Below are 57,316 nucleotides of genomic sequence, written 5' to 3'. Positions count from 1 at the left end.
CGGGGTAATTACGTCGGCGACCGGTGCCGCTCTGCACGATATCCTGCAGGTACTGCGCCGCAGGGATCCCTCATTACCGGTGATTATTTACCCCACTGCTGTTCAGGGTAATGAGGCGGTACCGGCCATAGTCCGGGCGATTGAACTGGCAAACCAGCGTAATGAGTGCGACATATTAATTGTCGGACGCGGTGGCGGTTCCCTTGAAGATTTATGGTGTTTTAATGACGAGCGGGTTGCCAGAGCCATATTCGCCAGCAGATTACCGGTCGTCAGCGCCGTAGGCCACGAAACCGATATCACTATCTGTGATTTTGTCGCTGATCTGCGGGCACCGACGCCGTCAGCCGCCGCAGAGCTGATTAGCCGTAATCAGACAGAACTGCTTCGCCAGTTGCTGTCAGCACAACAGCAGATGGAAATGGCGATGGATTACTACCTGGCCCGTCGTCAGCGTAGTTTCAGTCAGTTACAGCACCGCCTTCATCAGCAACATCCGCAATTACGTCTGACAAGACAACAAAACCTGTTACTGCAACAGCAGCGTCAGCTGCAGGCGGCGTTACAGCAGCAGTTACAGAAACACAACCTGCGCTTTGAACAGTTGTCACAGCGTTTACAACGCCACCAGCCACAGCCACTGCTTTATCAGGCGGCACAGGACCTGAGTCTGGTTCACTACCGGCTGAGGCAAGCGATGGAAAAACAGCTTAATGGCAGCCGGCAGAGATTTGGCACGCTGGCGGTACAGCTGGAAAGTGCCAGCCCGCTGGCAACCCTTGCACGGGGGTTCAGTGTTACTACCAGCAGTAACGGTGATGTCATCAAAAATACCCGCCAGTTACAACGCGGTGATACCCTTCGCACCCGTCTGAACGATGGCTGGGTGGAAAGTGAGGTCACCGCAACAATGCCGGTCAGCCCGGCAAAAAAAACGCGTAAGCCTTCCTCCGGTCCGGCCAGTCAGTCATAACTGCGGTTAACTCAGCAAGATCGGTCAGGACAATCCCCTGGCCCCGCGGCATACTCCACCGACAGGAGAAAATGCCATGCTGACAGACAAACAACGTTATACCACTGACTACCATAAACGCCTGACCCGGGTGCTGGAATATATCGACAGTCATCTTTGCGAGCCGCTGCTGCTGGAAAACCTCAGCAAAGTGGCCTGTTCTTCGCCTTTCCATTTTCACCGCCAGTTTACAGCCTATGCGGGGATCCCTCCCGGACGCTATATTCAGTTACTGCGCCTGCGTTATGCGTCATACCGGCTGGCATTTAATCCTTACCAGAAAATCACTGATATCGCGCTGGATACGGGGTTTACACATGCTGAATCATTCAGCCGTGCCTTTAAACAGGTGTTCGGAATGACCCCCGGAGAATTTCGTCACCGGCCCGGCTGGCTGCGGTGGTATCAGTGTATGCCCCGCCCCCCGATGATGAGGAGAGAAAACATGTTACAGGTGACGATTGTTAGCGTTGCGGATATACAGACAGCCATGCTGACCCACTGCGGAACACCGGAAGCAATTAACGAAACAGCGACACGGTTTGTTGCCTGGCGGAAAGCGTCCGGTTTATCGCCGGTAAGCCGCAGCCGGACATTTGGTATTGCCCCGGATGATCCGACATGCTGCGACCCGCAGAGATTCCGTTTTAAGATTTGCGGCGAGGTGACGGCCCCCATCCCCGAAAATAATAGTTATGGTGTCCTGAACAGTACCATCCCGGGCGGCCGCTGTGCGGTAGTCCGGCACCGGGGATCCCACGACCAGCTGACCGGGATTGCGCAGTCACTCTATCGCGACTGGCTGCCTGGCAGCGGGGAGACCTTGCGTGATTTCCCGTTATATTTTCACTACCATAATTTTGTACACCAGGTTTCAGAGCATCAGTTGATCACGGATATTTACCTGCCACTCAGTGCTGAGCAGCCACCCGGCCCCGCCTTACGCCTCAGCCAGCCAGAGCACCCGGCTGGATGACAGCAGGCCATGCTGCTGGCAAAAGAAGTCGACCGCGCCGCAGGCTTTCAGTACCTGCAGCGGTGTACGGCATTCAGGACAGTAAGCAACCTTGCGGAAGTCAATACCACAGCGTGGGCAGTGCAGAGCTTCCCCCTGTGTGGTGAGCTCTGACTGACAGTGACAACATAACAAAGTCATATGCATTCTCCTGATCAAAAAAGAGGGCATAACAGCCCTCTTTCCCGATAATTAACGCTTATTCTTTTTCAGATGTGACATCAGACGCTGACGTTTACGCTGCTGGGTCGGCGTCAGTAAATTACGCTTACCTGCATACGGGTTATCCCCTTCCTTAAACTGAATACGGATCGGTGTGCCCATAACATTCAGTGAACGGCGGAAATAGTTCATCAGATAACGTTTATAAGAATCCGGCAGGTCTTTTACCTGATTCCCGTGGATCACCACAATCGGGGGATTATACCCACCGGCATGAGCATATTTCAGTTTTACACGTCGTCCGCGAACCAGTGGCGGCTGGTGATCGTCTGCAGCCATGTTCATCACACGGGTCAGCAGTGAAGTATTCACCCGGCGGGTCGAACTGTCGTAGGCTTCGGTTATTGACTCAAACAGGTTACCTACACCACTGCCATGCAGTGCAGAAATAAAGTGAACACGGGCAAAATCAATAAACCCTAACCGGTAGTCGAGGGCTTCTTTAACTTCCTCTTTGATTTCCTGAGAAAGACCATCCCATTTATTGACGACAATAACCAGCGAACGGCCACTGTTAAGGATAAAGCCCAGCAGAGAAAGATCCTGATCTGAAATACCTTCATGGGCATCAATCACCAGCAGGACAACGTTAGCATCTTCAATTGCCTGTAATGTTTTGATGACCGAGAATTTTTCTACCGTATCAGTCACTTTACCGCGTTTACGAACTCCGGCAGTATCAATCAATATATATTCACGATCATCACGTTCCATCGGAATATAAATACTGTCGCGGGTGGTACCCGGCATATCATAAACCACCACCCGATCTTCGCCGAGAATACGGTTCGTCAGGGTTGATTTACCGACGTTCGGACGGCCGACAATCGCCAGTTTGATCGGCAGGGTCGTCGGATCAAAGTCGTCTTCTTCATCTTCCGGAATGGTGTCATTCTCTTCGGCTTCCAGGGCGGCCCAGTATGCCGCATTTTCCTGCTCTTCCGTCAGAGTTTCAATTTCCGGGGTTTCCATCCACGGCTCAAGTACCGCTTCCAGCAGGTTATGCACACCGCGGCCATGGGTTGCAGCAATCGGATGAATATCGCCCATTCCCAGTGAGTAGAAATCAAGTACGGCATTATCCGGGTCCATGCCGTCAGTTTTGTTCGCCACCAGGAAGGTAGGTTTTTGACGGGTACGTAAATGCCGGGCAATCTGTTCATCGGCAGGCATCACCCCGGCGCGGGCATCGACCAGGAACAGGACGATATCAGCCTCTTCGATGGCCATCAGTGACTGGGCAGCCATCCGGTTTTCAACGCCTTCTTCCATGCCATCGATACCTCCGGTATCAATAACAATATATTCCTGGCCCTCAACTTCTGCGCGTCCGTACTTACGATCACGTGTCAGACCAGGGAAATCCGCTACAAGCGCATCGCGGGTACGCGTTAACCGGTTAAAAAGAGTGGATTTTCCTACGTTGGGGCGTCCAACAAGCGCGACCACAGGTACCATAATAAAGCCTCATTACAAAAAATTTCGACCGAATCCGGAGATTATAACGATTCCTGATGCAGAGTTCAGACTATTCAGCAGAAAATCTTCAGGTCGAAGAAAAACGAAACGGCCCCTGTATCACAGGAGCCGTCATTAGCAGGTATTTCTATACCGTATTTTTAACCGTTACTCAGCGCTTAAACGCGTAAACCTCACCTTTTTTCGCCTGAATAATCAGCTTATCTCCGGCTACAATAGGGTTGGTCTGGAAACCGGAACTGTCTGCTTTCTGCTGAGCAACAAAGCGGCCATCAGCAGTATTGATCCAGTGCAGATAGCCCTCTGCATCACCAACGACCAGATAACCGTCATACAGTACCGGTGCAGTCAGATTACGGTGCAGTAATTCACTTTGACGCCAGATAGCAACACCACCATCAGTCGCGACGGCATCGACACGATCGTTCTGGTCAACCAGATAAATACGGCCATTATCGACAATAATATTTTTTACGCCACCGGTTTCACGTTTCCACAGTACTTGCCCTGAACGCAAGTCCAGCGCGGATAAGTTACCGTTATACGCCAGCGCGTAAACAACCCCGTTAACAATAACCGGCGTTACATCCACATCACTCAGGCGATCAATTTCGGTTGCACCGCCTGGCTGAGAAATACGCTGCTGCCAAATCATCTGGCCCTGGTTCATAATGACCGCACTGACACGGCCGTTATCACCACCGACAATCGCGCCACCAAAAGCAACCGCTGGCGCGGATTCACCGCGTAACGACAGTGCCGGCACATCCAGATTGACCATCCATTTACTGGCGCCGGTATTCTGGTCAAGGGCCTGCAGGATGCCATTGCTGGTATGGATTAATACCAGCCCGTCGCTGACCACCGGGTGCGACAGAGCTTCACCGGCAACCGGCACTTTCCATGCAACTGAACCGTCACTGCTATTCAGGGCAAAAACTTCACCGTGTTCACTGCCGATGTATAGCAGACCACCCTGAACGGTAATCCCCCCGGACAGCATTGCCGAAATATTCGAAGAGAAGAATCCGGTACGGGTGGAAAGGTCAACCTTCCATTTCTGCTTACCGGTATCGGCATCCAGTGCTTCAACAATACCAAAACGATCGGCAGCATAGACTGTATTGTCCTGCCATGCAGGGTGAAGGTTGGAATAGAAATCACCCACCCCGTCTCCTACCGATTTATCCCACACCTGAACCGGCGTGAACTGATTTTCCACTTTAGGCAGTGGCGACATTTTCACCACATCTTCTTCGCCACTGAATAGCGAACAACCGCTGAGCAAAGTGACCGAAAACAGTCCCGGCAGCAGGTATTTACGTAATTCCATGCGCTCTCTCTTTACCGTCTTAGCTTAAATTATTTAATTTCATCTGCATCATTTGTTTCAGTGCAGGTGAAGCATCAGAATCAATACCTTTGCTCCAGGCTGCCCGGGCCCCGGCTTTATCGCCTTTGCTCAACAAAGCCTCACCGCGGATATCCGCAGACAGAGCCGTCCAGCTATCCCCTTTAATACTGTCGAGGGTTTTTAGCGCATCATCAGCCTGATTCTGCTGCAACTGCAAACGTGCCAGACGTAAGCGCATTACCGCCTGAAGATTCGCATCATCGCTGTCTTTAATGCCCTGCTGTAACTGCACAGCCGCTTTATCAGGATGACCTGTGTCTGCATAAATCTTCGCCAGGTCCATAGCGGCTAATGCGCCGTAAGAACCCTGAGTCTGATTAACAAAAGCCGCAACGGCTTCCAGTGTTTCCGGTTTATCAGCGTTCATTGCCTCAGACAGTTGCTGGTAACGGGCTGAACTCTCCAGGGCATTACTTTCCTGATGGCTCATCCAATAACGCCAGCCACCCAGGGCTGCGATACCAATTACTAATCCTGCTGCCAGTGCCTTACCATTACTGGTAAAGAAATGTCTGAGAGCATTAGTCTGTTCCTGTTCTGTGCTGTAAACTTCCACGCCATCCTACTCCTGTCAAAGCTTAATAATATCTGCCGGTTACTGTAATACGTTCAGTAATACGCCAGATACGTCATCCCGGTTAACGGTTTGCTGGTCGCCGGAGCTCAGGTCTTTGATCACAACCTGGTTGTTTTTCACTTCCTCTTCACCCAGCACCAGGGCCACCCGGGCTCCCCACTTATCGGCACGGGCAAATTGTTTTTTGAAGTTACCGCCACCAAAATTGGTCATAACTTTCATTTCCGCGCTGGCATCACGCAGATCTTCGGCCAGCTGCATCGCTGCTGACTGCACACCGGCACCTGAAGCGATAACATAGACATCGACTTTACGGGTCGGTTCAAAATCCGGGTTAACTGCCTGAACTAAAAGTACCAGACGTTCCAGTCCCATCGCAAAACCAACGGCCGGCGTTGCTCTGCCACCCAGTTGTTCTACCAGACCATCATAACGTCCACCGGCACATACCGTCCCTTGTGAACCCAGGCTGTTGGTCACCCATTCAAATACAGTGCGGTTATAGTAGTCCAGCCCGCGGACCAGACGCTGATTGACCGTGTAACTGATACCGGCATCATCCAGTAAGGCACACAGACCATCAAAGTGTTCACGTGATTCCGGGTCCAGGTAGTCACCTAACTGAGGTGCATCGTTCAGCAGTTGCTGAATATCCTGGTTTTTACTGTCCAGCACCCGCAGCGGATTGCTGTACATACGGCGTTTACAGTCATCATCCAGAGCCTCTTTATGCTGCTCAAGAAAAGCGACCAGTGCATCACGGTAGTTTGCACGGGCTTCCAGCGAGCCAATAGAGTTCAGTTCCAGACGGACATGTTCAGCGATACCCAGAGCTTTCCACCAGCGGGCTGTCATCATAATCAGCTCAGCATCAATGTCCGGACCCTTCAGGCCGAAAACTTCCGCACCAATCTGATGAAACTGACGGTAGCGCCCTTTCTGCGGACGCTCATAACGGAACATCGGCCCGATGTACCATAACCGCTGTTCCTGGTTATATAACAGACCATGCTCAATACCCGCACGTACACAACCGGCAGTGCCCTCAGGACGCAGCGTCAGACTATCGCCATTACGGTCATCAAAGGTATACATCTCTTTCTCAACGACATCGGTAACTTCACCGATCGCACGTTTGAACAGAGGTGTTTGTTCAACAATCGGCAGACGGATTTCGCTGAAACCATAACCCGCCAGTACCTGCTTAAGGACCTGTTCAATTCGTTGCCAAAGTGCGGTATCTGCTGGCAGATAATCATTCATTCCGCGGATAGCCTGGATATTCTTCGCCACGTCAAAATCTCTTAAAACAAAAAACCTGTCCGGCATCATACCTTATCGGGCTGATACCGCACAGGAGCAATCATCAAACGATACATTCCCTGAGGAATGCATCACCTTTATTTCTCAACCTGGCGGACAGTAATCCGGTGATTTTCGTCAAGCATTGAAGCTTTAGCCCGGATACGCGCTTCAAGTTGTTCAATCATATCGCTGTTATCCAGCCGGTCACGTTGCCGGACACCGTCTTCATAAAACCCGCTTTTTTTGCTGCCGCCGGTAACGCCAAGTGTCGATACAGTGGCTTCACCCGGTCCGTTAACCACGCAGCCAATGATAGAAACATCCATCGGGGTGATAATATCTTCAAGGCGTTGTTCCAGTGCATTCACGGTACCGATCACATCAAATTCCTGACGTGAACAGGTCGGGCAGGCAATGAAGTTGATCCCGCGGGCACGGATACGTAATGATTTCAGGATATCAAAGCCGACTTTAATCTCTTCGACCGGATCGGCAGCCAGGGAAATACGCAGTGTGTCACCAATACCTTCAGATAACAGTAACCCCAGACCAATCGCAGATTTAACCGACCCGGCACGTGCGCCACCGGCCTCAGTGATCCCGAGGTGCAGAGGCTGATCAATCTGTTTTGCCAGCAGACGATAAGACTCGACAGCGAGAAACACATCCGAGGCTTTCACACTGACTTTAAACTGATCGAAATTAAGCCGGTCCAGATGATCAACATGGCGCATAGCCGATTCCAGCAATGCCTGAGGCGTCGGCTCGCCATATTTTTCCTGCAGATCTTTTTCCAGTGAGCCGGCATTTACCCCGATACGAATCGGAATATTATGGTCACGGGCACAGTCAACCACCTGACGGATACGTTCATTATTGCCGATATTCCCCGGGTTGATACGTAAACAGTCAACACCATACTCGGCCACTTTCAGGGCAATACGGTAGTCAAAGTGAATATCTGCCACCAGCGGCACACTGACACGTTGTTTAATCAGACGGAAAGCTTCAGCAGCATCCATGGTTGGCACAGACACACGAACAATATCAGCACCTACCCGCTCCAGAGCTTTAATCTGAGTAACGGTGGCTTCGACATCAGTCGTACGGGTATTGGTCATCGACTGGACGGCAATAGGCGCTCCGTCGCCGACTGGCACCTTACCAACATAAATCCGCGTGGATTTACGACGGTTTATTGGAGCCTGGTTATGCATATTTTTTCTCCACAAGTCCTCTGCAATGGCGCGCTATTATGCACCAACTGTCAGGCGGGCGACCTGGTTATTACGAATAAAACGATTTAAATCAACAGGCTGACCACGGAACTGTACAGAAACAGCTGAGGGTGCGCCAATTTTTAAGCGATACGGCGTTTTGCCTTTCAGGTTCAGGCTGCTTCCCTTACGTTGTAAACCACTGAACAGTTTACGGCCGGTTGCATCAGTCACTTCCAGCCAGCAGTCTCCGTTAAAGTTCATTACCAGCGCATCTGAACTTGCGGCTGTGGTATCTGCAGCTGCTGTCGCAGGGGCCGAAGCGGTAGTATCCGGCGCCTGAGGAGCCTGAGCAACGGCCGGCGGACTGGCCGGTAAAGAGGTCTGTGACGGAGAAACCGCGACCGGCTGAGCTGGCGTCTGTGGTGCTGCCGGTGTCTCAGCAGCAGGTGCCGGGGTATTTTCAGGCGCAGCAGGTGCCGTGTTCTCTGTATCCAGAGGCACCGGGGTTGAGCCTGTCGCTGAACTGTCGTCGGCCGACAGAGGGATAGATTGTTCATTACCGCCGCCGGATGATACTTCTGACGCGGAATCCGTCATCGCCGCCATATCCGCCTGAGAGGCTTTGTGGTTCTGCCACCACCAGGCAACAGTAAGGCCCACCACGACAAGGATAACCAGCACGGTAAATGTTGTCAGCATGCCATCGCGTTTCTTGCGCCGGCTGCTGCTGCCAAGGGAGATATTGTGCATAGGGGTAATTTTTGCCGAACGCACCGGTGCCTGTTTAGAGAGCATCGGCAAAATATCATCTTCAGGGACATTCACCAGCCGGGCATAAGAGCGTATATAACCGCGTAAGAAAGTCGCGGCTAAATCAGTCGGTGATTTGTCCTCCTCGATATCACGTACCGTGGACACTTTCAGGCAAAGACGTTCCGCAACATTTTGTTGCGTCAGCCCTTTGGATTCACGGGCTAAACGCAGACGTTCACCTGTGGACGGGACTGCAGATTTTTCTTGGGTGGCTTCAGTATTCATTAGCTAAATAACGCTGGTACTGTATCGAAAGTGGATAAACCCGCGCTAACTGGTCACCGTAACGCTTCACGTCACTGGTGGCATTTTGTCGCGCGGCGTAAAGAATCTTTAACCATAAACTCTCTGCACTGGCAGAGCGTTGCTGGTGATAAATCTCTAACAACAACCGTGTATCCGCAAATTTCTGTTGTTCCAGCCGTCGGCCGGCTTCTTCAAGCAATTTACCGGCTGCAGAATTTTCAGCAACAACCGCCTGCGACAAACTATCAGCCGCCTGGCGGGTATCCCCCGCATCCAGAAAACACCTTCCTGAAAACAGTAGTGCCTGAATCCGGCTGCCGGTTTCATCAGCCTGCATTGCCGCTAAGAAACGGGACTGTGCTTTATCATACTGCCTTAAAGAACACAGAAACGCACCGTAATTATTAAGCACATAGCCATTTTCCGGTGCAATTTCCTCTGCCCGGGTGTACCAGACAGCCGCCTCGTCATTATCGCCCTGAGCCTGATAAAGCCGGGCCAGTCCCAGCACAGGCCGGTAATCTTCTGCCGCTGCCAGTCTGGCTCGTTGCAGGTTCCGTTCGGCGGCAGAATACTCCCCTGCCACCAGATATTGCAGGCCTAACTGTAACCGCACCGGTGAAACTGACGGCGGACGGCTGCAACCGCTAACAACTGCCGAAACTGCCAGCAATGCAGTGGTCATCCATGATTTTGTTAACATCCTCTGTCTCCATGCTCATCCTGACGAAGCTATAAGCCATACAGATGACAGAGGATCAATTAAACTAAGAACCGTATAAGCTTAGACTGCCTTCACAGAGATTTCTTCACCGGCTGCTTTTTTGCGTAAAGTCCGCTTTGTACGGTCAATAACATCCCCGGCTAACTGCCCACAGGCAGCATCAATATCGTCACCGCGGGTTTTACGCACAATAGTGGTGAAACCATAATCCATCAGTACTTTCGAAAAACGGTCAACACGGCTATTAGAGCTGCGGCCATAAGGCGCACCCGGGAAGGGGTTCCATGGGATCAGGTTGATCTTACAAGGGGTGTTTTTCAGCACTTCTGCCAGTTGATGAGCGTGATCGGTGCTGTCATTAACATGATCCAGCAAGACATACTCAATAGTTACACGGCCCTGATTGGCGTTAGACTTTTCCATATAGCGTTTGACCGACTGCAGGAAAGTCTCGATATTATATTTTTTGTTAATTGGCACAATTTCATCACGCAATGCATCATTCGGCGCATGCAGGGAAATAGCCAGTGCCACATCAATCATATCACCCAGCTTATCCAGTGCCGGAACCACCCCCGATGTCGACAGGGTTACGCGACGTTTAGATAATCCGAAACCAAAGTCGTCCAGCATGATTTCCATCGCCGGGACAACATTATTCAGGTTCAGTAACGGCTCACCCATGCCCATCATTACCACATTGGTAATCGGACGCTGGCCGGTTACTTTGGCCGCACCAATAATTTTCGCTGCCCGCCACACCTGACCAATAATTTCCGACACGCGCAGGTTACGGTTAAAACCCTGTTGTGCGGTAGAACAGAATTTACATTCCAGTGCACATCCGACCTGTGAGGAAACACAAAGTGTCGCGCGGTCATTTTCAGGAATATAAACCGTTTCTACCAGCTGGTCACCGACGCGGATTGCCCACTTAATGGTGCCATCAGACGAGCGCATTTCTTCAGCCACTTCCGGCGCACGAATTTCGGCGACCTGGCTCAGTTTCTGCCTCAGGACTTTGTTGATATCTGTCATCTGCTCAAAGTCATCACTGCAATAGTGATAAATCCATTTCATTACCTGATCGGCACGAAATGGCTTTTCCCCGAGTTCAAGAAAGAATTCACGCATTTGCTGGCGGTTTAAATCCAGCAGGTTGATTTTAGCTTTGGGTGTCGCAGTGACAGGGGTTACGGATACAGGAGTTGCTGCAGGTTCGGACATAATAATCTCTGGCCTCGTTGTTACACGTTATGGCTCGGTTATGGATAGACAGTTTAATAAAGAAACACCCCTGCAGAAATATTCTGCAGGGGTGCTTATTGTACATTATCTGTTGCGGGATGCCATTCAGGGTTGCCCCGTTCACTGACTATTTTGTCACTGTGTGTTTACAGTCATTTCCCGCAGGGACAGATTAACGGGTACGCGGGCAAACTTCACCTTCAGCGAAGAAGTAAGCAATTTCACGTGCTGCAGATTCCTGAGAATCAGAACCGTGAGTTGCGTTCTCGGTGAAGCTGTCAGCGTAATCTGCGCGTAAAGTACCCGCCAGAGCGTTATCCGGGTTAGTTGCACCCATCAGGTCACGGTGACGCTGTACTGCGTTTTCACCTTCCAGTACAGAGACAACAACCGGACCAGAGGTCATGAATTCTACCAGACCGTCAAAGAAAGGACGGCCTTTGTGTTCTGCGTAAAAACCTTCAGCCTGCTCTTTGGTCAGGTGCAGCATTTTTGCAGCAACAATTTTGAAGCCAGCGCTTTCAAAACGGTTATAGATAGCACCAATCACGTTTTTAGCGACAGCGTTTGGCTTGATAATAGAAAACGTACGTTCGATTGTCATTTTGACCTCAGTCTGAACTTTCACAGTATGTCGCACAGAATAATTATTGCGGCCTGAAAACAGAATACGAAATAACCGTTCCGGCGAAGAAACGGCGCAAATTATAGGGGGCTATGCCGCTATTGCCTACGGTAAATCGTGTTTTTTTTTAAAAAATCATCGCCTGATCAGCAGATTGGTGGATAGATGAACAAAATACCTGTCTTTCACCGGCCGGATAAATCCCTGCCCGCGTAAAAGTATGACAGTTGTTGTCTTTTTCCTGCGCCGGAACTTGAGCTGACAGATAAAATCACCGACACTCAGAACACCCTAATTCCACAGGAGAGGCTATGAATCCGGCAATTTTTGTAACTACCGCATGGCTGGCTGAGCATCAGCATGATCAGCATCTGCAAATACTGGATGCCAGAATGCTGCCACCGGGCCAGGAACTGACGCGAGATATTGACCGTGAATACCAGGCCGGACATATCCCCGGAGCACCCTTTTTTAATATTGAAGCATTGTCCGACCACAATAGCCCCTTCCCGCATATGATGCCACGGCCGGAGGCCTTTGCGGTTGCTATGCGTGAACTGGGGGTGGACAGTGATAAACACCTGGTGGTATATGACGATGGCAGCCTGTTTTCAGCGCCGCGTGCATGGTGGATGCTGCGCCACTTTGGGGTCTCTCAGGTCTCGATCCTCGCCGGCGGATTGCAGGCATGGAAAGAGGCCGGGCTACCGACAGAGACCGGGATCCCTCAACTGGCCGAAGGTGTTTTTGATGCCAGGCCACAGCAGGGGCAAATCAGCCGGCTGAATGATGTATTACTGGCCAGCCACGAAGGCAGTGCTCAAATCATTGATGCACGAGCCGCTCCTCGTTTTAACGGCGAGGTGGATGAGCCCCGGCCGGGTCTGAAACGAGGCCATATCCCGGGCAGCCTGAATATTCCCTGGAATAGCCTGGTACAGAACGGACAGTTACTCAATGACGAACAACTGCGCAAGGTGTTCGAAGCCGCGGGTGTGGATATCCGCCGACCGGTGATCGCCAGCTGTGGTTCAGGTGTTACCGCCGTGGTACTGATTGCTGCCTTAACCCGTCTTGGTCAGCAACAGGTCAGCCTCTACGACGGCGCCTGGGGAGAATGGGGCAGCAGAGACGACCTGCCCGGGGTGCAATTGTAATAACCTGTATTTTCCGGGGCACCCGTCCCCGGATTTATAAAATGCGCTGCCCGCCGTTTAACGCCAGTCCGCGCAGAAAACTGCCATGGGGCCGCTGATAGAACGGTATTATATGGGCGCTGAAGAAGTGACTGATACCTTCAGATGACTCCCGGACTTCACAGAAATCGATCACCCCATCATCAGGAAGCGTATCCATAGCCACGTGCCCGGCCGCCTGAATAATATCATCCAGATCGTCGCTGGCTTCGATACCGATCAATAAATTCCCGGGTTGCTCCGGTGTTTCTTTACACCATGCAATAAAGGCCCTGCGAACCGGTTTATATGTACTGAACAGTTTTTTCAGCGAGTCTGTCAACTGTTGCGGAGGCTGCTCAACGGCCGACAGTAATAACGTCTGCCCCTGTTCGCGGACACTGAGCTCAGTTAACGCGTTACCAGCCCCCGATAACAGCGCATCTATTTCTGCTACCGTAAATTCTTTCCCGCTGTCACGCCCCGGATTCAGAAACAGGATTTCGCCACGGGTCATTTCAAACAGTGCCCGGGTACTGAGGCTGAAACCTGCTTTTTTCGCCCCGCCCGCTTCGGTAAAGGCGGCTTCTGAGGTGAAGAACGGTATCACAGGCTGTCCGTCCTCTTTTTCCCAGTGTTCAAGATCACAGATCGTACTCTGTTCTGTGCTTCCCGCATTGTTACTGCCGATAACCCAGACATCAGACTGCATCAGCCGCTGAAAAAATTCAGGACGATGGGCCGGTTCTGTTGCCGCTTTAGTTAACAATTCTTCAAGAGATATCTGCATTTTATCTGCCCGAAAATAAGGGCAGACCGGAGTCTGCCCTGCTGAAGAAAACTATCAGGTTTATTTAAGTAACAGGTTAGCCAGTGTCCGGACTCCCAGTCCGGTCGCCCCGGCCGACCACTGATCGACCGCACCTTTCCGGTAAGTCGCCGAACAGTCAATATGCAACCAGCCCTGCTGGTAGTCTTCCACAAAATAAGACAGGAAAGCGGCTGCGCTGCTGGCCCCTGCCGCATGGGAAGGACTGGCAATATTGTTCAGGTCGGCAAAGTTTGACGGCAGATGCTGGCGATGGAACTCTGCCAGCGGTAAACGCCAGAATAACTCACCTTCTGCAGCAGCACTGTCCAGCAGTTGGCTGGCCAGCGATTCATCAAAACTGAACAAGGCATGGTAATCATTACCCAGCGCTGTTTTTGCGGCCCCGGTCAGGGTTGCGGCGTCAATCAGCAGCCGGGGTTTTTGCTGGCTGGCATCGATCAGGCCATCAGCTAAGACCAGTCGCCCTTCAGCATCAGTATTCATCACTTCAACTGATTTACCGTTGCGATAACGGATAATATCCCCGAGGCGCAATGCCCCGCCACTGACCATATTATCAGCACAGCACAGGATCAGCTTCACGCGTTTATTCAGGCCGCGGCTGATTGCCAGCGCCAGCGCGCCAGTCAGAGTAGCAGCACCGCCCATATCGGATTTCATCGAATCCATAAAAGTGCTGCCTTTCAGGCTGTAGCCGCCGGTATCAAAAGTAATCCCTTTCCCGACCAGACAGATATCAACCGGCGTTGCATCATCTGCCGAAGGGTTAAAGTCCAGGGTTAATAATACCGGTGAGCGGGTCGAACCCCTGCCGACAATATGCAGTCCGTTATACCCCTGATCACGCAGGGCTTCACCTTTAGTGATACGGTAAGTGACCGCATCACCGCCGGTTTCACTGAGCAGATCAATCGCGGCGCTGGCTAAATCTTCCGGCCCGAGTTCTTCGGCCGGCAGGTTGATGACATCCCGCACCCAGTCGACAATTTTCAGCCGCTGCTGAAGTTCGGTTTTATCACTGTCATTCAGTTGTGGCCACTGCACCTGGCGATGACCTTTTGGTGAACGAAAACCTTGCCAGAAAGCCCAGCAACGTTCCAGATCCCAGTCATCCCCCGCCAGTGCGACGGAACGTATTCCCTGACCATCGATTTTATGGGCAGCACGCTGAATAACCTGCAGCTCATCCCCGGCACTCAGGTGGATAGTCATCCCCTGGTCAGTGCTGGAAATAATGGCTTTTTCGCCCCAGCGGGCATCTGCAGCTTGCTGGCTGAGTCTGATCTGCATCATTGGTGTGGTCATAAAATCGCTCCTTACGGGTTATTCGTACTCGTCCATCCAGACTAACAGAATTGCTTCGAGGATTTTTTCATTTGAAGCCTCAGGGTTATCATCAAAATCTTCTAATTCACAAACCCACTGATGTAAATCAGTGAAGCGGACGGTTTTCGGATCCGTCTCCGGAAATTGATCATACAGTGCTTCACCGATAAATCGGCTGTCGGTCCATTTGATTGACATAATGACTCCTCTGGCACAAAACGGGCCGGAAAATTTCCGACCCGGGATGTTAACGTTTTAATTAATGCTCACGCGCATGGTTCAGGGTGTAACGCGGGAATTCCACGACCAGGTCTTCGTCGGCAATCCGCGCCTGACAACTCAGACGGCTGTCCGGTTCAAGCCCCCAGGCTTTGTCCAGCATATCATCTTCGTCATCAGTGCTCTCGGGCAGTGAATCAAATCCTTCACGCACCACACAGTGGCAAGTAGTACAGGCACAGGACTTCTCACAGGCGTGCTCAACTTCGATACCATTACGTAATGCAACATCCAGGATAGTCTCACCGGGCGCTGCATCATAGACGCCGCCCTCCGGCAGCAAATCTTTATGGGGCAAAATTACAATCTTAGGCATTCTTAAACCTCATCCACAGAGTGTCCGGTCAGCGCCCGGCGAATTGAATTATCCATCCGGCGTGCGGCAAACTCCTGAGTCACTTGATCCAATAATTTTATTCCGCCAGCAATCTGCGCTTCATCATCACCTTCCAGTGCGTGGCGCAGGTTGTCCTGAGCCTGACGAATTTTCTGCAGTTCATCAGCGGAAAGTAATGTGCTGTCTTCGGCTAACGCACCCTCCAGGCTTTCCAGTACCCGCAGACCATCAACTTTCTGTTCCGCCAGTTTTCGTGCCGCCACATCGTCGCGGGCATAGGTCATTGAGTCGGTGATCATGGTCGCAATTTCATTTTCAGTCAGACCATAGGACGGTTTCACCTGAATAGACGCTTCAACAGCCGTAGACTTTTCCATCGCAGTAACACTTAACAGGCCATCTGCATCCACCTGAAAAGTGACACGAATATGGGCTCCGCCAGCCGGCAGTGGCGGCAGACCACGCAAAGCAAAACGCGCCAGTGAACGGCAATCACTCACCAGTTCACGTTCGCCCTGTACCACATGAATACTCATTGCGGTCTGGGCATCTTTAAACGTGGTAAATTCCTGAGCACGGGCCACAGGGATAGTGGTGTTACGCGGGATCACTTTTTCGGTCAGTCCGCCCATGGTTTCAAGACCCAGTGACAGAGGGATGACATCAAGCAGTAACATATCACTGTCAGGTTTATTCCCCACCAGGATATCCGCCTGAATTGCCGCCCCGAGGGCAACGACTTTGTCCGGATCAATCGAGGTCAGCGGCTGACGGGCAAAAAACTCGCCCACTTTGTCGCGCACTGCCGGTGTACGGGTGGAGCCCCCGACCATCACAACTTCCTGTACCTCATCAACCGCGATTCCGGCATCTTTTAAAGTGCGGCGGCAGGCGATTAACGTCCGCTTAACCAGCGGTGCAATCAGGGCGGTAAACTGTTCACGGCTGATATTGCCCTGCCAGTCACCGACGCTGATAGTCGCCTGTGGTTTGTCACTGAGGGTGATTTTTGCTGCCGTGGCGGCATCCAGAATTTGTCGTTGTAAGCGCCGGTCACTCAGGTCGGTAATCCCCGCCTGTTGACAGATCCAGTCTGCCAGCAACTGGTCGAAGTCATCGCCCCCCAGTGCAGAGTCGCCGCCGGTCGCCAGCACTTCAAACACACCACGACTGAGACGCAGTACCGAAATATCAAAGGTCCCCCCGCCTAAATCATACACCGCAATCACACCTTCCTGTCCGGAATCCAGACCATAGGCGACAGCAGCGGCAGTGGGTTCGTTGAGCAACCGTAATACATTGAGTCCGGCCAGCCGCGCGGCATCTTTGGTTCCCTGGCGCTGGGCATCATCAAAGTAAGCCGGGACTGTGATCACTACGCCATCCAGTTCTCCGCCCAGAGACTCTCGGGCTCTGGCGGCAAGTTCTGCCAGAATATCACCGGAAACCTGAATCGGGTTCACCCGGCCATCGGGCGTCGTCATCATTGGCAGACCATTCTCGCTGGCACTGAACAGATAAGGAAGATGCGGATAACGCTGCTGAATATCAGCCAGCGATCGGCCAATCAGTCGTTTCACCGAACTAAAGGTATAACGGGGATCACTGGCAGCCAGGCGACGGGCTTCCCAGCCAATCATTAACTGGCCAGGCTGGTAATTCACCACCGAAGGCAGTAAATGACGCCCTTGTGTATCCGGCAGAGTTTCAGCCTGACCGCTACGGACAGTAGCGACCAGGGAGTGGGTGGTTCCGAGGTCAATCCCGGCAGCCAGCTTGCGCTGATGAGGAGCAGCACTTAACCCCGGTTCACTGATTTGTAATAACGCCATAACGAGCTTCCCGTTTAAAAATCCAGCAGTTTCTCTTCCAGCTTTTCTGCTTCAACACGCAGTTTAGCGAGAAATCTTAGCTTACGCACCGTATCTGCGGCTTCAGGCCATTGCTGCTGAATAAATAGCTGGCGCATTTGCTGACTACGCTGCTGTTCCATTTCATCCAGCCGGCGAAAACAGTCTGCCAGTGCATCACTGTTTTTCTGCTGTTCGATAGTTTCAAGCTCTTCACGTAATTCCAACTGTTCCATCAGAAAAGCCGTGTCACGCAGGGTATGCTGCTCATTGTTGATATCAAAACCATGCAGAGATAATAAGTATTCTGCCCGGGAGAGCGGCTGACGCAGGGCCTGGTAGCCCTGATTGATGGTTGCAGCATGTTGTAACGCCTTCAGACGCTCTGCTTCCGGAGAGGTCGCAAACTTGTCAGGATGATACTGACGTTGCAGTGTCTGGAAATGTTCAGCCAGCCGTGCAGTGTCAATATCAAAGGATTCTGGCAAATCAAACAGGGTAAAATAATTCATAACCGGCCCGAACCTGAGATAAAAATAAAAAAAACGCCCCAGCAGGCTGGGGCAGATGTTCAGTGTATGACACAGAGATTATACGTTGAAACTCTCGCCGCAACCGCACTCATCTTTTACATTTGGATTGTTGAATTTAAACCCTTCATTCAGGCCTTCTTTCACAAAATCCAGTTCTGTACCATCCAGATAAACGAGGCTTTTGCCATCGACAACGACTCTGACGCCCTTCTGCTCAAACACCGTATCTTCCGGCTGTGGTTCGTCCACAAACTCGAGGACATAAGCCATACCCGAACAGCCTGACGTTCTTACGCCTAACCGCAGGCCATAGCCTGAGCCACGGTTTGCCAGAAAACTACTGACACGCGCAGCAGCTGAATCGCTCAGGGAAATCGACATCTCTGCCCTCGCTTACTTGTCTGTTTTTTTGCTCTTATAGTCAGCAATTGCTGCTTTAATCGCATCTTCAGCCAGGATAGAACAGTGAATTTTTACCGGCGGTAATTCCAGTTCTTCCGCAATCTGCATATTTGAAATGCCCTGGGCTTCGTCCAGTGATTTACCTTTCACCCATTCGGTGATCAGTGAACTGGAGGCAATTGCAGAACCACAACCGTAAGTTTTGAAACGGGCATCTTCAATAATCCCCGTGTCACTGACTTTAATTTGCAGTTTCATCACGTCGCCGCAGGCAGGTGCACCCACCATACCACTACCAATACTCGGGTCAGCATTGTCAAAAGAGCCCACATTACGTGGGTTTTCGTAGTGATCTATTACTTTTTCGCTGTAAGCCATTTTATATTCTCCTGAAGACTGTTAGTGATGCGACCATTCGATGCTGTTCAAATCCACGCCTGCTTTAAACATTTCCCACAGGGGAGAAAGGTCACGCAGCCGGCCGATAGAATTGCGCACCAGATTAATGGTGTAGTCGATCTCTTCTTCAGTGGTAAAACGTCCTAAAGAGAAACGAATAGAGCTGTGGGCCAGTTCATCGTTCATACCCAGAGCACGCAGTACATAAGATGGCTCAAGGCTCGCAGACGTACAGGCTGAACCGGAAGAGACGGCCAGATCTTTAAGCGCCATAATCAGCGACTCACCTTCAACATAGTTAAAGCTGATGTTGACGATATTCGGTGCGCCATTTTCGAGGTCACCATTCAGATAAACCTCTTCCATGTCTTTGACACCGTTCCACAGACGGTCACGCAGCACACGTAAACGTGCCATTTCGCTGTCCATCTCTTCTTTAGCAATCCGGTAAGCTTCACCCATGCCGACAATCTGGTGCACTGGCAGGGTACCTGAACGCATACCGCGCTCATGGCCACCGCCGTGCATCTGAGCTTCCAGACGAACACGAGGCTTACGGCGAACATAGAGTGCACCAATCCCCTTTGGTCCGTACAGTTTATGGGCAGAGAAAGACATTAAATCGACTTTCAGTTTGCTCAGATCGACAGGCAGTTTGCCCACACTCTGGGTCGCATCAACATGGTAAATAATACCGCGTTCACGGCAAATTTCACCGATGGTGGCAATATCCTGAACCACACCGATTTCATTATTTACATGCATAATGGACACCAGAATAGTGTCTTCACGGATAGCCTCTTTCAGCACGTCAAGATCAATAATACCGTTGGTCTGTGGTGCCAGATAGGTCACTTCGAAACCTTCTCTTTCCAGCTGACGACAGGTATCCAGTACCGCTTTATGTTCAGTTTTACAGGTAATGATGTGCTTACCTTTTTTCTGATAAAACTGTGCTGCACCTTTAATCGCCAGGTTGTCAGCTTCGGTCGCCCCGGAGGTGAATACGATTTCACGCGGATCAGCACCAACCAGATCAGCAATCTGGTTACGGGCAATATCCACTGCCTCTTCCGACTGCCAGCCAAAACGGTGAGAACGTGAAGCAGGGTTACCGAACACCCCGTCCAGCGTCAGATACTGCATCATTTTCTCAGCAACGCGCGGATCTGCAGGCGTAGTCGCAGAGTAATCCAGATAAATTGGTAATTTCATTGCTCTTAAACTCCGTACATCACTTCAATGCTAATAATTTATAGTATGGCGGTGGTATTACGCAGGCAAATAACGCCATAATCTCTAGTTGTAAGCACGCTGTTTGACGTCTATGGCAGACGGCATCCGCGGGTCAAGAAAACGTCGGTTATCATTATTTTGACGATCCGCAACCTCAAGAATATCCTGGTTATTGACCAGTTCAGCCAGAGTAATATTATTCAGAAACTCACTGATTCTGTCACTTAAATCACGCCACAATACGTGAGTGAGACAGCGCTCTCCCCCCTGGCAACCTTCTTTTCCCTGACAGCGGGTAGCATCGACAGACTCATCAACAGCAGTGATAACGGTACCCACGGCTATCTGGCTGGCATCTTTACCAAGCAAGTATCCGCCACCCGGCCCGCGTACGCTGGCGACCAGGCCATTTTTACGCAGGCGCGAAAAAAGCTGCTCAAGGTAGGAAAGTGAAATACCCTGACGTTCAGAAATATCGGCCAAAGGCACCGGGCCTTCATTTGAATGCAGTGCCACATCCAGCATGGCAGTGACGGCATAACGTCCCTTGGATGTCAGTCTCATCGTTACACGACCTCGATCAGTATCCGGTTACCGGAGTGTTAATAAAAGTTAATAACGATAAGTCTGACATTCCCGACCAAAATGGTCAACTATTTAACCGGGTATTTTACTCAGGTATTTAACCTGCTGTGCTGTTCAGTCCTTCTTCAGCCACAGCGAGTCATCAGTGCGATTTTTTCTCAAAGGACGCGAGCATACCGCGCAAAATATTCAGTTCATCACGCTCAGGACGCGCCCTGGTAAACAGACGGCGCAGCTTACTCATCACCTGCCCCGGCTGGTCTTTACGAACAAAACCACTGTCCTGCATCATCTTTTCCAGGTGTCCGTAGAAACGTTCCAGGTCATCAACCAGCGGATAAGGTGACTCTGCATATTGTGCCACACCGGTATCTGCAGACTGCGACTGCAGCCATGCCATGCGCACTTCGTAAGCAATCAGCTGAACAGCCATCGCAAGGTTCAGGGAGCTGTACTCAGGATTTGCCGGAATGGCCACATGGTAGTGACACTTCTGCAGTTCGTCGTTAGTCAGCCCTACCCGCTCACGCCCGAATACCAGAGCTACCGGTGCCTGCTGACCTTCTTCGACGCTTTTAACACCACACTCTCTGGCATCCAGCATCGGCCAGGGCAAAGAACGGGATCGCGCACTGGTACCAACCACCAGGCTACACCCGGAAATGGCCTCATCCAGCGAGTCGACAATACAGGCATTACCAATTAAATCACTGGCACCCGCCGCCAGGGAAATTGCCTGAGAATCCGGTTTAATTAATGGGTTCACCAGATAAAGATTCGACAGCCCCATGGTTTTCATAGCCCGGGCAACGGAGCCCATATTCCCGGTGTGTGAAGTTTCCACCAGGACAATACGAATATTCTGCAACATAATTGAAGGCCGCTCTTAAAATGATGCAGGGATACTAACATAAAAAGAGACATTATCTGAACACGCTGCTATACTTCCCGGCGTTTTTTCGTTCTTTAACATCCAGTGGGAATAACTGATGCATCCGATGCTCAATATCGCCGTGCGCGCTGCGCGCAAGGCCGGCAATTTAATTGCTAAAAATTACGAAACTCCAGACGCTGTTGAGACGAGTCAGAAAGGCAGCAATGACTTTGTTACCAATATCGACCGCGAAGCAGAACGCCTGATTATTGAGGTAATTCGTAAATCTTACCCTAAGCACTCAATCGTCACTGAAGAAAGTGGTGAACTGGCAGGTGAAGATAAGGATGTTCAATGGGTTATTGATCCACTGGATGGCACCACCAACTTTATTAAACGTTTCCCGCACTTTTCTGTTTCTATTGCCGTGCGTATCAAAGGACGTACCGAAGTCGCCGTGGTCTATGACCCGATGCGTAACGAACTGTTTACTGCTGCACGCGGACAGGGTGCCCAGTTAAACGGTTACCGCCTGCGTGGCAGCACTGCCCGCGATTTAGACGGTACTATCCTCGCTACCGGCTTCCCGTTCAAAGCCAAACAACATTCAGTACCTTTTATGAATGTTGTCACGAAACTGTTCACCCAGTGTGCAGATTTCAGACGTACCGGCTCAGCCGCCCTGGATTTAGCTTACGTTGCCGCTGGACGTACCGATGGTTACTTTGAAATTGGCCTGAAACCATGGGATTTCGCCGCCGGTGAATTACTGGTGCGTGAAGCGGGTGGTCTGGTCACTGACTTTACCGGCGGTCATGGCTACCTGAGCTCAGGTAATATCGTTGCCGGTAACCCACGCGTAGTACGCGCCGTGCTTGCCTCAATGCGCGACGAATTAAGCGAAGCGCTGAAACGCTAATCATTGCTTTCCGGCAGGCGGTCTGATGACTGTCTGCCCTTCCCCCTCCTGATGTCGCCTTTTCTCCCCCGCTACGCCGCTCTTGCTTTGTGTCGTTATCTCTTTACTGTTCCGCAAACGTCTGCGGCCAGATAAAAAAAATGCACCCCGACAGCAGATTATCCGCCTTTGAGGTGCAATTAACGTTATCTGATGGCCACCCTGGCCCGCGAGGACCAGAGTACCGGATCACGGGTTATTCATTCTCAGGCGTAAACCGGGAACCGTGCGCAGATTTCGAGGACTTTGCCTTTAACACGTTCGATAGTCGCTTCGTCGTTAATGTTATCCAGCACATCAGCAATCCAGCCTGCCAGTTCACGGACTTCGGCTTCTTTAAAACCACGACGGGTTACTGCTGGTGTACCGATACGGATACCGGAAGTGACAAACGGGCTCTTCGGATCGTTAGGCACGCTGTTTTTGTTTACCGTAATATTGGCGCGTCCCAGTGCGGCATCCGCTTCTTTACCGGTCAGATTTTTGTCTACCAGGTCCAGCAGGAACAGGTGGTTATGCGTCCCCCCGGAAACAATGTTAAACCCGCGGTCCAGCAGAACTTCAACCATTGCTTTAGCGTTAACCGCAACCTGCTGCTGATACGCTTTAAACTCCGGCTCCATCGCTTCTTTCAGCGCAATCGCTTTACCGGCAATCACGTGCATCAGAGGACCGCCCTGGCCGCCAGGGAAAACCGCCGAATTCAGTTTTTTATAAAAATCTTCGTCACCACCTTTCGCCAGGATCAGTCCGCCACGCGGGCCCGCCAGAGTTTTGTGGGTCGTGGTGGTCACGATGTGGGCATAAGGAACGGGGGTCGGATAGACACCGGCTGCGACTAATCCGGCAACGTGAGCCATATCAACGAACAACCATGCGCCGACGCTGTCTGCGATTTCACGCATTTTTTCCCAGTCACACACACCGGAATACGCAGAGAAGCCGCCGATAATCATTTTTGGCTGGTGTTGTTTTGCCAGTTCAGCCAGTTCGTCATAGTCAATTTTGCCGCTTTCATCAATGCCGTAAGGCACCACGTTATACAGTTTACCGGACAGGTTAACCGGAGAACCGTGAGTCAGGTGACCACCGTGTGCCAGGTTCATCCCGAGGATAGTATCGCCCGGTTGCAGTAATGCGGTATACACTGCAAAGTTAGCCTGAGATCCGGAGTGCGGCTGAACGTTGGCATAATCTGCGCCAAACAGTTCTTTTGCGCGATCGATCGCTAACTGTTCAACAATATCCACATATTCACACCCGCCGTAGTAACGCTTACCAGGGTATCCTTCTGCGTATTTGTTGGTCAGCTGTGAACCCTGAGCCTGCATTACGCGTGGGCTGGTATAGTTTTCCGAAGCAATCAGTTCAATGTGCTCTTCCTGACGCACTTTTTCCTGCTCCATCGCCTCCCACAGTGGGGCATCATAATCGGCTATGTTCATCTCTCGCTTTAACATCCGCATCTCCTGACTAAGCTAACTTAAAAACGGCAATTTAACACCCATCGGCGGGTAACGGCCAACAGTGTAAACTCTTTTCCCGGAGTACGGTAGCCGGAAAACGTTCTTTTTGCGCAAACGATTGGCATTCAGTATTTTCGCGGGTCAACCTGTGAGCAGTCGCACTTTTTTTAGCCAGAAAACATGACCGTTCGCCATAAATTTTCCGGCCAGCTCCACACCGCAGGAAACCCTTGCTAACAATAAGTTTATTTACAATCCATACTGCCGGCTATAACATGTATATAAAATACATGTTTAATAATGAACAATGAGGACGCCCGCATGCTTGATTCAGAAACTCTCGCCCTGGTCAGATCGACTCTTCCTGCTATCGCCAATGCCGGCCCGGCAGTAGCAAAACATTTCTACCAGCGCATGCTGAGCCACAACCCGGAACTAAAAAATGTTTTTAATATGAGTAACCAGGTCAGTGGTCGTCAGCCGGAAGCTCTGTTTGCCGCACTCTGTGCCTATGGCAGCCACCTGGATAACCCTGCTGCACTGCTTCCTGCCGTCGAAAAAATTGCCCAGAAACATGCCAGTTTATCCATCAGTCCGGACCAGTACGCCATTGTCGGAGAGCATCTGCTGGGGACTATCCGTGAATTGCTCAACCCGGGTGATGAAGTTCTTGCCGCATGGGCAAAGGCTTACGGCGCACTGGCAGACATTTTTATTGGACGTGAGGCGCAAATTTATCAGGAACATGAACATAAACCCGGCGGCTGGCGGGGAACCCGTCGTTTTGTTATCAGTGACATCACACAACAAAGTGAGGTTATTAAAAGTATTGTATTGACTCCGCAAGACGGTAAGCCGGTCGCCGATTATGTCGCAGGCCAGTATCTGGCTGTCTATCTCCAGCCGGAAGGTTTTCCATACCGGCAGATCAGACAGTATTCTCTGACGCGCACTGCGAATGGTAACGATTATCGGATTGCTGTACGTCATCAGCCGGGCGGGAAAGTTTCCGGCTGGTTACATGAACATGCAAAATGTGGCGATTTGCTGGAAATTGCAGTGCCGGGCGGTGATTTTGTGCTCGACCGTTCACTGGCCCCCGCCCCCCTGACACTGATTTCGGCGGGGGTCGGTCTGACCCCGCTACTGGCAATGCTGCACAGCCTCGCTGAACAAAGCTATCCGGCGGAAGTAAACTGGTGGCACGCTGCCGAAAATCCTGCCAGTCATGCTTTCAGGGATGAAGTCAGTGCGCTGGGAGAAAAACTGGAACACTTCCGCCAGCTGACCTGGTATAACCACCCGGCGGCAGGAGATAATGACCCGGCACACTTCTCCGGACTGATGGATCTGAGCCAGGCGGGCGAACAGCAAGTAAGCCAGCACCGCCATTACTACCTGTGCGGACCAGCCGGCTTTATGCAGTCCGTATTTAACCAGCTGACGGCAGCAGGTGTCAGTGCCGACCATATCCACTACGAAATGTTCGGTCCCCACCAGTCTCTGTAACGGTACTGGTCTGCAGAGGCCATCAATGATGGCCTCTGCAGGCCTGTCAGATAGCCTCTTCGTCTTCTTCTCCGGTACGGATACGGATCACACGGGCAACATCAAATACAAAAATTTTGCCATCACCGATTTTCCCGGTCTGAGCAGTACGCATAATCGTCTCGACACAGGTATCGACAATATCGTCAGCAACCACTACTTCGATTTTGACTTTAGGCAGGAAGTCGACCATATATTCTGCGCCACGGTACAGTTCCGTGTGCCCCTTCTGACGGCCAAATCCTTTTACTTCAGTCACTGTCATCCCGGTGATCCCGACTTCAGCCAGAGACTCACGCACATCATCCAGTTTGAAGGGTTTAATAATCGCATCAATTTTTTTCATAACAGAACCTTTTCTTTCGCCTGTGGCTACCGGGTATTCGGGTACCGGCGATCTTATCCGGTATCGGGGGTAGAAATAACTGGCAGCAAATTACCCTTTAAAATCGCCCGCGTCCAGTTCATGACGCGCCAGAAGTTTATAGAATTCAGTACGATTTCGTCCGGCAAGCCGTGCCGCATGGGTCACATTACCGCCAGTCATTTGTAATAACTTACGTAAATAATTCAGTTCAAACTGATTTCTCGCCTCAGCAAAAGTCAGCAGCGCTGTATTTTCGCCGGCCAGTGCCTGTTCCACCAGCCGGTCAGTGATCACCGCTGCGGAACTCAGCGCCACACATTGTTCGATAACATTAACCAGCTGACGCACGTTGCCGGGCCAGCTGGCCGTAATCAGTCGTTTCATCGCCCCGGCAGAAAAACTGCGGATATGCGGTTTATTCCGGTCTGCAGCCTGCCTCAGCAATGCATTTGCCAGTAAAGGTATATCTTCAGCGCGGTCATTCAGTGACGGTAACCGCAGAGTAACCACGTTCAGACGGTAATAGAGATCTTCCCGGAACGTTTTTTCCTCCATCGCTTTCGGCAAATCACGGTGGGTTGCTGAGATAATCCGTACATCAATCGCCACATCCTGATTACTGCCCAGCGGCCGGACCCTGCGTTCCTGTAATACCCGCAGCAGTTTGACCTGTAATGCCGCAGGCATATCACCTATTTCATCCAGGAACAGAGTCCCGCCTTCTGCCGCCCGGAACAACCCTTCTCTGGCACTCAGAGCACCGGTAAATGCGCCTCTGGCATGTCCAAACAGTTCTGATTCAAGTAACTGTTCCGGTAATGCTCCACAGTTAATGGCAATAAAGGGGCGGTCTGATCGCGGACTGGCCTGATGAATGGCTTTGGCGAGAACCTCTTTCCCGGTACCGCTCTGCCCCTGAATCAGGATACTGACATCGGCACTGGCCACCATTTGTGCCTGTTCCAGCAAGCGCATCATCAGCGGGCTGCGGGTCACGATACTGTCACTCAGCTGATGTCCGGTGACCGTGCCCCGCTGGGCGATAGCCTGGTCAATAGCCTGATACAGGGCATCACGATTAACCGGTTTGGTAAGAAAGCTGCATACTCCCTGCTGGGTCGCGGCGACAGCGTCAGGAATGGATCCGTGGGCCGTAAGAATAATCACCGGTAATCCGGGAAATTGTTTCTGAATTTCCCCGAACAGGGTCAGACCATCCATATGATCCATTCGCAGGTCACTGATGACCAAATCAACCGGCTCTCTGGCCAGATGACGTAACGCATCAGTGCCGTTTTCACAGGTGGCCACCCGAAAACCTTCACTGCGTAACCGCATTCCCAGCAATGTCAGGATCCCCGGGTCATCATCTACCAGTAATAATCGTGCTGCCTGTTTTGTCATGAGTTAATTATCTTCCTTTTGCGGATCGCCGGGGTTAACAGACACTGGACGGAGATCAGCGTTGTCACGGATCACCGTCCTTTTACGGGCAGATAGCTGATGTTCTATATCCGTGAGCTTTTGTAATTGCAGGCGTTTGTCAGACAGTTGTTGCTGCTGCTGGCGCAACCGGGCTATCCGGGCATCACTGTGCTGACGAAGTTGTTTATATTTTTCTGTTATCAGCGATGCGGTGAGCTGGCTTTGCTGATTGTCCTGCCATAACTGCAATAACGAACCGACGCGCCGGTCTGCCTGTGGCTGCCATTGTTTCATCCGCTGTAATAACTGCTGGCGTTGCTGATCAGTCAGATCCGTCCCGGAAAACAGAATGCTTTGACGAAATACCTGCTGCCAGCTATCAGCGTCGATCAGTACCGCCTGACGATAATTATCCTCAACCCCTTGCTGCTGTACGCAGTTCATCAGTTTCAGCCAGTAATCCGGCCAGGCTGTCTGAGGGGGCACCAGCGGTTGTGTTATTTGCCGGCAAGCGGAAACACTCGTACCCTGCTGGTCCGGGGACAAAGTGCCGGCTGATCTTGTCTGCTGGCTGCATGCACTCAGTAACGGGAGAATAACTGCGACAAATATACGCGGACAAAAAATGCGTTTTATCACTGACTGCCTCCATGAATGATCGGCAATTGACGAGGGATCGATAATTCAATCCGGAAACGCACTTCAGCATCACCATTACTGACCAGTATCAGCTCCCCCTGCATACGCCGGATACAATCTCTGGCAATACTCAGCCCCAGCCCGCTGCCTTTTACCGGCCCGCGCCGCTGCCGGGCGCCCTGATAGAAAGGTTCGAAGATCATTTTCTGCTCATGTGCCGGTATCGGTGTTCCGCTATTAGACACATCTATCAGGATCCTGTCTCCGTCACGGCAACTGGAAAAAAGAATCTGCCCGCCAGGCCTCCCATAGTTTATGGCATTAGAATAGAGGTTATCCAGAGTGCGGGCCAGAAGTTGCCGATCGGCCAGACAAGATTGCTCCTGTAAAATCACCTGCGTATCAATATCACGGGCACTGGCTGGCAGGGCATGGGCAGTCACCACTTCATTAATAATATGTTGCAGATCAACGGGCGACATTAAACACCCGGCGTCCGCGGTGTGTCGGTTATAATCCAGTAATTGCTCAATTAGCGTCTGCAGGTGCAGGCTGCTCTGATCAAGGATAGCGACAATTTCCTGTTGATCCCTGTTCAGCGGGCCACTGATCTCCTCCGCCAGTAACGCGCTCCCTTCCCGTAAACTTGCCAGCGGCGTTTTCAGCTCATGGGAAAGATGACGTAAAAATTCATGACGCTGAGCCTCAAGCCAGGATAAACGTTCACTCAGCCAGACGATCCGCTGTCCGAGAGAGCGGATTTCGTCAGGCCCGCGAAAATCGGTCATTCCGTCTATTTCCCCGCCCTCTCCCAGCCGGTGGATCATTTTTTTCAGGTTTTTTATCGGCCCGATGATCATCCGGGTGAATAACCATATAAACCCGAGGCTGATCAAAAACAGTAACAATGCCTGCCAGCCAAAAAATGCGCCACGATCCGCAATTTCACGTTGCAGCTCTAAACCACGGGTAAAGACATTCTGCCGGGTTTCTTCAACCAGCTGACTGTTAGCAATAGAAAATGCAATCAGGTTATCTGACACGCTTTGCGGCGGATTGCCCTGCTCACAGTGAAGTGGCGTCAGGGCCGGTAATAATTGCTGAATTTTTTGTGTGGATTTAAGCCGTGGTAAACGCCGGAAGTGAGTCTGCAGCATTTGCCGGTAACGTATATATTGCTGCTGATACAGAGACTCAAGTGTCGGATCATTTAACACACAAAACTGCCGGTAATTACGTTCCAGTTCCAGGGCTGAGCGGGCCATCATTTCACTCAGACGGACATCCGTAAAGGTATTACGGTTGGTTTCTGCGGCCTGTTCACTGAGACTGGAAAAGCTTTCCCAGGCCTGCCATGCCAGCACAAGTAACGGTAACAATACCAGCACAAAAGCCAGCAAAACTAACTGTCTGAGAGAACGGGGGACAAAAGACCAGCGCTTCACGGTGACCGCCATCGGGAAAATAAAGATGATGCTAGCCGGATTAAGCTCAGGAAGGAAGCAGACTGCGGGAAAAATCCACGCTGTAATGACAGGAATAAATGAAAAGCACCGGGAATCACTGTCCGGTGTAGTCTCCGGACCAGTGTCAGAAAGGTATAACGCCGGCCATACCGGCGTTAAGAAAAAGGCGGTGCCTTACTCAACGTTACGCCCGTAGCATGATAACGCAGTAAAACTGACGATTATCAAAAGTCGGACGGCAGGCACCTTGGGGCATCATTCAAAGTTTATGAGCGCTTGACCGCTTACGCAGGGCATCATAAAGAGCAGAATGAGCTGTACTGACTATAATGCAATAGCTGTGCCACATATTACAAGTGTTTTTATATCAGTAAGTTAATGGCATTACGGCCACTATATCATCTCAGGACAGGTCGGAATTGTCTCTGATCAGAGACATTTAAAGCAGGTTGATAAATAATATATATTTATCAAATAATTAAGTGTCACAATTCAGCGACAGTTTGCGAGGGGAAATGTCACCATAATGATACAGTCCCCCTCTGTGGCCAGCAGGAGGCAGATAAAAAAAGCACTCCGCAGAGTGCTTTTTGTACCACATTCACCGCAGGCTGATGATTAGCCCAGCTGTTTACGTGCATTACGGAAAATACGCATCCACGGGCTGTCTTCGCCCCACTGCTGCGGGTGCCAGGAGTTACTCACCGTACGGAACACCCGTTCCGGGTGAGGCATCATAATAGTGACGCGACCGGAGGTATTGGTTACCGCAGTCATCCCTTTCGGTGAACCATTCGGGTTAGCCGGATAATTTTCGGTGACATTGCCGTAGTTATCGACAAAACGCAGCGCAACCAGCCGCTGTGCTTCCAAATCATCCAGCTGTTGTTGATCACGCAGTTCGGCAAAACCTTCGCCATGAGATACGGCGATTGGCATACGCGAACCCGCCATTCCCGACAGTAATAATGACGGGCTGTCAGCCACTTCAACCATACTAAAACGTCCTTCAAACCGTTCAGACTGGTTACGCACAAAGCGTGGCCACAGGTCACTGCCGGGGATCAACTCACGCAAGTTAGACATCATCTGACAGCCGTTACATACCCCCAGAGCCAGTGTCTGGTCACGATGGAAAAACTGCTCGAAGTTCTCACGAACCCGCGGGTTAAACAGAATGGACTTCGCCCAGCCCTCACCCGCACCCAGTACATCACCATAAGAGAAACCGCCACAGGCGGCCAGTACATGGAAGTCATCCAGCCCGCGACGTCCGGCAAGTAAATCACTCATATGGACATCGACAGTATCAAAACCAGCGCGATGGAACGCCGCAGCCATTTCCACATGGGAGTTAACCCCCTGCTCACGTAAGACCGCCAGTTTAGGCCGGGCACCGGTAGCAATCATCGGGGCTGCAATATCTTCGGCCGGATCGAAACTCAGCGATACATTCAGGCCGGGATCCTTATCGTCCAGTTTAGTCTGGTGTTCCTGATCCGCGCAGTCCGGATTATCACGCAGCCGCTGCATCTGCCAGGTCGTTTCTGCCCACCAGCGACGCAGGACAGAACGTTTCTCCTGATAGACGACCTGCTGTGATGCACGTACCACAAAGTCGTCTCCGCACTGTGCACTGCCTAATACATGCAGGCAGTCACTCAGCCCATGCTGTGCAAATACTGCGTTCACCGCCGCAAGGTCAGCCGTATTGATCTGGATAACCGCACCCAGTTCCTCGGTAAACAGCGACGCCAGTGTATCCCGGCCAAGGGCGGTAATATCAACATCCACACCACAATGTCCGGTAAAGGCCATTTCTGCCAGCGTGACCAGTAAACCACCGTCAGAACGGTCATGGTAAGCCAGCAATTTCTGTTCACTCACCAGTTGCTGGATAGCAGCAAAGAAACCCGCCAGTTGCTGTGCATCACGGACATCCGCCGGGGTATCACCCAGCTGGCTGTAAACCTGAGCCAGTGCGGTCGCTCCCAGGGTATTGGCCCCTGCACCTAAGTCCACCAGTAATAGCAGATTATCTGACTGTGACTGTAACTCAGGGGTGACCGTATGGCGAACATCTTCAACCCTGGCAAACGCGGTAATTACCAGAGACAGAGGAGACGTCATTTCCCGCGGCTGATCGTTCTGCTGCCAACGGGTTTTCATCGACATTGAATCTTTACCGACCGGGATAGTCAGCCCCAGAGCCGGACACAGCTCTTCACCCACCGCTTTTACCGCCGCATATAAACCGGCATCTTCTCCCGGATGACCGGCAGCAGACATCCAGTTGGCCGACAGTTTAACGCGGGTCAGTTCACCAATGTCTGTCGCCGCCAGGTTAGTCAGTGCTTCCCCTACCGCCATGCGTGCCGATGCAGCAAAATCCAGCAACGCTACCGGCGCACGTTCACCAATCGCAAAAGCTTCACCATGATAACTGTCCAGGCTGGCTGTGGTGACGGCACAGTTTGCTACCGGGATCTGCCAGGGTCCGACCATCTGGTCACGTGCCACCATGCCGGTGACGGAACGGTCACCGATAGTGATAAGGAAGGTTTTTTCGGCAACACCTGGCAAGTGCATTACACGTTTTACCGCCTCAGCCAGAGAGATACCGTCGCGGCTAAGCGCCACCCCCTCGGCCTGCAGAGTCGTGACGTCGCGGGTCATTTTCGGGGTTTTGCCCAGCAGTACATCCAGCGGCATATCAATCGGCTGGTTAGCAAAATGTTCGTCTGTCAGAGTCAGATGCAGCTCTTCGGTTGCCTCACCAATAACTGCATAAGGTGCCCGTTCGCGTTTACACAGCTGTTCAAATAACGCAATTTTTTCCGGCGCAACCGCCAGGACATAACGTTCCTGGGACTCGTTACACCAGACTTCCAGCGGACTCATCCCCGGTTCATCACTCAGAATATCGCGCAGGTTAAAGCGTCCGCCACGGCCACCGTCGCTGACCAGCTCCGGCATTGCATTCGATAATCCGCCTGCACCGACATCATGAATAAACAGAATCGGGTTCTGTTCACCCAGTTGCCAGCAGCGGTCAATCACTTCCTGACAACGGCGTTCCATCTCAGGGTTATCTCGCTGCACAGAAGCAAAATCCAGATCAGCATCGGACTGACCTGACGCCATCGATGATGCTGCACCACCGCCCAGACCAATATTCATTGCAGGGCCGCCCAGAACTATCAGTTTAGCCCCGACGGTAATGTCACCTTTCTGCACGTGATCAGCGCGGATATTACCGATTCCGCCCGCCAGCATCACCGGCTTATGATAACCACGCAGCTCTTCACCATTGTGGCTGTTTACCTGCGCTTCGTAGGTACGAAAATATCCGTTCAGTGCCGGACGGCCGAATTCATTATTAAATGCCGCCCCGCCCAGCGGGCCTTCCGTCATAATATCCAGCGCGCTGACAATCCGCTCCGGTTTACCGAAATCCTGTTCCCACGGCTGCTCAAAACCGGGGATCCTCAGGTTAGACACGGAGAAGCCGGTCAGACCCGCTTTAGGTTTAGCGCCGCGGCCGGTCGCACCTTCATCACGTATTTCCCCGCCCGACCCTGTCGCCGCTCCCGGCCACGGAGAGATCGCTGTCGGGTGGTTATGGGTTTCCACTTTCATCAGGATATGGGCTTCTTCCTGATGGTAATCATAGCGGCCCTGCTGATCATCCGCATAAAAACGACCCACGGTTGAACCTTCCATCACTGCCGCATTGTCTTTATAGGCAGAGAGCACATGCTCAGGATTTTTTTCGAAGGTATTTTTAATCATTTTAAACAGCGACTTTGGCTGTTTTTCACCGTCAATAATCCAGTCGGCGTTAAAGATTTTGTGACGGCAGTGCTCAGAGTTAGCCTGAGCAAACATATACAGCTCAATATCGTTCGGGTTACGTCCCAGCGCGGTAAAGGCTGCCAGCAGATAGTCAATTTCGTCTTCTGCCAGTGCCAGCCCGAGGGAGAGGTTTGCTTCCTGCAGCGCTTCACGCCCGTGTCCCAGAATATCCACCGCCTTTACCGGTTGTGGCTGATGATGAGCGAACAGTTGTTCAGCCTGAGACAGATCCGTGAATACGGTTTCCATCATCCGGTCATGGAGTAATACCCCCAGCCGGGCCCACTGAGCTTCTGTCAGGTTTTCTGCCTGAATATAGAAAGCCAGCCCGCGTTCCAGCCGCAACACTTTAGATAGTTCACAGTTATGTGCAATATCAGTCGCTTTCGAAGACCATGGCGATATGGTACCCGGCCGCGGGGTAACCAGTAATAAACGTCCGGCAGGTTCATGTTCTGCCAGCGAGGGACCGTATTTAAGAAGACGTTGGAGACGATTTTGCTCGTCCTGAGTCAGGGGTGAACTGACATCAGCAAAATGCACGTATTCGGCATAAATATCACTCACCGGCAGATGAGCGTCGTGAAAGCTGGTCAACAGTTTGTTAATACGAAATGCCGACAGAGCGGGCGAACCACGCAAAATTTCCATCATTAAAGATCTCTCGTCTTCGAAACGCCGGGCGACGCTTCATTGGGCGCAACAGGGGGAAAACGGGGCGTATTATAAAGAATAAGGCCCCGTTACGAAACCGTTTGCGCGGATTTTATCTGGATAATTCACCGCCCAAAAAACAAACATTTCTTGCTATAAAAGTTGCTCTTTGCCTTTTTGTTGCTCAAAATGCTCTCCGCGTCGGGGTACTATTCCTGTGTTTAACATCCTGCCAAAAGGCTGAACCCGGCGCTGATTAATGAGATAATACTTTGAAATACTTAAAGTTTAATTATCTTTTGATCGGTCTTGTCACTCTATTACTGGCAATAGCTTTATGGCCTGCGATACCCTGGCATTCAGGTTCACAAGACACTCTGTCGCAAATAAAATCGCGCGGAGTATTACGTATCAGCACCATAAATTCGTCACTGACCTGGCAAAAGATAAATAAAGATCCTACGGGAATGGATTACGAACTGGCCAAACGCTTTGCAGACTATCTGGGCGTGAAGCTGGAGGTCACTGTACGCCCGAATATTGAAAGCCTGTTTGATGATCTGAACAATCACCAGGCGGATTTACTGGCTGCGGGTCTGGCCTGGGACAGCCACCGCCAGCAAAACTACCGTAGCGGACCGGCCTACTATACGACCACGCAACAACTGGTCTACCGCGTCGACCGGCCACGGCCTAAAAATCTGGGTGATCTGCGAGGTACACTGGCCGTGCCTTCAGAGTCAGCGTTTATTCCGACCCTTAAAGCGGCAAAAGCAGATCAATACCCGCAACTTGACTGGAGCATAGAGAAGAAACTCAGTCCTCAGGCAGTGCTGGAACAGGTAGCCTCAGGCAAACTGGACTATACCATCGGTGATTCGGCGACCATCGGTATGATGCAACGTATTCACCCGAAACTGGCTGTCGCGTTTGATGTCACCAGTGAGACTCCCGTGAACTGGTATATGGCAAAATCTGCTGATGATAGCCTGAATGCTGCCCTGCTTGATTTTTATAACCGTTTAAATGAAGAAGGTACTCTGGCGCGGCTGGATGAAAAATATTTTGGCCATACGGGAAGCTTTGACTATGTTGATACCCGGACATTTTTACGGGCGATTGACAGTACCCTGCCTTCCCTGCAGCCACTGTTCAAAAAATATGCCAGCCAGATAGACTGGCGTTTGCTGGCAGCGATTGCTTATCAGGAGTCACACTGGGATCCGCGGGCCACATCACCGACCGGCGTCCGGGGGATGATGATGCTCACCCGTAATACGGCCGACAGTCTGGAGGTCAGTGACCGGCTGGATGCTGCCGAAAGTATTCGCGGTGGCAGCCAGTATTTGCAAAATCTGATGGATAAAATGCCGGAAACTATCCCTTCAGATGAGCGTATCTGGTTCGCCCTGACTGCCTATAATATCGGTTATGCCCATATGATGGATGCCCGAAAACTCACCATGAAGCAGGGGGGCAATCCCGATAGCTGGGCCGATGTCAAAACCCGGTTACCGCTGCTGGCTCAGAAACGTTATTACAGCCAGACAACTTACGGCTTTGCCCGCGGCAATGAAGCCTATAATTACGTGGAAAATATCCGTAAATACAATATCAGCCTGGTCGGATACCTGCAGGAAATGCAGCAGAAACCGCCGGTTCTGCCGGAATCCGATCCTGTAACACCGGCTGAACCACAAATTGCTATGAACTAAGTGACTGATTTTCCCGCTGCGCCTGGCGCAGCGCTTTTTTTTGTGCACGACGCAGGCGGAAAAACTCACTTAACTGGCTGGCACATTCGTCAGCCAGTACCCCTCCGGTAACCTCTATCCGGTGATTCATCCCCGGGTGACCGGGCACATCCAGTAAAGACCCCGCAGCCCCGGTTTTCCCATCACTGGCACCGAATACCAGTCTGGAGATACGGCTGTGTACCATCGCTCCGGCACACATTACGCAGGGCTCAAGGGTGACATACAGGGTTGTGTCGAGTAAGCGATAATTGTTCAGTGCCCGCCCGCCATTACGCAGCGCCATGATTTCAGCATGTGCTGTCGGATCATGTGATGCCACAGGATGGTTCCAGCCTTCGGCAATCAGCGCCCCCTGAGACACCAGTACCGCACCGACCGGAACTTCATTATTATCCTGAGCCCGCTTTGCCAGCGATAATGCGTAACGCATCCAGTACTCATCATTTTTTTCGGTCAACACTTTATCCCCGGTTAATATTTTCGCGGCGCATTATACCGGGATCACTGATGAATGCGTAGCAGCGGTCGCGGTCCTCCGGCCGGAGTATTGTCGTTCACCCTTCGCCGAGCGGTTCAATCTCTCCGCGGGCGGTGACACGCCAGCGATGGCTGCAGCAGGCCATTAACGGATTATCCTGACGACTGTCACTGTAACCGCTGTAAAGCCGCAGCGGGCTGCCCAGTTGCCGTTCCAGCTGCCTGACTTTTTCTTTACCAATACAGCGCAGAGTCAGTACCCGCCCTCCGAGACTGCGTCGCATCTGTGAACCGATAATATTTACCGCGGGTAAAAAAGAGGACTGATGATACACACTTTCCACCAGCGTCACCGGCGACCCGGTAATTAACCAGACACTGGTATCCGTTGCCTGAAGATAGTGATTAAGCCGCCGGTGCACATCCGGAAACGGGATCACCCGTGGCCGGAACCAGCGACAAAACGCCTGTTGCTGCCGCTGTAAAAATGCTTCACTGTGCCCGACAGTCACCGACCAGAGTAACAGGCTGACAGGCCAGCGTGAGGCCCGGCCACAGACCAGTAACCCGCCGGCAATAAGCGGTATCAGCAACAATAGCGGCAACAGATTTAACGGTTGCCGGACAAGGCAATAGCGCAGATAACTGCCGAATAAATCCTGTTTATGGAGCGTGCCATCAAGATCGAAAAACACCACCCGTTGTTGTGCTTTTTTCATTATTTATGACTCTTCAGAGCTCTGCCGATACTCACCGTATCCTGACTGTAGCAGATATCACCACAATGCCGGATATACCGGGTACCACTCATAGGCTGCGGATTGATCCCCGCCTTGCGAAGAACATCACCGCAGGCATTATTGGGCTTTAACGGCTTCTGTGGTAAAGTGCGCCCCATTAACCCGCCTTTTAGTGTGGGATAACGCTGTCGCCGGAGCTAACCACAGAAACCCCGGTAGTGATGAAAAATGGTATAAGGCAGATAACCGAAGTGGCATTACTGATAACTACGCGCTGTATAAATTGTGATATGTGCGAACCCGAATGCCCTAACCAGGCGATTTCAATGGGGGATACCATCTATCAGATTGATGCCGATCGCTGCACCGAATGTGTGGGTCATTACGACGCACCGACCTGCCAGAGTGTCTGCCCGATCAATAATACTATTATCACCGATCCGCAGCAGACAGAAACCACCGATGCATTATGGGAAAAGTTTGTGACCCTGTGGCACTCTGCCTGAGTCAGCGGAATCAGTTTTCCAGGATTACCGTCGCACAGGCATAACGACGTTCATCCGCCAGGGTAACATGCACATGGCGAACGCCCAGATTTTCTGCCAGTGCACTGGCCTGACCAAAAAAACGCAGACAGGGTTTACCCAGCGCATCATTGAACACTTCAAACTGGTTGAAAGCCAGCCCGCCGCGGATTCCGGTGCCAAACGCTTTGGCAACGGCTTCTTTTACTGCAAACCGTTTCGCCAGAAAACGCACCGGCTGATGGTGTTGCTGATATTGCTGCCATTCGAAATCAGTCAGTACCCGGCGAGCCAGCCGGTCACCGGACCGGCCAATCACCTGCTCAATGCGTTCAATCTCAACAATATCAGTACCCAGCCCGAGAATAGCCATTAACGACGCGATTCTCTGAGCAGGGTTTTCATTTCACCTACTGCCCCGGCCAGGCCGGTGATCACTGCCTTGCCGATAACAGAATGGCCGATATTCAACTCATAGATCTCTGGTATCGCCGCAACCGGTAAGACATTATGGTAAGTCAGTCCGTGACCGGCATTGACTTTCAGACCGCGGGAGACGGCATATTGCACGGCTTCACGAATACGTTCAAGTTCAGCATCCTGAGCCGGCCCCTGCGCAGCTTCCGCATAAGCCCCCGTATGAATCTCGATAAACGGTGCCCCGGCAGTAACCGCTGCGTCAATCTGCCGGCGATCTGCATCAATAAACAGGGACACCAGAATACCGGCCTCACTGAGGCGCTTGACGGCGGCATTGAGTTTTTGCTGCTGCCCTGCCACATCCAGCCCGCCTTCGGTGGTCACTTCCCGGCGGTTTTCCGGCACCAGACAACAAAAATGCGGACGTGTCTCACAGGCAATGTTTAACATCTCTTCGGTGACAGCCATTTCCAGATTCATCCGTGTCTGGATAGTTTCACGCAGCAAACGAATATCACGGTCAGTAATATGGCGGCGGTCTTCGCGTAAATGAACTGTGATCCCATCAGCGCCGGCCTGCTCAGCAATAAAGGCGGCCTGCACCGGATCCGGATAGCATGTGCCTCTGGCATTACGTAAGGTGGCGATATGGTCAATATTGACCCCTAATAATAATTCCTTCATGACAATCCTCAGTCTGAATAATGGCACCCGGCCGGGTTCAGGAGCTCCCTGATCACTGTTTGTCTGGCGCTACTGTCCCGGCGGGCAACGTAAATTGCCGGAATAATTCCTGGCTCTTTAATGGGTTACCACCAAGATAAGGCTTTAAGGCTATACGTGTAAAACGTTTTGCTGCTTTCAGGGTATCGCCGTCCGGAAACTCACGCGCATAAAGTGCCAGCAAATGCCGGCCGGTGAAACTGCGCTGGGTCACAACCAGACTGGCGATAAAACCTTTTTCGTCCCGGTAACTGTAAGTCATTGTTTCACTGACAGGTTCGCCACTGCCGGCGCAATGTAAAAAATCGACCCCGTAACCAAGATGCCCCAGCACCGCCAGTTCGAAACGACGTAATACGGGCTCAGCCGATCCGGTGGCCGCAGCCAGCCCCTGAATACAGTGCAGATAGTCGAAAAACAGTTCGGAGAAGGGAATTTCCTGTCCCAGCACACGGGAAAGCAATTCATTGACGTATAAACCGCAGTACAGATACGTACCACTGAGCGGCAGTGCCAGCGAAATGGCTTCGGCACTACGGAGGGTTCTGATATCACCTTTACCGGACCAGCGAACCAGTAACGGCGTAAAAGGCTGTAAGGTACCTTTCAGTTGCGAACGTTTGGAACGGGCGCCTTTTGCCAGCACCCGGACCCGGCCTTCGCTTTCGCTGAACAGATCCAGTAACAGGCTGGTTTCGCTGTACGGGCGACTATGCAGTACAAATGCGCGTTGCCAGCCTTCCATTGGTTAAAGGTCGTCAGTATAACCCAGGCTGCGTAACGCACGTTCATCGTCCGCCCAGCCGGATTTCACTTTAACCCACAGTTCCAGATGCACTTTAACTTCAAACATCTGTTCCATATCTCTGCGGGCTTCAATGCCGATAGTTTTAATTCTGGAACCTTTATTACCGATCACCATTTTTTTCTGGCCTTCCCGCTCGACCAGAATCAGACCATGGATATCGTAACCGCCGCGTTCGTTATTCACAAACTGCTCGATTTCGACCGTTACTGAGTAAGGCAGTTCAGCCCCCAGAAAACGCATCAGTTTTTCACGGATGATCTCTGAGGCCATAAAGCGCTGAGAACGGTCGGTCACATAGTCTTCAGGAAAATGGTGATCTGCTTCCGGCAGGCGTTTGTGCACGATAGCGGCAATCGCATCGACATTATTCCCGTCTTCAGCACACATGGGGACCACATCCAGGAAATCCATTTTCTGGCTCAGCATCTGAATATGCGGCAGTAAAATAGATTTATCCTGCAGGTTATCAATCTTGTTGATCGCCAGGACTACCGGTACTTTGCCTGCTTTCAGTTTACCCAGCACCATTTCGTCATCATCTGTCCAGCGGGTTCCTTCCACGACAAAGATAATCAGTTCCACATCCCCGATAGAACTACTGGCTGCACGGTTCATCAGGCGGTTAATCGCCCTTTTTTCTTCCATATGCAGGCCGGGGGTATCAACATAAATAGCCTGATAATTGTCCCGGGTATCAATACCCATGATACGGTGTCGCGTGGTTTGTGGCTTACGCGAGGTAATAGAAATTTTCTGACCCAGTAACTGGTTCAGTAAGGTAGATTTACCGACATTTGGCCGGCCTACAATTGCGATAAAACCGCAATGGGGTGCTTGTTCGCTCATTCAATTCCTAACTTAGTCAGCGCCTGTTCTGCGGCTGCCTGTTCTGCTTTGCGGCGGCTGGAACCAACACCAACCACCGCATCATCCATCCCGCTCACCTGACAATGAATAGTAAATTCCTGGTCATGTGCTTCACCGCGTACCTGTACTACCAGATAGGAAGGTAACGGTAAATGACGGCCCTGTAGAAATTCCTGCAGGCGCGTTTTCGGGTCTTTTTGTTTATCACCCGGACTGATTGATTCCAGGCGACTCTGATACCATTTGAGGATCAGTTGTTCTATTTGCTGTATATCGCTGTCGAGAAAAATCCCGCCAATCAACGCTTCAACAGTATCGGCCAGAATTGACTCGCGGCGGAAACCGCCACTTTTCAGTTCTCCCGGACCAAGGCGCAGACACTCGCCCAGTTCAAACTCGCGGGCCATCTCCGCCAGAGTATTACCGCGCACCAGGGTAGCACGCATCCGGCTCATGTCCCCTTCATCCACGCGCGGGAAGCGGTGATATAAAGCATTAGCAATCACATAGCTGAGTATTGAATCTCCGAGAAATTCCAGCCGCTCATTGTGTTTGCTGCTTGCACTGCGATGCGTTAATGCCTGCTGCAGTAAATCTGCTTGTGAAAAAGTATAGCCCAGTTTCCTCTGGAGCTTAGTCATCAGGATGGGGTTCATGCGTTTCCAGCTCTTATCTTACGTCTGTTGCTCTGCACACGAAACAGGGCTGATACAGCACTCTCTGTTTAGTGTGCAGTGGCCTGCCGGCCAGGTTTGAGAAACAAGGCCCGCAAATGCGGGCCCACATTAGTATTAATGGATGCCACCAATACGGCTCAGGCGTACACCTGTCGGCCACTGGCCTTCCTGTTTTTTGAAGCTCATCCAGATGGCAACGGCTTTACCCACCAGGTTCTTCTCAGGAACAAATCCCCAGTAACGGCTGTCAGCACTGTTGTCGCGGTTGTCGCCCATCATAAAGTACTCACCGGCAGGTACAACCCATGTTGCCGGGGGCTGACCTGGCTGCTGGTAATAGGAACTGACCGGACTCTGTGCTTCATTAACCAGTAAAATATTATGGGTGACATCACCAAGGGTTTCTTTGCGGATCCCAAGGCGCAGTCCGCCCTGCATACTTTGATCCAGCGGTAGCTGATAGAATCCGTTACCGACTTCATTACCGTCAAAACCACTGAAGGTCTGCACAAAGTTACTCGGTTCCATATCACTGTAGGTCACAGGGACCGGATTACCACAATGGCCAAAACCACAGCCCGGAGTGATGGAGAGGGTTTTACTGTAAGGGTCAAATACCACCTTATCACCAGGTAAACCAATCACACGCTTAATATAGTCGACACTGGGATCTTTCGGATATTTAAACACCACCACGTCACCACGTTTCGGGTGGCCGGTCGGGATCAGCGTTGTCTGGGTAATCGGATCTTTCAGTCCGTAGGCAAACTTTTCGACCAGAATAAAATCACCGATCAGTAAGGTCGGCATCATGGATGCCGACGGAATCTGAAATGGCTCAAAAATAAATGAGCGCACAATGAAAACCACAAATAATACCGGGAATACCGATACAGAGGTTTCAATCCAGCCCGGTTTACGGTCAACAGCGCTCAGGGCTGTTTTATCCAGCGTATTACCCGCCTGTTCCTGAGCCTGTTGCTGCTTCCTGCGGCGGGCCGGCGCCCACACAAATTTATCAATGCACCAGATGATTCCGGTGATTAAGGTCGCTAACGCCAGAATCAACGCGAACATATTTGCCATGCCAGGTCCTTATTTATTGTCCTTGCCCACATGAAGAATGGCTAAAAACGCTTCCTGTGGTAACTCTACGTTGCCCACCTGCTTCATACGTTTTTTACCGTCTTTCTGTTTCTGCAACAGCTTTTTCTTACGGCTTACGTCACCGCCATAACACTTGGCGAGTACGTTTTTACGTAATTGTTTCACTGTCGAACGGGCAATAATGTGGTTACCAATCGCAGCCTGAATCGCAATATCAAACTGCTGACGCGGGATCAGATCTTTCATCTTTTCCACCAGTTCACGTCCGCGATATTGCGAATTATCACGATGGGTAATCAGTGCTAACGCATCAACACGTTCTGAGTTAATCAGAACATCGACACGTACCATGTCAGAGGCCTGGAATCGTTTAAAATTATAATCCAGAGATGCATAACCCCGCGACGTCGACTTCAGCCGGTCAAAGAAATCCAGAACAACTTCAGCCATCGGGATTTCATAGGTTAATGCAATCTGGTTTCCATGATAAACCATATTGGTTTGCACGCCGCGTTTCTCAATACAAAGTGTAATGACGTTACCCAGATACTCCTGCGGTACCAGCATATGACACTCAGCAATAGGTTCGCGTAATTCTTCAATATTATTCAGAGGTGGCAGCTTGGAAGGGCTGTCCACATAAACAGTTTCACCGTCTGTGGTCTGTACCTGGTAAACCACGGTCGGGGCGGTAGTGATCAGGTCGAGATCATACTCACGCTCCAGACGTTCCTGGATAATTTCCATATGCAGCAGACCGAGGAAACCACAACGGAATCCAAAGCCCAGTGCCGTAGAGCTCTCCGGCTCATAGAACAGCGATGCATCATTCAGGCTGAGTTTACCCAGCGCATCACGGAATGATTCATAATCATCAGAACTGACAGGGAACAGACCCGCATATACCTGTGGCTTCACTTTTTTAAAGCCCGGTAACGCTTTATCCGCCGGATTGCGGGCGCTGGTCAGGGTATCACCTACCGGTGCACCTAAAATGTCTTTAATCGCACACACCAGCCAGCCAACTTCGCCACACCCCAGGGAGTCGCGGTCAACCCGCTTCGGTGTAAAGATACCTAACCGATCAGCGTTATAGACCTGTCCGGTACTCATTACCTTAATTTTCTCACCTTTGCGCAGGGTGCCGTTTTTAATCCGCACCAGTGACACTACGCCCAGGTAGTTATCAAACCATGAGTCGATAATCAGTGCCTGCAACGGGCCTTCAGGATCACCTTCCGGGGCCGGGATATCACGGACCAGACGTTCCAGCACATCTGGCACACCGATACCGGTTTTTGCCGAGCAGCGCACTGCATCTGTTGCATCAATCCCAACAATATCTTCAATTTCCTGAGCCACACGGTCAGGATCGGCTGCCGGCAGGTCAATTTTATTCAGTACCGGAACGACTTCGAGGTCCATTTCCATGGCCGTATAGCAGTTGGCCAGGGTCTGGGCTTCAACCCCCTGCCCTGCATCCACCACCAGCAATGCCCCTTCACAGGCCGCCAGTGACCGGGAAACTTCATAAGAAAAGTCGACGTGTCCCGGAGTATCGATGAAATTCAGCTGATAGGTCTGACCATCCGTCGCTTTATAATCCAGCGTCACACTCTGTGCTTTAATGGTAATACCGCGTTCACGTTCCAGTTCCATTGAATCCAGAACCTGAGCAGCCATTTCACGATCGGTCAGCCCGCCGCAGGTCTGAATCAGGCGATCGGAAAGCGTAGATTTGCCGTGATCGATGTGCGCTATAATGGAAAAGTTTCTTATATGCTTCATTTATATGAATATCTTCGCGTAAAAACGTCTGTTGAATACCCGGGCACAGAGATGATAAGTAACATCACTCGTTACTCGTATTGAGTCAGCCTCATTAATGAGGAGGCATATTACACTGTTAAGGGCCGCTACGAAAGCCGGTAACTCGGTGTAATTGCTACAGAGAAAGGTAAATTCAGGTGTGAAAAAGGCCGGACATTGTCCGGCCAGGGTTACTCACTCTTTACGTTTTCAAAACGTAATGTATCAGGTGGCAAAGCAATACTGAGGATCACTGGCTGAAAAGCTTCTTTATCACCGATCAGCGCCGAGATGCCTTTAGACAAAATAAAACCACCCACGCCGCCAAGCAATGCGCCACTGGCCGAGGCGAGATCCGAATGAAAGAGCATCTGAAACAATCCGGCAAGCATAAACAGCCCCAGTAGCGGAGTCATATAGACTAACAGCGCAGAGCCCAGCAGACTGCTTTCGCGGATGCCTAACTCAATACGCTGGCCCGGCTGTAGTGGCTGTTTACTGGCAATCTGCATAACTTCGGCATCTGCAGGCCCAAGTTTATTCAGTAAATGGCTGCCACAGCCTTTGCGGGCCGTACAGCTATTACAGGAGGTTTTAGCCTCAGTATGCAGTGTCGCTATCCCGTTTTCCCAGCTAGCAACCGTTGCCCATTCTCTCATCATAGTCAGTTACCTGTATCAACACTATCCGCAATACGTTTCGCGGTTGCCGGAGGAAGTTCGCCAACAACACTTATTTCTTTATTATTACGTATTTCCACCTGAATGGTACGTCGTCCAGTGCGCAATGTCTGATTCAGGCTGTATTTATCTGCATCAGTCACATTAATGGTAAAGGTAAATAAACCATCAGAGTAAAGCCGGGTTTCGAAAGCTTTCCCGATATTCGGGATTTGACGGCGGGTCTGAGAAATCATTTGCATACCGGCGGGCAGCCATGCGGGCTTCCAGGAAAAATTAACCTTCTCCCCTGCCGGCAAAGAGATAACCGGCGGCAGACTGGTGTCTTTCAGCGCCTGCATCATGCGGCTGATACCGTTATCCACCGCAAAACTGATCACCTGGAACTGCTCGATAGTCTCACCGTCCTGGTCCAGCAGGTCAACGCGTAATGGCAGGGAGGTATCAACATCCAGCCAGATGACATAGCTGTAGCGGGAACCATCATGAGAGACAACCCGCACTACATCACACATCTGATCGGCCACCCGCGAACGGCCAACCGGAATAAAATCATAGAAATCGTGTAACCGGCTAAAATCGGCATACAGTACCGAAGGCAGACCATCAATGATGTGCTCTCCGGGTAAGGTAAAGGGCTCTAAACCAGATTCAAAATAGCTGATATTGTTACCGCGCTGGATAATTTCACGCCGCGGGCCATCCATTTGCAGCATCTGGGCATAAGTCTGTCCGGAAACCAGCGCATGACGATAACGCAGTGATTCAATCCCCTGCCGGGAAACATTGATATAGGCGAGTTCGTAATTAAGACTGGCGCTGGCTTGTTCCATCTTTTCCAGCAATGCCTCAGACGCAGACTCCTGCGCTGAGGTGGCAAATGAAAAAAGTAAGCTACCAGCCAGAGTAGCTATCAGACGAAACGTTTTTTTCATTACTGCTACTGAATACCCAGAGACTGATTACCCGGCACATTGATCTGTGCCTGTTCAGGAGCACCCGACTCGAACTGGTCATTATTCAGACGGCGTTGCAGTTCATAGTCCTGCAGCATCGCATTAACTCTGCGGCGCTGGTCCTGAACCTGCTGCGAAGCATTGCCCGCATCAAAGATATCTGAAGGGACACCCAGACTTACCGGAGACGCTTTACCCATCATCGGCAGGGTATTAAATGCCGGGGTATCTGAAGTGTCAGCCGCATTGCTGGTGCCTGTCGGCGAATTACCATAGTGCTGCACCCCGACAATAACCGCCAGAGAAACACAGGCTGCCACACCCACCTGAGCCAGTTGTGCCATCCACGGGTGATTTTTGCCGAAAAACGGCATTTTACGCCAGCGTGAAGGAACCGGCTGGGCTTCCGGAATCAGCGAGGTCACATTACGGGCCGGTTCCTGCGCAATAGCTTCTGCAACACGCGCCGAGATATCAAAATGAACCACTGTTCCGACATCGCCACGCATCGTATCACGGATAAGATGATAATCAGCCCAGTGCTGCTGCAACTCTGCATCTTTAGCCAGCGAAGCAATCAATGACTGATCTAATATTTCACCATCCATTAAAGCGGAAAGTTGTTCTTTCTGCATGCCTTTTACCTTTCAAGTAGCCGCTGTCACTAGCGCTGGATCAGCGGTTGAACTTTGTTATCAATAGCCTCGCGGGCCCGGAAAATCCGTGAACGTACAGTTCCTACCGGACAGTCCATAATCTCAGCAATCTCTTCGTAGCTCAGGCCATCAAGCTCCCGGAGAGTAATTGCCATCCGCAAGTCCTCAGGTAATGTTTCTATCGTTCTAAAGACAATTTGTTTCAATTCGTCTGACAACATTAAATTCTCAGGGTTCGAAATTTCTTTTAATGCCCCTGCACTTTCGAAATTTTCTGCATCTGCCGCATCCACATCACTGGATGGTGGCCGGCGTCCCTGAGCTACCAGGTAGTTTTTCGCTGTGTTGACAGCAATACGGTATAACCAGGTATAGAAAGCACTATCGCCACGGAATGACTCAAGGGCACGATAGGCTTTGATAAATGACTCCTGCACAACGTCCGGAACATCCCCTGACGGTACATAACGCGACACAAGGCTCGCCACTTTATGCTGGTATCGGATCACCAGTAAGTTAAATGACTTTTGATCTCCTTTCTGGACGCGCTCAACAAGAACCTGATCTGTTAACTGCTCGCTCATCCGAGGTAATATCCCCACAAAATATGTTCTACATCCAATAAACCACCAGCAACATCTCACAAAATCGGAGCAAGCGGTGACTTAGAGCAGATACTTTAAAGAAAGTTCATCATTCCCTGGGTTTTCCGGATAACAGAGCCAGCAAGCTGCATTATCATCTGTCATCCGGGCCTTGTGTTACTGATAAACTAAGTCCTTCACAGCCCATTATAAGTGAGCAAAGGTAATATTACTGGCAGGTTACCTGATCACACTCAGCTTTTCATCTCTAATTCAGAGCCCGGCCCGGTAAAACAAACCACACTGCGAACCGTTGGTCCGGCAGCACTTATTTTACCTGACGTTCATTGTCCGAAACACGGCAGAAAATGACCGGCCCCGCCGCCGGAAAGGCTCATTACACCATTCCCGGTGATGGCGGTATTAACCATAAGCGCTGACCCGCTATGCTGATGATGGCTGACTGCGGGCCGATAAATAAAAATCCCCTGTCAGTTGCCGGTAACCGGCAGAATACTCCGCTGAAGGATCACGGATAATCAATTGCTGCTCCGTACAGCCGCCGTTTTGTAAGGACAAAAAAGCCAGAATCCGGTGCGGTTGTCGGTCGGCGTATTCACAAATATGTACCCGGGTACGTAATCGCCAGCCTTCATGTTGCGCCAGTTTAATAAATGCCTGCCCTTCACTGGCCGGCAAAATGACACAAAATATGCCCTGTGGCGTAATATGCTGCTGTGCACTTTGCAGCAGCGCCAGGTGAGTCAGGGTGGTAGTGTAGCGGGCGGTCTGTCGTGTTGAAGAACGGCAACTGACACCGGGACTAAAAAATGGCGGGTTACTGACAATCACTGCGTAAGGTTGCGTTATCTGTGGTTCCCACGTCAGGATATCCGCATGATGCACGCAAATTGCTTCCGGCCACGGTGATTCGGCAATATTCTGTCTGGACTGAGTCACCGCCGATGGCTCAATCTCAACCGCATCGATTTGTGGCCTGATACCTTGCGCAGCAATACGTTGCGCCAGCATCAGGGAGATCAGGCCACTGCCACTGCCAATATCCAGAACCCGGCCATCATCAGGCAGCGGTGTACTGGCACCTAAAATAATACCGTCGGTGCTGACTTTCATGCCACACTGATCATGGGCGACGAAAAATTGTCGGAAGGTAAAACCATTTTTTCTGAAACTGGGCGCAACCGGCATTTATCCTGTCCTGCATTATGTTGTGACACTGAATAAGACCGCTAAGTGTACCTCCCTGCCATAAATATTGCCGTGAAAATCATGGTCTGTGGCCGGCCTGAAGGGGATAAACATCATTTAGCGGTCATCAGAAAGCAGACAACAGATGAAGAATGCGCCCGAAGTGTCTATAATCAGCGCCCCAAACAGAGGTAGACCATGACTGTAACCACATTTTCCGAACTTGAACTTGATGAAAGCCTGCTTAATGCACTGCAGGATAAAAATTACACACGTCCCACTGCTATACAGGCAGAGGCAATTCCACCCGCACTGGATGGACGTGATGTCCTGGGTTCAGCACCGACAGGTACCGGAAAAACAGCGGCCTATTTACTGCCCGCATTACAACATCTGCTCGACTTTCCCCGTAAAAAGTCAGGTCCTCCGCGTATCCTGATCCTGACACCGACACGTGAACTGGCAATGCAGGTTGCTGAACAGGCCCGTGAACTGGCGAAATATACCCACCTGGATATTTCCACCATTACCGGCGGTGTGGCGTATATGAACCATGCTGAAGTATTCAGTACTAATCAGGACATTGTTGTCGCGACCACCGGCAGGCTGCTGCAATATATTAAAGAAGAGAACTTCGATTGCCGCGCAGTAGAAACACTGATCCTGGATGAAGCCGATCGCATGCTGGATATGGGCTTCGCCCAGGACATTGAAACCATCGCCGGGGAAACGCGCTGGCGTAAGCAGACATTATTGTTCTCGGCTACCCTGGAAGGGGAGCATATCGAAGATTTTGCTGAGCGGATACTGAATGAACCGGTTACCGTTGAATCCGATCCCAGCCGCCGTGAACGTAAAAAAATTCAGCAATGGTATTACCGTGCTGATGACCTGGAACATAAAACCAGACTACTGATCCACCTGCTGAAAAAACCAGAAGCCAGCCGGGCGATTGTGTTTGTGCGTAAGCGCGAGCGCCTGCACGAAGTGGCTGAGTGGTTGCGTCAGGCTGATATCCGTTGCAGCTATCTTGAAGGTGAGATGGTACAGGCTAAGCGTAATGAAGCCATCAAACGACTGACCGAAGGCCGGGTGAACGTGCTGGTCGCCACCGATGTTGCTGCACGTGGTATTGATATTGATGATGTCACTTTGGTGATTAACTTCGATCTGCCGCGCACTGCTGATATCTATCTGCACCGGATTGGCCGCACCGGCCGGGCCGGAAAGAAAGGTACCGCTTTGTCACTGGTTGAAGCTCATGATAACGAACTGCTGATTAAAATTGGTCGTTATCTGAATGAGCCGTTAAAAATCAGAACCATTGATGAACTGCGGCCAAAAACCCGTGCACCTTCAGCCACTGGTCCGAAAAAACCGTCAAAAAGACAGCTGGAAAAACGTAAAGAGAAAAAGAGAGCTGAGGCGGATAAACCGCGGGTAAAACAGCGTCACCGCGATACTAAAAATATCGGTAAGCGCCGCAAATCATCAGTCACCGCAGCCCCTCAGACGCCGGAACAGTCTCCGGATTAAAAATCCATCACCACCGTATAAAAGTCGCCCCTGCGGGGCGATTTTTATCACTGTAAACAGTCGTTTTTTACCCTGTTACCCGAAGAAAAAATTCTGACAATCAAAAATCAGATAAATATTTTTATTTATAAAAAATATCAATACGTTATAAATAAAAACGGGGCACAAAGTGCCCCGCTAATACCGGATGATAAAATTACAGGCTTTCGGTAAAAGTACGGGTAATAACATCACGCTGTTGTTCCGGTGTCAGAGCATTAAAACGTACGGCATAGCCTGATACACGGATAGTCAGCTGCGGATATTTTTCCGGATGCTTAACAGCATCTTCAAGAGTTTCGCGGCGTAAAACATTTACATTCAAATGCTGGCCACCTTCAACACGTACCTGCGGTTTTACTTCTAAAGGAATTTCACGATACTCAATATCACCCAGCTCCTGTAAAGAGACCAGCTGATCAGCCTGATAATCACCTTTCGCACACAAACAACGTGCTTCGGCGTTTTCTTCATCAAGTAACCAGAAAGAGTTAAGCAGCGCTTTATTACTGGTTTTCGTGATTTGAATTCCGTTAATCATATTTTTCCTCCCGGGAAAGAAACGGTCATTTAAAAGAATCCGTCTGGATCAACAACATGCTCACTGTATAACAAATAACCAGACCTGCTTCCTTGACCTCAGTCAAAAAAAACCAGAGATCAAATATAACCTTATGATATAAAAAGGTTTCTTATGTAAATTATACTCGCAATTTTTCAAATTAATTTTAAGGCTTTACCTGAAAGAGAAAATGGTTAAGCTGGCCGGGAATACTCAGGAGTAAAAAAATGACAACGACACTGACGTGGCATGATGTACTGGCAGCCGAAAAGCAACAGGATTACTTTATTCAGACTCTGAATAGCGTGGAAGAAAGACGCCGCCAGGGTGTCACCGTCTATCCGCCGCAAAAGGATGTATTTAATGCCTTCCGGTTAACCGAACTGCATCAGGTGAAAGTGGTTATTCTCGGTCAGGATCCTTATCACGGTGCGGGTCAGGCACATGGCCTCGCATTTTCTGTACTGCCGGGGGTAGCAACACCACCTTCATTACTGAATATGTACAAAGAACTGGAACAGGATATTGAAGGCTTTACGCGGCCAAACCATGGTTACCTGGCAAGCTGGGCAACTCAGGGGGTACTGCTGCTGAACACGGTTTTAACTGTCGAAGCAGGAAAAGCCCATTCTCATGCCCGACTAGGCTGGGAACAGTTTACAGATCAGGTTATTTCACTGATAAATCAGCATCGTGAGGGGGTTATATTTTTACTGTGGGGCGCCCATGCGCAGAAAAAAGGCCGTATTATTGATCGCCAGCGCCACCATGTATTGCAGGCACCACACCCGTCACCGTTATCAGCCCACCGCGGTTTTTTTGGCAGTAAACCGTTTTCTCAGGCGAATAGCTTACTGGAACAGTCAGGACGTACAGGCATTAACTGGATGCCGGAGTTACCCTGAATAAATGTCCTGCCCCTGACCCCGGGCAGGACAACGCCAGCTTAGCGGGCCATTTTCCGGCCCCGATAACCTGCCAGCAAAAGTATATTCATCGGTAACAGAGGATGATTATGCTTTCGCTTTAGACACAGCCACCATCGCAGGACGCAACAGGCGGCCATTCAGGGTATAACCGTTTTGCATCACCATCAGTACATGATTCGGGGCCACATCTTCAGACTCGACCATCGACATAGCCTGATGTACATCCGGGTTGAAAGGTACGTGAGTTTCCCCCACCACTTCCACACCGAATTTACGAACCGCATCTAACAACGATTTCAGGGTCAGCTCGATACCTTCAATCATTGACGCTAATTCAGGGTTACTTTTATCAGCGACCTGTAATGCGCGCTCCAGGCTGTCGATCACTGGCAACAGTTCGTTAGAAAATTTTTCCAGCGCAAATTTATGGGCTTTTTCGACATCCAGTTCGGTACGACGGCGAATATTTTCCACTTCAGCCTGCGCACGTAACTGGGCATCGCGTACTCCGGTACTTAACGTTGCCAGCTCCGCTTCCAGCTGAGCAATACGCTCATCACGGGGATCGGCTGTGCCTGCATTCTCTGCGGTGGCCTGTTGTTCTGCCGACTGCTCTTCTGAAAAGTGCTCGTTAGGGGTATTCTGTTCTTTGCTGCTCATGAAAATCTCCGCGTTTTCAATATTCGTATCGCCGGTGAGCTTATTATGGGGATCAAAATTACGGATTCAAGGGACTCTGTCATATTGACTGATGTTTTGGTTAGAGGAATTACCGCAAATGAACACTTTTTTTAAATGCATTGGAATTGTCGGCCATCCGCGACATCCGAATGCTCTCGCCACCCATGAAATGCTGTGCCACTGGCTGACCGGAGAAGGCTACCGGGTTATCGTGGAACAACAAATTGCGGCAGAACTGAAACTGCAGCAGGTCAACACCGGAACCCTGGCAGAGATTGGCCAGCTGGCCGACCTGGCAGTGGTTATTGGCGGGGATGGCAATATGCTGGGAGCTGCACGGGTGCTGTCCCGTTATGACATTAAAGTTATCGGCGTCAACCGCGGTAACCTTGGGTTTCTTACTGATCTTGACCCGGAAAACGCTCGCCAGCAATTAGCCGACGTACTGCAGGGGAATTTCTTTACCGAACAGCGTTTTCTGCTGGAAGCCAGAGTCTCCGCCCCCGGAGGAGATCCGCGCATAGCAACTGCCATTAATGAGATTGTGCTTCACCCGGGTAAAGTCGCCCATATGATTGAATTCGAAGTTTATATCGATAATAACTTTGCCTTCTCACAGCGTTCGGACGGACTGATTATCGCCACCCCCACCGGCTCAACGGCTTACTCTCTGTCGGCCGGTGGTCCCATCCTTACACCGGGACTGGAGGCCATCAGCGTGGTACCAATGTTCCCTCATACCCTGTCGGCCCGGCCACTGGTAATTAACAGCAGCAGCATTATTCATCTGCGGTTTTCAGCCATGCGCAGTGACCTGGAAATCAGTTGTGACAGCCAGATAGCCCTGCCCATCCAGGAGGGGGAAGAAGTACTGATCAAGCGCAGTCCGCAACACCTTGATTTAATCCACCCAAAAAACTATAACTATTTCAATACACTGAGCACAAAACTCGGGTGGTCAAAAAAATTATTTTAAAAATTGCGCAGCGTCTCTTTACTGTATAAAAAAGCTGATTATACTGTACAAAAAAACAGTCATGTTTTTACATACAGGTGAATACTATGCTGGCACAACTGACCATCAGTAATTTTGCAATTGTTCGTGAACTGGATATCGACTTCCAACAGGGAATGACCGCCATCACCGGCGAAACCGGTGCCGGTAAATCAATTGCGATTGATGCGCTCAGCCTGTGTCTGGGCACCAGAGCAGAAGCCGACATGGTCCGTCCGGGTGCTGCGCGGGCCGATATCTGCGCCCGTTTTCGCCTGCAGTCATCATCCTCAGCACGCCAGTGGCTGACGGAGAATCATCTCGACGACAATGACGAATGTCTGTTGCGCCGGGTCATCAACGCCGATGGCCGGTCTCGGGGGTTTATTAACGGCACTGCGGTGCCACTTTCACAGCTGAGAGAGCTCGGACAGCGACTGATTCAGATCCACGGGCAGCACGCCCATCAGCTGTTACTTAAGCCGGAACACCAGCGCCATTTACTGGATGCTTATACTGATCCGACACCGTTAGCCGTGCAAATGCGCCACAATTATCAGCAATGGCACTCGGCCTGCCGTGCACTTGCTGCACTTCAGCAGCAAACCCAGGAGCGTGAATCACGCCGTGAACTGTTACAGTACCAGCTAAAAGAACTGAACAGCTTTGCGCCGGCCGCCGGAGAATATGAAGGCGCAGACAATGAATACAAGCGTCTGGCAAACAGTGGTCAGCGTCTGACCGTCAGCCAGCAGGCTTCGCAGATAGTATCAGACAGCGATGATGTTACCCTGCAATCGCTGATGCACAGTTCCCGTCAGATGGTAAGCGAGCTAATTTCGATGGATGACAGTCTGCTTCCGGTATTGAATATGTTGGAAGACGCCGCCATTCTGATCAGTGAGGCCGGTGATGAATTACGTCATTATTGCGAGCGGATCGACCTTGACCCTAACCGGCTTCAGGAGCTGGAGCAACGTATATCGCGGCAGATTTCGCTGGCACGGAAGCACCATGTGTCTCCGGAAAACCTGCCGGATTTACATCAACAGTTACTGACAGAATATCAGCAGCTGGAATCTCATGATGAAGACCTGGAACTGCTCAGCCAGCAAGTCAGCCAGTATCATCAGGCAGCTCTGGACACTGCACGACAAATGCATCAGCAACGGTGCCACTTTGCAGCGGAACTGTCGGCAAAAATAACCGAGTCTGTTCACCAGTTATCGATGCAGCACGGTAAATTTGTTATTGATGTCAGCTTCCGTGAAGACCGCCTGACCCCCGAAGGGGCCGATTATGTTGAGTTCCGTGTCAGTACCAACCCCGGTCAGCCATTACAGCCCTTAGCAAAGGTCGCTTCCGGCGGAGAAATGTCTCGTATTTCCCTGGCTATTCAGGTAATTACCGCGAAAAAAATGGAAACTCCGGCCATGATATTCGATGAAGTTGATGTAGGGATCAGCGGCCCGACAGCCGCCATTGTCGGAAAAATGTTACGTCAGTTAGGGGAATCAACCCAGGTGATGTGTGTAACACACCTGCCGCAGGTCGCAGGTTGTGGTCATTCTCATTTCTTTATCAGTAAAATAACCGACGGAACAATGACCGAAACCCAGATGCGGTTACTGGATAAACCCGCAAGGCTGCATGAATTAGCCCGTTTGCTGGGGGGAAGTGAAGTCACACGTAATACCTTAGCGAATGCTAAAGAACTTTTAGCCGCCTGATTTGGCACTTTTTTCTTTATCGGAAGTCATATGCATACTCTGCAAAGGTTTCCATCTGGCGAAAGGTCTATTATTATCGATATCTTATCTCGCCGGACGAAACCTGTTACAGGCAGAATTCATCGTTGATGGCAAAAACCGCCTTGCACAGGCACAAGTGTCCGAAAAAGGAATGTATACATGCGCAGTAAAATACTGGCTGCTGCTGCAGTAGTAATGTTGATAACAACTGCAGGTTGCTCAACTCTTGAACGGGTTGTTTATCGTCCGGATATTAACCAGGGTAACTACCTGGTTGCGAGTGATGTCAGTAAGCTTCATACGGGCATGACACAGCAACAGGTTGCCTATACTCTCGGTACTCCGATGATGCGTGATCCTTTTGGCAGCAACGTCTGGTTCTATGTGTTCCGTCGCGAGCCAGGCCATGAGCCAGTCACCCAGCAAACCCTGACCCTGACGTTTGACAGTAACGGGACACTGACGAATATCGTCAACAAACCGGCACTGACAAAAAATTAATCCGAAACCCTTTCGGATTAATAAAAAAAGCGCAGTACCGACTGCGCTTTTTTGTCCCTGAACAGCATAGTAACCCGCCGATATTATTTCTTATTTGCATTGGCTGAGCGTTCAGCCCGCTGGCGGCGCAGCTCTTTAGGATCGGCCAGTAGCGGACGGTAAATTTCAACCCGATCTCCGGGCGATACAACGTCCTGTAATTTTACCGTGCGACTAAAGATACCGACTTTATTTTCTGCCAGATTAATGTCTTTACGTAATGTGGCCAGTCCGGAAGTTTCTATCGCCTGCTCTACCGTACTGCCCTCTGGCACAGTAACGGTACGCAGATACTGTTTTTCCGGTAACGCATAAACGACTTCAACCTGAATATCAGCCACGGTATACCTCTTTCGCCCGCAAACTAAAGGCCTGCACCATACTGTTTGCCAGCTCTTTAAACACCCGGCCAAACGCCATTTCTACCAGCATATTGGTAAATTCAAAGTCGAGGCTTAACTCAACTTTACAGGCATCATCACCCAGGGGCACAAACAACCAGCCACCGGTCAGTTTACGAAACGGGCCATCGACCAGCTGCATATGAATACGCTGATTATCGGTCAGTGTGTTGCGGGTGGTAAATGTTTTACTGATCCCGGCTTTAGAAACATCCACCGAAGCAGTCATTTGATCTGCTGAGCTGTCGAGGATCCGGCTACCAGTGCAACCCGGCAAAAACTGCGGATACGCATCAACATCATTAACAAGCCGGTACATCTTTTCAGCGCTGTACGGAACCAGCGCTGAACGACTAATCTGAGCCATAACACTTCCTGCTTAGTAAAAAACATACCGATCATACCAGTTTCAGAAGTTAAACAAAAATGTCTTCATGCTACCGGCGTGCTAGAATGTGCTTCTTATTACCCCCGTCACGGGGGATGGTTTCTGCGCATAAGTGGTGTAAAATAAGCGATATTATGACTAAGAAAAAAGCTCACAAACCCGGTTCTGCAACCATTGCCCTGAACAAACGTGCCCGCCACGAATACTTTATCGAAGAGGAATTCGAGGCCGGACTCTCATTACAAGGATGGGAAGTCAAATCACTGCGTGCAGGCAAAGCCAACATCAGTGAAAGCTATATTTTGCTGCGTGACGGTGAAGCCTTTCTGTTTGGTGCCACCTTCCAGCCATTACTCGGTGCATCCACCCATGTGGTCTGTGATCCTACCCGTAACCGTAAGCTGCTGCTAAAGCAACGCGAACTGGATTCCATTTTCGGTCGTGTAAACCGCGAAGGTTACACTATTGTTGCTCTTTCCCTGTACTGGAAAAATGCCTGGTGCAAACTGAAAATTGGTGTTGCTAAAGGTAAGAAAGAACATGACAAGCGTGATGACATCAGAGAACGTGAGTGGAAAATAGACAAAGCACGTATTATGAAAAAAGGAAATCGCTAAACTACTGGTGTAGCTTATGCTTTTCCTGATATAGTAACCGACAGTACTTGGGGCTGATTCTGGATTCGACGGGATTTGCGAAGCCCTAGGAGCATGCCGAGGGGCGGTTGGCCTCGTAAAAAGCCGCAAAAAAATAGTCGCAAACGACGAAAACTACGCTTTAGCAGCTTAATAACCTGCTGAGAGCCCTCTCTCCCTAGCCTCCGCTCTTAGGACGGGGATCAAGAGAGGTCAAACCCAAAAGAGATCGTGTGGATACCCTGCCTGGGGTTGAAGCATTAAACTTAATCAGGCTAGTTTGTCAGTAGCGTGTCCATCCGCAGCTGGCAGGCGAATGTAAAGACTGGACTAAGCATGTAGTGCCGACGGTGTAGTAATTTCGGACGCGGGTTCAACTCCCGCCAGCTCCACCAATCATGATTGGACAGTGACCGGACAACGCGAGAGAAATCAAGCATCTAGCCACTGTACCCGGACACCGACCAGACGGTAAAGGGACATGAAAGGATACGTAAAAGAGCCGCGGCTCCTGAACGTAAGAAAAAGCCCTAGACTTCGGTCCGGGGCTTTTTTGTATCCGTCGAAAGGACGCTGTCTGGCGCAGGACAAACGTAGAAGTAGTTTACCCTTCTGCGAAGCCCTCAGTGTCAGCATAGTTGTCACCCCCTCTGAAAAATCAATCTGAGGGCATGGAGTGACAGATGAAACGTATTTCACCGGAGCGTAAGGCTGCAACACTGGCAAAACTGTTACCGCCTTACAATATGACCGTGGCAGC

Annotated in this window: 59 protein-coding genes and 1 other RNA gene (1 of these 60 cut by a window edge); 14 read left to right on the top strand and 46 right to left on the bottom strand. The window is 50.9% G+C overall.

Annotated features, from left to right (window positions below):
- Both xseA and JK198_RS13230 read left to right on the top strand, forming a co-directional pair.
- A protein-coding gene (gene xseA / locus JK198_RS13235; RefSeq protein ID WP_212708064.1) for an exodeoxyribonuclease VII large subunit crosses the window boundary here: on the top strand, positions 1–973 show its 3' portion. 425 nt of this gene lie to the left of the window's left edge; the window shows 973 of its 1,398 coding nt (coding positions 426–1,398); the start codon falls outside the window, past its left edge; it ends in the stop codon at positions 971–973.
- Between the two features lie 76 nt (positions 974–1,049).
- Positions 1,050–1,988, top strand: a complete 939-nt coding sequence (locus JK198_RS13230; RefSeq protein ID WP_212710728.1) for an AraC family transcriptional regulator — start codon at positions 1,050–1,052, stop codon at positions 1,986–1,988.
- On the opposite strand, the gene JK198_RS13225 is transcribed toward JK198_RS13230, so the two are convergent.
- The 10 genes from JK198_RS13225 to ndk all read right to left on the bottom strand — a co-directional run bounded on the left by JK198_RS13225 (position 1,953) and on the right by ndk (position 11,879).
- Positions 1,953–2,168 (bottom strand): zinc ribbon domain-containing protein, encoded by a 216-nt coding sequence (locus JK198_RS13225; RefSeq protein WP_212710729.1) that lies wholly within the window; start codon positions 2,166–2,168, stop codon positions 1,953–1,955. The genes JK198_RS13230 and JK198_RS13225 overlap by 36 nt on opposite strands.
- 51 nt (positions 2,169–2,219) lie before the next feature.
- A complete protein-coding gene (gene der, locus JK198_RS13220; protein ID WP_212710730.1) occupies positions 2,220–3,707 on the bottom strand; it encodes a ribosome biogenesis GTPase Der in 1,488 nt (495 codons plus the stop codon).
- Between the two features lie 172 nt (positions 3,708–3,879).
- Positions 3,880–5,061: an outer membrane protein assembly factor BamB gene (gene bamB, locus JK198_RS13215; protein ID WP_212708068.1), complete on the bottom strand. Its 1,182-nt coding sequence runs from the start codon at positions 5,059–5,061 to the stop codon at positions 3,880–3,882.
- A gap of 19 nt (positions 5,062–5,080) precedes the next feature.
- The gene (locus tag JK198_RS13210; RefSeq protein WP_212708069.1) at positions 5,081–5,698 is read right to left on the bottom strand and encodes a YfgM family protein; all 618 of its coding nucleotides are present in this window, start codon (positions 5,696–5,698) and stop codon (positions 5,081–5,083) included.
- Positions 5,699–5,737: 39 nt separating this feature from the next.
- Positions 5,738–7,012, bottom strand: coding sequence for a histidine--tRNA ligase (gene hisS / locus JK198_RS13205; RefSeq protein ID WP_212708070.1), 1,275 nt, complete (start codon positions 7,010–7,012; stop codon positions 5,738–5,740).
- 107 nt (positions 7,013–7,119) lie between these two features.
- Positions 7,120–8,241 carry a flavodoxin-dependent (E)-4-hydroxy-3-methylbut-2-enyl-diphosphate synthase gene (gene ispG, locus JK198_RS13200; protein WP_212708071.1) on the bottom strand — a complete coding sequence of 374 codons (1,122 nt, stop codon included), beginning with the start codon at positions 8,239–8,241 and terminating at the stop codon, positions 7,120–7,122.
- A gap of 36 nt (positions 8,242–8,277) precedes the next feature.
- On the bottom strand, positions 8,278–9,282 hold the full coding sequence (rodZ, locus tag JK198_RS13195; protein ID WP_212708072.1) for a cytoskeleton protein RodZ: 1,005 nt from the start codon (positions 9,280–9,282) through the stop codon (positions 8,278–8,280).
- On the bottom strand, positions 9,272–10,006 hold the full coding sequence (gene pilW, locus JK198_RS13190; protein ID WP_249213327.1) for a type IV pilus biogenesis/stability protein PilW: 735 nt from the start codon (positions 10,004–10,006) through the stop codon (positions 9,272–9,274). Before pilW ends, rodZ begins: the two co-directional genes overlap by 11 nt.
- Before the next feature lie 81 nt (positions 10,007–10,087).
- Positions 10,088–11,254 (bottom strand): bifunctional tRNA (adenosine(37)-C2)-methyltransferase TrmG/ribosomal RNA large subunit methyltransferase RlmN, encoded by a 1,167-nt coding sequence (locus JK198_RS13185; protein WP_212708073.1) that lies wholly within the window; start codon positions 11,252–11,254, stop codon positions 10,088–10,090.
- 193 nt (positions 11,255–11,447) lie between these two features.
- Positions 11,448–11,879: a nucleoside-diphosphate kinase gene (ndk, locus tag JK198_RS13180; RefSeq protein WP_038022177.1), complete on the bottom strand. Its 432-nt coding sequence runs from the start codon at positions 11,877–11,879 to the stop codon at positions 11,448–11,450.
- Positions 11,880–12,211: 332 nt separating this feature from the next.
- Here ndk and sseA point away from each other — a divergent pair, with 332 nt between their 5' ends.
- Positions 12,212–13,057, top strand: a complete 846-nt coding sequence (gene sseA / locus JK198_RS13175) for a 3-mercaptopyruvate sulfurtransferase (RefSeq protein WP_212708074.1) — start codon at positions 12,212–12,214, stop codon at positions 13,055–13,057.
- A 34-nt stretch (positions 13,058–13,091) separates the two neighbouring features.
- On the opposite strand, the gene sseB is transcribed toward sseA, so the two are convergent.
- The 11 genes from sseB to trmJ all read right to left on the bottom strand — a co-directional run bounded on the left by sseB (position 13,092) and on the right by trmJ (position 21,725).
- On the bottom strand, positions 13,092–13,865 hold the full coding sequence (gene sseB / locus JK198_RS13170) for an enhanced serine sensitivity protein SseB (RefSeq protein ID WP_212708075.1): 774 nt from the start codon (positions 13,863–13,865) through the stop codon (positions 13,092–13,094).
- A 60-nt stretch (positions 13,866–13,925) separates the two neighbouring features.
- Positions 13,926–15,212: an aminopeptidase PepB gene (gene pepB / locus JK198_RS13165; RefSeq protein WP_212708076.1), complete on the bottom strand. Its 1,287-nt coding sequence runs from the start codon at positions 15,210–15,212 to the stop codon at positions 13,926–13,928.
- Positions 15,213–15,230: 18 nt separating this feature from the next.
- Positions 15,231–15,431 (bottom strand): Fe-S cluster assembly protein IscX, encoded by a 201-nt coding sequence (gene iscX, locus JK198_RS13160; protein WP_212708077.1) that lies wholly within the window; start codon positions 15,429–15,431, stop codon positions 15,231–15,233.
- 61 nt (positions 15,432–15,492) lie between these two features.
- Entirely contained in the window at positions 15,493–15,828 is a 336-nt protein-coding gene (gene fdx / locus JK198_RS13155; protein ID WP_212708078.1) for an ISC system 2Fe-2S type ferredoxin, read from the bottom strand.
- Between the two features lie 2 nt (positions 15,829–15,830).
- A complete protein-coding gene (gene hscA, locus JK198_RS13150; RefSeq protein WP_212708079.1) occupies positions 15,831–17,681 on the bottom strand; it encodes a Fe-S protein assembly chaperone HscA in 1,851 nt (616 codons plus the stop codon).
- A gap of 14 nt (positions 17,682–17,695) precedes the next feature.
- Positions 17,696–18,211: a co-chaperone HscB gene (hscB, locus tag JK198_RS13145; protein WP_212708080.1), complete on the bottom strand. Its 516-nt coding sequence runs from the start codon at positions 18,209–18,211 to the stop codon at positions 17,696–17,698.
- A 78-nt stretch (positions 18,212–18,289) separates the two neighbouring features.
- Positions 18,290–18,613 (bottom strand): iron-sulfur cluster assembly protein IscA, encoded by a 324-nt coding sequence (iscA, locus tag JK198_RS13140; RefSeq protein WP_038022191.1) that lies wholly within the window; start codon positions 18,611–18,613, stop codon positions 18,290–18,292.
- Between the two features lie 12 nt (positions 18,614–18,625).
- Complete coding sequence (gene iscU / locus JK198_RS13135; RefSeq protein ID WP_212708081.1) at positions 18,626–19,012, bottom strand: Fe-S cluster assembly scaffold IscU; 387 nt, start codon at positions 19,010–19,012, stop codon at positions 18,626–18,628.
- A gap of 21 nt (positions 19,013–19,033) precedes the next feature.
- A complete protein-coding gene (locus JK198_RS13130; RefSeq protein ID WP_212708082.1) occupies positions 19,034–20,248 on the bottom strand; it encodes an IscS subfamily cysteine desulfurase in 1,215 nt (404 codons plus the stop codon).
- An 84-nt stretch (positions 20,249–20,332) separates the two neighbouring features.
- Positions 20,333–20,833 carry a Fe-S cluster assembly transcriptional regulator IscR gene (iscR, locus tag JK198_RS13125; RefSeq protein ID WP_212708083.1) on the bottom strand — a complete coding sequence of 167 codons (501 nt, stop codon included), beginning with the start codon at positions 20,831–20,833 and terminating at the stop codon, positions 20,333–20,335.
- Positions 20,834–20,996: 163 nt separating this feature from the next.
- Positions 20,997–21,725 carry a tRNA (cytosine(32)/uridine(32)-2'-O)-methyltransferase TrmJ gene (gene trmJ / locus JK198_RS13120; RefSeq protein WP_212708084.1) on the bottom strand — a complete coding sequence of 243 codons (729 nt, stop codon included), beginning with the start codon at positions 21,723–21,725 and terminating at the stop codon, positions 20,997–20,999.
- A 118-nt stretch (positions 21,726–21,843) separates the two neighbouring features.
- Between trmJ and suhB the strand changes: the two genes are divergently transcribed.
- Positions 21,844–22,647 carry an inositol-1-monophosphatase gene (suhB, locus tag JK198_RS13115; protein ID WP_212708085.1) on the top strand — a complete coding sequence of 268 codons (804 nt, stop codon included), beginning with the start codon at positions 21,844–21,846 and terminating at the stop codon, positions 22,645–22,647.
- A 245-nt stretch (positions 22,648–22,892) separates the two neighbouring features.
- On the opposite strand, the gene glyA is transcribed toward suhB, so the two are convergent.
- Entirely contained in the window at positions 22,893–24,146 is a 1,254-nt protein-coding gene (gene glyA / locus JK198_RS13110) for a serine hydroxymethyltransferase (protein ID WP_212710731.1), read from the bottom strand.
- A 327-nt stretch (positions 24,147–24,473) separates the two neighbouring features.
- Between glyA and hmpA the strand changes: the two genes are divergently transcribed.
- Complete coding sequence (gene hmpA, locus JK198_RS13105; RefSeq protein WP_212708087.1) at positions 24,474–25,661, top strand: NO-inducible flavohemoprotein; 1,188 nt, start codon at positions 24,474–24,476, stop codon at positions 25,659–25,661.
- Between the two features lie 46 nt (positions 25,662–25,707).
- On the opposite strand, the gene glnB is transcribed toward hmpA, so the two are convergent.
- The 5 genes from glnB to purL all read right to left on the bottom strand — a co-directional run bounded on the left by glnB (position 25,708) and on the right by purL (position 34,106).
- Complete coding sequence (gene glnB, locus JK198_RS13100; RefSeq protein ID WP_212708088.1) at positions 25,708–26,046, bottom strand: nitrogen regulatory protein P-II; 339 nt, start codon at positions 26,044–26,046, stop codon at positions 25,708–25,710.
- 90 nt (positions 26,047–26,136) lie between these two features.
- Positions 26,137–27,471, bottom strand: a complete 1,335-nt coding sequence (glrR, locus tag JK198_RS13095; protein ID WP_212708089.1) for a two-component system response regulator GlrR — start codon at positions 27,469–27,471, stop codon at positions 26,137–26,139.
- A 3-nt stretch (positions 27,472–27,474) separates the two neighbouring features.
- Entirely contained in the window at positions 27,475–28,131 is a 657-nt protein-coding gene (locus JK198_RS13090) for a hypothetical protein (protein WP_212710732.1), read from the bottom strand.
- Positions 28,128–29,576 carry a HAMP domain-containing sensor histidine kinase gene (locus tag JK198_RS13085; RefSeq protein WP_212708091.1) on the bottom strand — a complete coding sequence of 483 codons (1,449 nt, stop codon included), beginning with the start codon at positions 29,574–29,576 and terminating at the stop codon, positions 28,128–28,130. Before JK198_RS13085 ends, JK198_RS13090 begins: the two co-directional genes overlap by 4 nt.
- Before the next feature lie 639 nt (positions 29,577–30,215).
- Positions 30,216–34,106 (bottom strand): phosphoribosylformylglycinamidine synthase, encoded by a 3,891-nt coding sequence (gene purL / locus JK198_RS13080; RefSeq protein ID WP_212708092.1) that lies wholly within the window; start codon positions 34,104–34,106, stop codon positions 30,216–30,218.
- Between the two features lie 272 nt (positions 34,107–34,378).
- On the opposite strand from purL, the gene mltF reads away from it, so the two are divergent.
- Positions 34,379–35,821: a membrane-bound lytic murein transglycosylase MltF gene (mltF, locus tag JK198_RS13075; protein WP_212708093.1), complete on the top strand. Its 1,443-nt coding sequence runs from the start codon at positions 34,379–34,381 to the stop codon at positions 35,819–35,821.
- Here the strand turns inward: mltF and tadA are convergent.
- The 3 genes from tadA to JK198_RS13060 all read right to left on the bottom strand — a co-directional run bounded on the left by tadA (position 35,811) and on the right by JK198_RS13060 (position 37,238).
- Entirely contained in the window at positions 35,811–36,320 is a 510-nt protein-coding gene (tadA, locus tag JK198_RS13070) for a tRNA adenosine(34) deaminase TadA (protein ID WP_212708148.1), read from the bottom strand. The genes mltF and tadA overlap by 11 nt on opposite strands.
- Before the next feature lie 97 nt (positions 36,321–36,417).
- Entirely contained in the window at positions 36,418–37,059 is a 642-nt protein-coding gene (gene yfhb / locus JK198_RS13065; protein WP_212708094.1) for a phosphatidylglycerophosphatase C, read from the bottom strand.
- Positions 37,059–37,238 carry a hypothetical protein gene (locus JK198_RS13060; RefSeq protein ID WP_212708095.1) on the bottom strand — a complete coding sequence of 60 codons (180 nt, stop codon included), beginning with the start codon at positions 37,236–37,238 and terminating at the stop codon, positions 37,059–37,061. Before JK198_RS13060 ends, yfhb begins: the two co-directional genes overlap by 1 nt.
- 93 nt (positions 37,239–37,331) lie before the next feature.
- Here JK198_RS13060 and JK198_RS13055 point away from each other — a divergent pair, with 93 nt between their 5' ends.
- Entirely contained in the window at positions 37,332–37,586 is a 255-nt protein-coding gene (locus tag JK198_RS13055; RefSeq protein WP_212708149.1) for a YfhL family 4Fe-4S dicluster ferredoxin, read from the top strand.
- A 10-nt stretch (positions 37,587–37,596) separates the two neighbouring features.
- Here the strand turns inward: JK198_RS13055 and acpS are convergent, their stop codons facing one another.
- The 12 genes from acpS to JK198_RS12995 form a co-directional block, all read right to left on the bottom strand.
- On the bottom strand, positions 37,597–37,977 hold the full coding sequence (gene acpS, locus JK198_RS13050) for a holo-ACP synthase (RefSeq protein ID WP_212708096.1): 381 nt from the start codon (positions 37,975–37,977) through the stop codon (positions 37,597–37,599).
- The gene (pdxJ, locus tag JK198_RS13045; RefSeq protein WP_212708097.1) at positions 37,977–38,708 is read right to left on the bottom strand and encodes a pyridoxine 5'-phosphate synthase; all 732 of its coding nucleotides are present in this window, start codon (positions 38,706–38,708) and stop codon (positions 37,977–37,979) included. The genes acpS and pdxJ overlap by 1 nt, the downstream gene beginning before the upstream one ends.
- Positions 38,709–38,760: 52 nt before the next feature.
- On the bottom strand, positions 38,761–39,492 hold the full coding sequence (gene recO / locus JK198_RS13040; RefSeq protein WP_212710733.1) for a DNA repair protein RecO: 732 nt from the start codon (positions 39,490–39,492) through the stop codon (positions 38,761–38,763).
- Positions 39,493–39,495: 3 nt separating this feature from the next.
- The gene (era, locus tag JK198_RS13035; RefSeq protein WP_212708099.1) at positions 39,496–40,401 is read right to left on the bottom strand and encodes a GTPase Era; all 906 of its coding nucleotides are present in this window, start codon (positions 40,399–40,401) and stop codon (positions 39,496–39,498) included.
- A complete protein-coding gene (gene rnc / locus JK198_RS13030) occupies positions 40,398–41,078 on the bottom strand; it encodes a ribonuclease III (RefSeq protein ID WP_212708100.1) in 681 nt (226 codons plus the stop codon). The genes era and rnc overlap by 4 nt, the downstream gene beginning before the upstream one ends.
- A gap of 135 nt (positions 41,079–41,213) precedes the next feature.
- Complete coding sequence (gene lepB, locus JK198_RS13025; RefSeq protein WP_212708101.1) at positions 41,214–42,185, bottom strand: signal peptidase I; 972 nt, start codon at positions 42,183–42,185, stop codon at positions 41,214–41,216.
- 9 nt (positions 42,186–42,194) lie between these two features.
- Positions 42,195–43,994, bottom strand: coding sequence for a translation elongation factor 4 (lepA, locus tag JK198_RS13020; RefSeq protein WP_212708102.1), 1,800 nt, complete (start codon positions 43,992–43,994; stop codon positions 42,195–42,197).
- 212 nt (positions 43,995–44,206) lie between these two features.
- The gene (gene rseC, locus JK198_RS13015; RefSeq protein ID WP_212708103.1) at positions 44,207–44,677 is read right to left on the bottom strand and encodes a SoxR-reducing system protein RseC; all 471 of its coding nucleotides are present in this window, start codon (positions 44,675–44,677) and stop codon (positions 44,207–44,209) included.
- Positions 44,678–44,679: 2 nt separating this feature from the next.
- The gene (rseB, locus tag JK198_RS13010) at positions 44,680–45,630 is read right to left on the bottom strand and encodes a sigma-E factor regulatory protein RseB (RefSeq protein WP_212710734.1); all 951 of its coding nucleotides are present in this window, start codon (positions 45,628–45,630) and stop codon (positions 44,680–44,682) included.
- Between the two features lie 5 nt (positions 45,631–45,635).
- Positions 45,636–46,286, bottom strand: a complete 651-nt coding sequence (rseA, locus tag JK198_RS13005) for an anti-sigma-E factor RseA (protein WP_212708105.1) — start codon at positions 46,284–46,286, stop codon at positions 45,636–45,638.
- Between the two features lie 29 nt (positions 46,287–46,315).
- Positions 46,316–46,891, bottom strand: coding sequence for an RNA polymerase sigma factor RpoE (gene rpoE / locus JK198_RS13000; protein ID WP_212708106.1), 576 nt, complete (start codon positions 46,889–46,891; stop codon positions 46,316–46,318).
- Between the two features lie 444 nt (positions 46,892–47,335).
- Positions 47,336–48,100, bottom strand: a complete 765-nt coding sequence (locus JK198_RS12995; RefSeq protein ID WP_212708107.1) for a methyltransferase — start codon at positions 48,098–48,100, stop codon at positions 47,336–47,338.
- Between the two features lie 198 nt (positions 48,101–48,298).
- On the opposite strand from JK198_RS12995, the gene srmB reads away from it, so the two are divergent.
- Positions 48,299–49,636, top strand: coding sequence for an ATP-dependent RNA helicase SrmB (srmB, locus tag JK198_RS12990; RefSeq protein WP_212710735.1), 1,338 nt, complete (start codon positions 48,299–48,301; stop codon positions 49,634–49,636).
- Positions 49,637–49,832: 196 nt separating this feature from the next.
- On the opposite strand, the gene grcA is transcribed toward srmB, so the two are convergent.
- A complete protein-coding gene (grcA, locus tag JK198_RS12985) occupies positions 49,833–50,216 on the bottom strand; it encodes an autonomous glycyl radical cofactor GrcA (protein WP_212708109.1) in 384 nt (127 codons plus the stop codon).
- A gap of 248 nt (positions 50,217–50,464) precedes the next feature.
- On the opposite strand from grcA, the gene ung reads away from it, so the two are divergent.
- A complete protein-coding gene (ung, locus tag JK198_RS12980; protein ID WP_212708110.1) occupies positions 50,465–51,142 on the top strand; it encodes a uracil-DNA glycosylase in 678 nt (225 codons plus the stop codon).
- Positions 51,143–51,250: 108 nt separating this feature from the next.
- On the opposite strand, the gene grpE is transcribed toward ung, so the two are convergent.
- Positions 51,251–51,826 carry a nucleotide exchange factor GrpE gene (gene grpE, locus JK198_RS12975; protein ID WP_212708111.1) on the bottom strand — a complete coding sequence of 192 codons (576 nt, stop codon included), beginning with the start codon at positions 51,824–51,826 and terminating at the stop codon, positions 51,251–51,253.
- Positions 51,827–51,944: 118 nt separating this feature from the next.
- Here grpE and nadK point away from each other — a divergent pair, with 118 nt between their 5' ends.
- From nadK to bamE, 3 genes are all read left to right on the top strand, one after another.
- Entirely contained in the window at positions 51,945–52,823 is an 879-nt protein-coding gene (gene nadK / locus JK198_RS12970) for an NAD(+) kinase (protein WP_212708112.1), read from the top strand.
- A gap of 86 nt (positions 52,824–52,909) precedes the next feature.
- Entirely contained in the window at positions 52,910–54,571 is a 1,662-nt protein-coding gene (gene recN, locus JK198_RS12965; RefSeq protein WP_212708113.1) for a DNA repair protein RecN, read from the top strand.
- Positions 54,572–54,751: 180 nt separating this feature from the next.
- Positions 54,752–55,093: an outer membrane protein assembly factor BamE gene (bamE, locus tag JK198_RS12960; RefSeq protein WP_212708114.1), complete on the top strand. Its 342-nt coding sequence runs from the start codon at positions 54,752–54,754 to the stop codon at positions 55,091–55,093.
- Between the two features lie 83 nt (positions 55,094–55,176).
- Here the strand turns inward: bamE and JK198_RS12955 are convergent, their stop codons facing one another.
- Both JK198_RS12955 and JK198_RS12950 read right to left on the bottom strand, forming a co-directional pair.
- A complete protein-coding gene (locus tag JK198_RS12955; protein ID WP_212708115.1) occupies positions 55,177–55,473 on the bottom strand; it encodes an RnfH family protein in 297 nt (98 codons plus the stop codon).
- On the bottom strand, positions 55,466–55,900 hold the full coding sequence (locus tag JK198_RS12950) for a type II toxin-antitoxin system RatA family toxin (protein ID WP_212708116.1): 435 nt from the start codon (positions 55,898–55,900) through the stop codon (positions 55,466–55,468). Before JK198_RS12950 ends, JK198_RS12955 begins: the two co-directional genes overlap by 8 nt.
- A 155-nt stretch (positions 55,901–56,055) precedes the next feature.
- Here JK198_RS12950 and smpB point away from each other — a divergent pair, with 155 nt between their 5' ends.
- The gene (gene smpB, locus JK198_RS12945) at positions 56,056–56,538 is read left to right on the top strand and encodes an SsrA-binding protein SmpB (RefSeq protein WP_212708117.1); all 483 of its coding nucleotides are present in this window, start codon (positions 56,056–56,058) and stop codon (positions 56,536–56,538) included.
- Positions 56,539–56,587: 49 nt separating this feature from the next.
- Positions 56,588–56,951: a transfer-messenger RNA gene (gene ssrA / locus JK198_RS12940) on the top strand.
- Positions 56,952–57,316 lie beyond the last annotated feature (365 nt).

The sequence above is a fragment of the Tatumella sp. JGM91 genome, assembly GCF_018257575.1.
Lineage (GTDB): Bacteria > Pseudomonadota > Gammaproteobacteria > Enterobacterales > Enterobacteriaceae > Tatumella > Tatumella punctata.
The sequence above is the reverse complement of the archived record's forward strand: the minus strand, read 5'-3'. Positions and strand labels throughout refer to the sequence as shown.

What these genes read in the sequence shown, in the direction of transcription:
- iscA (WP_038022191.1), bottom strand. Translation starts at nt 18,613, where the DNA reads ATGTCGATTTCCCTGAGCGATTCAGCTGCTGCGCGTGTCAGTAGTTTT.
- hscB (WP_212708080.1), bottom strand. Translation starts at nt 18,211, where the DNA reads ATGAATTATTTTACCCTGTTTGATTTGCCAGAATCCTTTGATATTGAC.
- rseA (WP_212708105.1), bottom strand. Translation starts at nt 46,286, where the DNA reads ATGCAGAAAGAACAACTTTCCGCTTTAATGGATGGTGAAATATTAGAT.
- iscX (WP_212708077.1), bottom strand. Translation starts at nt 15,431, where the DNA reads ATGTCAATCAAATGGACCGACAGCCGATTTATCGGTGAAGCACTGTAT.
- suhB (WP_212708085.1), top strand. Translation starts at nt 21,844, where the DNA reads ATGCATCCGATGCTCAATATCGCCGTGCGCGCTGCGCGCAAGGCCGGC.
- nadK (WP_212708112.1), top strand. Translation starts at nt 51,945, where the DNA reads ATGAACACTTTTTTTAAATGCATTGGAATTGTCGGCCATCCGCGACAT.
- glnB (WP_212708088.1), bottom strand. Translation starts at nt 26,046, where the DNA reads ATGAAAAAAATTGATGCGATTATTAAACCCTTCAAACTGGATGATGTG.
- yfhb (WP_212708094.1), bottom strand. Translation starts at nt 37,059, where the DNA reads ATGAAAAAAGCACAACAACGGGTGGTGTTTTTCGATCTTGATGGCACG.
- rseB (WP_212710734.1), bottom strand. Translation starts at nt 45,630, where the DNA reads ATGAAAAAAACGTTTCGTCTGATAGCTACTCTGGCTGGTAGCTTACTT.
- srmB (WP_212710735.1), top strand. Translation starts at nt 48,299, where the DNA reads ATGACTGTAACCACATTTTCCGAACTTGAACTTGATGAAAGCCTGCTT.
- smpB (WP_212708117.1), top strand. Translation starts at nt 56,056, where the DNA reads ATGACTAAGAAAAAAGCTCACAAACCCGGTTCTGCAACCATTGCCCTG.
- recO (WP_212710733.1), bottom strand. Translation starts at nt 39,492, where the DNA reads ATGGAAGGCTGGCAACGCGCATTTGTACTGCATAGTCGCCCGTACAGC.
- glrR (WP_212708089.1), bottom strand. Translation starts at nt 27,471, where the DNA reads ATGACAAAACAGGCAGCACGATTATTACTGGTAGATGATGACCCGGGG.
- acpS (WP_212708096.1), bottom strand. Translation starts at nt 37,977, where the DNA reads ATGGCTATTCTCGGGCTGGGTACTGATATTGTTGAGATTGAACGCATT.
- era (WP_212708099.1), bottom strand. Translation starts at nt 40,401, where the DNA reads ATGAGCGAACAAGCACCCCATTGCGGTTTTATCGCAATTGTAGGCCGG.
- iscU (WP_212708081.1), bottom strand. Translation starts at nt 19,012, where the DNA reads ATGGCTTACAGCGAAAAAGTAATAGATCACTACGAAAACCCACGTAAT.
- rpoE (WP_212708106.1), bottom strand. Translation starts at nt 46,891, where the DNA reads ATGAGCGAGCAGTTAACAGATCAGGTTCTTGTTGAGCGCGTCCAGAAA.
- ung (WP_212708110.1), top strand. Translation starts at nt 50,465, where the DNA reads ATGACAACGACACTGACGTGGCATGATGTACTGGCAGCCGAAAAGCAA.
- rnc (WP_212708100.1), bottom strand. Translation starts at nt 41,078, where the DNA reads ATGAACCCCATCCTGATGACTAAGCTCCAGAGGAAACTGGGCTATACT.
- ispG (WP_212708071.1), bottom strand. Translation starts at nt 8,241, where the DNA reads ATGCATAACCAGGCTCCAATAAACCGTCGTAAATCCACGCGGATTTAT.
- hmpA (WP_212708087.1), top strand. Translation starts at nt 24,474, where the DNA reads ATGCTTGATTCAGAAACTCTCGCCCTGGTCAGATCGACTCTTCCTGCT.
- rseC (WP_212708103.1), bottom strand. Translation starts at nt 44,677, where the DNA reads ATGATGAGAGAATGGGCAACGGTTGCTAGCTGGGAAAACGGGATAGCG.
- JK198_RS13130 (WP_212708082.1), bottom strand. Translation starts at nt 20,248, where the DNA reads ATGAAATTACCAATTTATCTGGATTACTCTGCGACTACGCCTGCAGAT.
- JK198_RS13060 (WP_212708095.1), bottom strand. Translation starts at nt 37,238, where the DNA reads ATGGGGCGCACTTTACCACAGAAGCCGTTAAAGCCCAATAATGCCTGC.
- sseB (WP_212708075.1), bottom strand. Translation starts at nt 13,865, where the DNA reads ATGCAGATATCTCTTGAAGAATTGTTAACTAAAGCGGCAACAGAACCG.
- pdxJ (WP_212708097.1), bottom strand. Translation starts at nt 38,708, where the DNA reads ATGAAGGAATTATTATTAGGGGTCAATATTGACCATATCGCCACCTTA.
- JK198_RS13185 (WP_212708073.1), bottom strand. Translation starts at nt 11,254, where the DNA reads ATGTCCGAACCTGCAGCAACTCCTGTATCCGTAACCCCTGTCACTGCG.
- pilW (WP_249213327.1), bottom strand. Translation starts at nt 10,006, where the DNA reads ATGTTAACAAAATCATGGATGACCACTGCATTGCTGGCAGTTTCGGCA.
- glyA (WP_212710731.1), bottom strand. Translation starts at nt 24,146, where the DNA reads ATGTTAAAGCGAGAGATGAACATAGCCGATTATGATGCCCCACTGTGG.
- grpE (WP_212708111.1), bottom strand. Translation starts at nt 51,826, where the DNA reads ATGAGCAGCAAAGAACAGAATACCCCTAACGAGCACTTTTCAGAAGAG.
- grcA (WP_212708109.1), bottom strand. Translation starts at nt 50,216, where the DNA reads ATGATTAACGGAATTCAAATCACGAAAACCAGTAATAAAGCGCTGCTT.
- JK198_RS12995 (WP_212708107.1), bottom strand. Translation starts at nt 48,100, where the DNA reads ATGCCGGTTGCGCCCAGTTTCAGAAAAAATGGTTTTACCTTCCGACAA.
- recN (WP_212708113.1), top strand. Translation starts at nt 52,910, where the DNA reads ATGCTGGCACAACTGACCATCAGTAATTTTGCAATTGTTCGTGAACTG.
- JK198_RS13225 (WP_212710729.1), bottom strand. Translation starts at nt 2,168, where the DNA reads ATGACTTTGTTATGTTGTCACTGTCAGTCAGAGCTCACCACACAGGGG.
- ndk (WP_038022177.1), bottom strand. Translation starts at nt 11,879, where the DNA reads ATGACAATCGAACGTACGTTTTCTATTATCAAGCCAAACGCTGTCGCT.
- bamB (WP_212708068.1), bottom strand. Translation starts at nt 5,061, where the DNA reads ATGGAATTACGTAAATACCTGCTGCCGGGACTGTTTTCGGTCACTTTG.
- lepB (WP_212708101.1), bottom strand. Translation starts at nt 42,185, where the DNA reads ATGGCAAATATGTTCGCGTTGATTCTGGCGTTAGCGACCTTAATCACC.
- hscA (WP_212708079.1), bottom strand. Translation starts at nt 17,681, where the DNA reads ATGGCGTTATTACAAATCAGTGAACCGGGGTTAAGTGCTGCTCCTCAT.
- JK198_RS13230 (WP_212710728.1), top strand. Translation starts at nt 1,050, where the DNA reads ATGCTGACAGACAAACAACGTTATACCACTGACTACCATAAACGCCTG.
- trmJ (WP_212708084.1), bottom strand. Translation starts at nt 21,725, where the DNA reads ATGTTGCAGAATATTCGTATTGTCCTGGTGGAAACTTCACACACCGGG.
- sseA (WP_212708074.1), top strand. Translation starts at nt 12,212, where the DNA reads ATGAATCCGGCAATTTTTGTAACTACCGCATGGCTGGCTGAGCATCAG.
- iscR (WP_212708083.1), bottom strand. Translation starts at nt 20,833, where the DNA reads ATGAGACTGACATCCAAGGGACGTTATGCCGTCACTGCCATGCTGGAT.
- fdx (WP_212708078.1), bottom strand. Translation starts at nt 15,828, where the DNA reads ATGCCTAAGATTGTAATTTTGCCCCATAAAGATTTGCTGCCGGAGGGC.
- purL (WP_212708092.1), bottom strand. Translation starts at nt 34,106, where the DNA reads ATGATGGAAATTTTGCGTGGTTCGCCCGCTCTGTCGGCATTTCGTATT.
- JK198_RS12950 (WP_212708116.1), bottom strand. Translation starts at nt 55,900, where the DNA reads ATGGCTCAGATTAGTCGTTCAGCGCTGGTTCCGTACAGCGCTGAAAAG.
- der (WP_212710730.1), bottom strand. Translation starts at nt 3,707, where the DNA reads ATGGTACCTGTGGTCGCGCTTGTTGGACGCCCCAACGTAGGAAAATCC.
- lepA (WP_212708102.1), bottom strand. Translation starts at nt 43,994, where the DNA reads ATGAAGCATATAAGAAACTTTTCCATTATAGCGCACATCGATCACGGC.
- rodZ (WP_212708072.1), bottom strand. Translation starts at nt 9,282, where the DNA reads ATGAATACTGAAGCCACCCAAGAAAAATCTGCAGTCCCGTCCACAGGT.
- pepB (WP_212708076.1), bottom strand. Translation starts at nt 15,212, where the DNA reads ATGACCACACCAATGATGCAGATCAGACTCAGCCAGCAAGCTGCAGAT.
- bamE (WP_212708114.1), top strand. Translation starts at nt 54,752, where the DNA reads ATGCGCAGTAAAATACTGGCTGCTGCTGCAGTAGTAATGTTGATAACA.